This is a genomic window from Mesorhizobium sp. M8A.F.Ca.ET.202.01.1.1, assembly GCF_004791595.1.
Classification (GTDB): Bacteria; Pseudomonadota; Alphaproteobacteria; order Rhizobiales; family Rhizobiaceae; genus Mesorhizobium.
In genome coordinates this window covers 677,302-734,972 of the sequence record NZ_SRUN01000001.1, presented here as the reverse complement: position 1 = coordinate 734,972, position 57,671 = coordinate 677,302, and the positions used below count along the sequence as shown (strand labels likewise).

The window sequence follows — 57,671 nt, the reverse complement described above, 5'->3', positions numbered from 1 at the left end:
AAACCGGTCGATAGCCGCGGCAAGCAGCGCCTCCTTTGAGGGAAAGTGCTTGTAGAGCGCACCCGAGCCACGCGACAGGCCGGCGGCTTCCTGAATTTCGGGAACGCTGGTCCGGTCATATCCGCGCTCGGCGAACAGGCGAATGGCTTCGCGTAAAATGCGCTCGCGTCCGGCGGATGGCGGCTTCATGGCTATTCCTGTCACTCGATCCTGGTGGTGGAGATTTGGCGCCCGACAGTACCATTCTCGCGCGAAATCGTAGGATCGCTCACGGCGCGCATCCACCCTGCTCGGAAAGCCATGCCGTCCATGTTCTTTCTCCCAGCCGTTCGCTGGTTTCGACCAGGCCCAAGGCAAGGCTTATCTTTCGACTCACCGGAAACGGCAGAATGAGGCGCCGGAGCCCGAGCACATCCCGGTATTGTCGAGCGAATGTCGAGAACGGCATCACCTCGGGTCCGCCGATCTGCGGGCGGACACCGCGTTCCCCGTCGCTGACAGCCCGGGCCAGATAACTGGCGACATCGCGTGTATCGACAGGATTTGAGGGCGAAGTCGGCAGCAGCCAGACCGGCAGCCATCTCAGCCCGGCCAGCATCTGCGCCAGAAGGTAAAAGAATGGCGTCGCGCGGATGACCGACCAGGAAAGTGGCGACTCTCGCACAAGCTGCTCGCCCGCCAGCTTCACGCGGCTATAGGGCAGGGTGCTGAAGTCGAGGCCGACGATCGACACGAAGATGAAATGCGAGACATTGGCGCGCTGCGATGCGGCAAGCAGCCGCCGCGTGCCTTCGACGTCGACATCCGACGGACTGGAGAAGAAATCGATCGGCCGCATACCGCGCCTGGCGATCGGCGACAACGTTGCGGCATGGATGACCGTATCGACGCCGCCAAGGGCTTCATCAATGCCTTCGCCCGTTGCGAGGTCGCCAAGCGCCCATTCGACCGCCCATTCGACGGCGCGGTCCAGCCTCGCTTCCCTGGCCAGCAACCTGACAGTGTGTCCGGACGCGGTCAGTGCCGGCACGAGATCGTGTCCGAGATGCCCGGTGCCGCCGGTGACGAGGATCTTTGCCATGCTGGATCTCCTCGCCGTGCAAAGGAGGTGTCATGTCGCGCTGGCAGAAATATGCATGCTCAGCCTGCCTTAGTGAGTGAATACTCTCTCACCTTAGATTTGTCCATCTGAATCGCTGCGGCAGGATGGCGCGGTCCTTGGTCATGCGAAGACGACAGCGGGCCTCGAAAGGGGGCGTAGGTGGCAACTAAGCCGCCACGCCAAGCCCCAGCCGGTCGATCGCCAGTTTCCTGGTCGATACATAGTCGGTCTTGCCCGAACCGAGCACCGGGATTTCCTCGACCTTGACGATGTCGTTGGGCACCATCAGTTCGGCCGCACCGGCCTTTTTGCCGAACTGCCGCAGCTCCTCGGCGCTTGCTTCGTCTGCGGTGGTGACCAGCACGATGCGCTCGCCCCGCCTCTTGTCCGGCACCGCCACCGCCGCATGGTGTTCTTCCGGCCACAGCGACTGCACCAGCATCTCCACCGCGCCCAGCGACACCATCTCGCCCGCAACCTTGGCGAAGCGCTTGGCGCGGCCACGAATGGTGATGAAGCCTTCGCGGTCAACGGCGACGATGTCGCCCGTGTCGTGCCAGCCGGTCAGCGGCTGCAGTTCGCCGGGGCGGTCCGCGGTCATGTAGCCCATCATCATGTTCGGCCCGTCGAGCCACAACTGGCCGGCATCATTGATGCCTTCGACCGGCTCCAGCTTCATGCGGATGGCCGGCAGCAACCGCCCGACCGTGCCGTCGCGGCCGTGGATCGCGGTGTTGACGGCAACCACGGGCGCTGCCTCGGTCAGCCCGAAGCCCTCGATGATCTCGGCCTGGAAGCGTTCACGATAGGTGCGGCGGGTGTCCGGCTTCACCGCCTCGGCGCCGGCAACGACGAAGCGCAGGCTGGAAAAATCCCCGTCCTTGGCAGTGCGCGCATAGTTGGCGAGAAACGTGTCGGTGCCGAACATGATGGTCGGTTTCACCTTGCGCGCGATCTCGGGGATGATCTTGTAGTGGAGAGGCGAGGGATAGAGGAACAGTTTTACCCCGGTGACCAGCGGCAGGATGGTGCCACCCGTCAGGCCGAAGGAATGGAACACCGGCAGCACGTTGAGCAGGATGTCCGCCGGCGAAATGGTGATCCGCGCCTCGGCCTGCATGGCATTGGCGAGAAGGTTCTTTTGCGACAGAACGACCGCCTTCGGCGTGCCTTCCGAACCCGAGGTGAAGAGGGTCACGCCCGGCCTGGCCGCGTCCTGCCGTTGCAGTGGCAGGCGCCACAGCAAGGCGGCGGCAAGCTTGTCCAGCGTGGTGACGCTGGTCCGCACATCTTCCAGCCACAGCAGCCGGGCGCCGCCCGTTTCGGCCGCGGCGACGATATCGGCGAGATCGGCCTTCTCGACAAAGGCACGCGAAGAGACAACGGTGCGGATGACGGCCGTCCGTATCGCTGCGGTGACGCTTGCCGGCCCGGCCGTGTAGTTGATCATTGCCGCCACCCGGCCCGCCGAGAGAAGGCCGACGAGCGACAGCACGACGCCATTGGCGTTGGGCAGCATCACCCCCACCGCTTCGCCCGGCGCCGTCACCGCCTCGAAGCGCCTTCCCAGCACCCGTGCGCCGATGAACATCTTGCGGTAGCTCAAGGCCCCCGAGATGACATCTTCGATGATGGTGTGCGAGGCGCCGACGCGGTCGGCGGCGTCGCGCATGGCCAGGAACAGGCCGCGGTCGAGGTCGGTGCCGAAAAGCCGGGCCTCGGCGACACGGTCGAACAGCGCATTGGTGTTCGAGGCCTGGTCCGGGTTGCGCGCCACCAGTTCGGCGACCGTCATTGGCTCCAGGACACTGATCGCCAGCCGTGGAAACCAGCGACGCGGTGCCTTGTCCGCCGGCGTCAGCGAGACCGGCAGGCTGCGTGCACCGGCGACAAAGATCGGCACGATGCGAGCATCGGCCTGCATGGCGATGCGGGTGACGGCGCGAAACAGCCGAAACGTCTTGACGTCGGGCTCGACCGCATCGGGCAGATAGACGGCCAGCCGGCCCTTGCCCTTCAGCACGCGCACCAGCCGGCGGCTGACGAAGACATGTTCGGCGTTGAAAGCAATGGTGCGGCCGAGTTCGCGCCAGGGCTCGAGCCATGGCGAGCGCGCCGAGACCTCGTCGAGTATATGCAGCGTGTCGTCCGGCAGCAGCGAAAGCATCAGTGCCGGCTCGAAGCGCGACTGGTGCGAGATGACATAGATGACCGGCACCTGCGCCTTGCGGGCGACCCTGATGCGATTGTCGCTGATCCGGTAGGCGAGTTTGAACGGCACGTAGAGCAGCGCCTGCGTGAAACGCAGGTCGAGGCGGAATTTCTCCACCGCCCCGATCAGCAGCCATGCCACGACCAGGCCCGCAAGCAGCGCCAGTGTCAGGATCATGCCGCGTCTCTCCCAACGGTTCTGTCATCGCGGCTCTTGTGAGGCCGCTTCGAGGGCAGAGCCTAGCGGAAGTCGACGCAAGGTCAATGCGGAAGGCCTCACGCCGCCTTCAGCCGCCCGCTGATGAAACGGAACTCCTGCGTCTTGCCGCCATAGCCATAGGCGGCTGCCGGAACCTCGTGCACGAAAGCATAGCTTTCCTGGTGCACGCCGCCCAGCAGGCGGCCAAAGGCGTCGAAGATCGCCTTGAGATAGGCTTCCAGTTCGAGCTTGGTGTTGGTGCCGTCGACCACCTTGATGTCGAGCCAGAACGTGTTGGTGCCGTGCTCGGCGAGCGACTTGCCGCCGGCGAACCAGTGCTGCGGATCGAGGTAGGACACGGCCACCGCGGTGATTGTCGGATCCTTGCGCAGATGCGTGGCGGTGATCTCGGTTACTTCCCTGGCGATGCTGGCGGACAGGGTGGCATCTGGCTTGCCGGTGACGCTGACATTGATGATGGGCATTTTTCTTCTCCTTGGTTTCTAGCGGCGTCGGTCGCCGTTGGAGAGACCATGCCATCATCTTGGATTCAAAAAAATCGAATTGTTTTAAATCGAAGATTCGATAATATCGAATTGTGGAAACGCTCGATCCCGACCTGCTCAGAACCTTCCTTGCTTTCGTCGACAGCGGTTCGCTGGCGCAGGCAGCCGCCAATATCGGCCGCTCACCGTCGGCGGTGACGGCCCAGATGCAGCGTCTGGAAGAGATCGTCGGCGAACCGCTTCTGGCGCCACAGGGCAGGGGTCGTGGCCTGACGCCGGCAGGCGAGGACCTCGTCGGCCATGCCAGGCGCATCCTTGCCGTGCATCGCGAGGCGTGGCTGGCGCTGAAAGGCGCACGCGCTGCCGGGCGCGTCGCCATCGGTACGACACAGGATTTCGCCGATAGCGGCCTGCCGGACCTGCTGCGAGCCTTCGCTTCCAGCCATCCGCGCGTAAGGATCGAACTGCGGGTCGGTCGTTCCGCCGAACTGGCGCAGGCGCTGCAGGCCAGCAGCCTCGATCTGGCGATCGTCATGCGCCAGACCGCGGTGCCGGATGAGGTCGGCGTGCTGCGCGAGCCGATGATATGGCTGTGTTCGAGCAAGGGGCTGGCCTCGCGGCAGGAAGAATTGCCGTTGGCGCTACTTGATCCCTATTGCGGGTTCCGCGAAGCGGCACTCGCCGCGCTCGATGCCGCAGGCCGCCGCTATCGTATCGCCGCCGGCAGCGCCAGCCTTGCCGGACTGCGCACTGCGGTGAATGCCGGCGTGGCGCTGACCTTGCGAACCCCCCGCTTTGCCCATTCCGGCATTGTCGAAGCACCGCGCGAGCTTGGCCTGCCGCAGGTGCCGATGGCTGAGTTCGCGATCCGGCTGCGCGCCGGCGCCGATGCGTCCGCGGGCGATCTGGCGGCGCTGCTGGGTGACAACCTGGCTCTCTCCGGTTGATTTCCAAAAGGCCGCATTCCGTCACAGCCTTTTGGCAAAGAAAAAGCCGACCTTGCGGTCGGCTTGGGAGTGGGACGGGCCGAGGGGTTTGGGGGGACTTGGGGGGTGGCCCGTCGCACCAATAATGTCTGAGCACGGCGATGGTTCCGTGACTTTGAAATTTTTTTTTAGGAAATATTTGATGCCGGGCGTTGCGAACGTGCCATCAGCCAGTCGCGGCCGGCGTGGGCAAAGACGGCACAGAGCACGATCGCGCCGCCGACCAAGCTCGCCACCGGGGGTATTTCGGCCAGGAACAGAAATGCAAACAGGATCGCGAACGGCACTTCCGCCGAGCCGAGCAGGCCGGATTCAGGCGCCGGGATAAGCCGCGAGCCTTCTGTCCACAGGATCGAAGCCAGCGCGAAGGATGCGCCGAACGTGGCGAGCAGAACCGCGTCCCTTGCCGAGACCGCCAGGGGATCGGTGACGAACCAGCCGAGTATGAACAACAGGAAGGCGGAGACCGCGCCGGCCCACACCGCCGGAGTGTCGCGGAACGCGCGCACCATGATCATGTAGAGCGCGCTGCCGGCCGTCATCAGCAGCGCCAGTCCGTCGCCGAACAGATTGCCGGTACCGAAACCCGACCACACCATGATGGCAACCCCGCACAGCGACACGGCCGCCGCCACCATGGTCTGCAGGCGGAACGGCTCGCGCACCAGCATCCAGGCCAGCACGGCGGCAATGAAGGGCGAGGTCGCGTAGATCACCGCGACATTGGCGACGAAAGTGAACTTGAACGCCGAAATGAAGGCGATGCTGGCCAGCGCGCCTTCCACCGCCAACAGCCAGCCGCGCCAGCCAAGCCGCAGCGGCTCGCGGTTGCCGGCACGGTGGCGGCGCCACAGCACGTAAAGGCTGATCAGGATCGCGCCGACAAAGCCGCGCCAGCAGGTGATCGTCAGCGGATCGGCATGGATCGACTTGGTCAGCACACCGGTCAGCCCGAATACAGCCGCCGAGGATGACACGAGGATGATGCCCAGCGTGCGCTCGGCGATAGTGTCGGTGGTGGCTGTCACATCAGTCATGCCGCGAGACTACGCCACTCCATCCTGACATCGTAGCGTCAGCAACATTGACCATCAGAGCCGCTTGCGAAAATGCTCGCCGCCGATGATCAGCAGGCCGGCGGCGACGATAAGGGCAGCACCCAGAAAAACCTCGCGGCGTGGCACGTCGCCCCAGATCGCGAAGCCGAGCGCGAACGCCCACATCAGGGAGGTGTATTCGAGGGGCGCCAGGATCGATGCCGGCGTCCGCTTCATGCCTTCGAAGAGAAGATATTGCGCCAGGCCGCCGAGTGCGCCGACGCTGGCAAGAAGCAGCAATTGTGTCGGGTCCGGCGTATGCCACCACAACAAAGCCGGCACCGCCGAAAACACCAGGAAGTTGAAATTGTTGAGGAGGAGCTGAATCATCGAGCGCTCGGCAAGGGCCGTCTTGCGCAGCAGCACGATGGCGATGCCCCACAGGAAGGCCGCCGTCAGCACCAGCAACACGGGTACCGAAAGGCCGAGATGGCCGGGATCGCAGGCGACAAAGACACCGGCAAAGCCGATCAGAACCGCCAGCCAGCGCAAAACAGGCACCTTTTCGCCGAGCAGGACCACCGAAAGCACGGTCACGATGATCGGGGCCGCGTAATAGACGGTGGTCAGTTCGGCGAGCTGCAGGCTGCGGGCGGCATTGTAATAGCAAAGCCAGGCGGCAAGCGTGAAGGCGCTGCGCACCAGCATTGGCAACACAATCGGCGAGCGCACGGTATCGGTAAACAGCCGCCGCCCGCCGATGGCCGCGCAGGCACCAAGAATTGTGATGCTGCGAAAGAACATGATCTGCCAGACGCTCATGCCGGCAACCAGCAGCTTGATCGAGGCATCCTGCGTCGAAAACAGCAAGTAGGCGGCGCCGGTCAAAAAGATGCCGGCGAGAACTCTTTCGCGTGTATCGAGAATGGCGATATCGGCCATAAGGCATGCGCCTGCTTGTGTGAGGGCGGCTCCGGCCCCTGTCGGCTCCGCTCTGCCAGCTATACGGGCGAAATCCGGCACGACGCTGCTCCAGCACCGCGCTTGCCTTTGGGGCAGGGGGCGGCGGCGCGAAATACAGCCTGTCCCGGATGCGGCTTCTGGCGCGGCCCGGCTGATTGGTTTAGCATCGTCGCATAAAGCCTGAGAAGGGCGGCGCGCGGAACGCGGGGGAACGGACAGCGAATTGGCGCTCAGCTCATGCCAGATGTAGCATGCGTAGGCGCGGCCTGACGGGCCGCCTCTGTCAGAGCGGATATTTCGGGGGAGAAGGCCGATGCGGAAACTGCAGTCGCAAGGCGTCCATCACATCACGCTGGTCGGTGCCGGCCGTCAGACCTCGATCGATTTCTGGGAAGGTGTGCTGGGCATGCCTTTCATCTTCGAGCAGCCCAACCTCGACAAGCCGACCGAAAGCCATCTGTATTTCGACCCGGGCGACGGCCGGCTGATCACCATCTTCACCGACGAGACCCGCACGGCCGTGAAGCGCCGCACCCCAACCGACCCGGGCTGCGTTCATCACATCGCCTTTTCGGTGTCGCGGGTCACCTTCCTGCAGGCGGTCGCCCGGCTCGACGAGCGCGCCATCAAGCACAGCGGCGTCAAGGATCGCGGCTTCATGGATTCGATCTATTTCGAGGACCCGCTCGGCCTGCTGATCGAGCTTGCCTCCTATCGTTTCGAGCCGCCTGCGGGCTTCACCCATGCCGACGTGCTGATGGAGGCGCACAGGCTTCGCGTCGCGCGTGGCGACTACAACATCGCCGAAGTGCATCTGGCTGACGCCATCCAGGCTCTGGTGGAACGCGCGCGCGCGACATTGTCGGCCGACCGGGCACCCAAAAATCCATATTGAGCGCTGAACAGGCAAGGGAGGAATATGTGGCAAAGGCAATGACGAAGAGCGCAAGCAAGCCGGTGGGCAAACCAGCGTCAAAACCGGCGGCAAAAGCCGCCGCCAAACCAGCGGCAAAAGCAGCCGCCAAACCAGCGGCCAAGACGGCGTCAAGGGCAGCCGCCGGCAAGACGGTGGCCAAGGCCAAGGCGAAACCGGCAAAGAAACCGGCGCTGACCATCAGCATGCTGAAGCCGAGCGTCAACAACATGACCGTTCGCGTCTTTGCCCGCGCCGCCGGGCTCGACCATGCGGAGACCGATGCGTGGGGGCTCACGCGCTCGCCGGAATACATGGCGCGCAATCCGGCCCATCTGACGCCGATGATCGAGGACAAGGGCCTGCCGCGCGGCGTGCTTTGGGAGAGCTGTGCCATCATGCAATATCTTTCCAACAAGCATGGGTTGGAGAAATTCTACCCCAAGGCGCCAGCCAAGCGGGCAATGATAGACAGCGCCATGTTCTATCTGATCGGCACGCTCTATCCCTATGTGGCGCGCGCCACCTATCCCGCGCTCGGCTTCCCGCAATATGCCGGCGAGGTCGGTCACAGCGACGCCCATCCGGACAGGAAATCGGAGGCACAGAAGGCGGCGGTCGCCGCCATTGCCGAACCGCTCGAGGTCTTCCATTCCTTCTTCCGCGACGGCAAGCCGTTCATCGGTGGCAAGAACCCGTCGATCGCCGACATCCGCCTGGCGGCGACCCTCGAATTCCTCGCCGTCATCGACTACGCCCTGCCCAAATGGGCGAAGGAATACATGGCGGCGATGGAGAAGAAGCTCGGCAAGGCCTATGCCGGCCCTGCCGGCGACGTGCGCGGCTACATCGCCCATGTGAGGTCGCAGGCCAAGGCGTGATTCCAAGCCGTCGATGGGGCGGTGAGCTGCGGAAGCAGCCACCGACTGATTTCACCGGTGGCGTCACGGTTCCCTGCCAGCTTGAAGTTGGCGGGGCTTGCGTTAGTCTGGGCGCGGATGCAGTCGAATTTTTCTCTCGACCGGCTTGAACGCTGGAGCGGTGGCGTGGCCGCCGCGGCCCTGGCGGCAACGCCCGAAGACTTGTCGGCCCGCTTCAGCGCGGCGGCAGGCGTGCTGCTTGGCTCGGATCGTGTCTATGTTGGCTTCTATCGTCGCGATATAACGTCCTTGACCATCGACGATGCCGGACCCGATCGCTGGAACCGCGACTATGATGCGCGCATCTATCGCCAGGATCCCTTCTTTCAGAGGTTCGCCAGCACCAGACAGGATTTCCTGCTGCCCTTGTCGGCTCTCAGCCACGGCGATTTCCAGCGCACGCCCTATTATCGCGAATTCTACGGGCCCTCCGGCAGCTTCGATGAAATAACGGGCGTCTTCAATCTCGACGGACTGACGGCCGGCTATGTGACCTTTCTGCGCCGCAACGGCGCACCGCGTTTTGGCGAGCATGATCTGGCCGTGGCCGGCGCGGCGAGCAGCGCGACGAAGCTCATTCTGCAAAGGCTGCTTCATTTGTGCCGCCTTCGGGACAAGGGGTCCGCACTCGAAGCCGCGGGGTCGCAACTGAGCGCCCGGCAAAGGCAGATCGCGCGGCTGCTGATCGAGGGCGGCAGCGCCAAGACGATTGCGCGAAACCTGTCGATTTCACCCGGCACCGTGCGCAACCACATCAAGCAGGTCTACCGCAAGCTCGGTGTGCACTCCCAGGTCGAGTTGCTGGCCGCCGGCTGGGAGGCTCCGCGCACCTGACGGTGTCGTTTTGCCAGCTTCACTGTCCCGTCACGACGCGTGTCCACATGCGGTTCTGCAGGCGCAGCAGCTTTGCGTCGTTGTTCTCGACCACGAATAGCTTGGCCTTTACGTCATCGGGTGGGAAAACGCCGGGATCCTTGGCGACGGCCTGATCCATCAGCGGCAGGGATTCCGGGATCGCATTGGCATAGGAAACATAGCTGGAATTGGCCGCCGCTATGTCGGGCCGCAAGTTGAAATCGATCCAGGCCCGGGCATTCTCCGGATGCGGCGCATCCTTCGGCACCGCCATCGTATCGAAGTTTATCAGCGTGCCTTCCCTGGGAATGGAATAGGCAATCTCAAGCTTCTTCGCGGATTCCGCCGCACGGGTCTTCGCCTGCAATATGTCGCCCGACCAGCCCAGCACGACACAGATGTCGCCATTCGCCAGGTCGTTGATGTATTTCGACGAGTGGAAGTAACGGATATAAGGCCGCACCTTGCCCATCAGTTCTTCAACCTTGGCGAGGTCGTCCGGACTGGTCGACCTGGGGTCGATATGGAGATAGTTCATGGCCATCGGAATGATCTCCGCCGGGGCATCGATCATGGCGACGCCGCAATCGGAGAATTTCTTGACGACGTCGACGTCGAAGACCATGGCGAACGAATCTGTCGGCGCGTCCGGCATCCGTTGCTTGATGGCAGCGACATTGTAGCCGATGCCGTCCGTGACGGCCATGTAAGGCACTGCGTGCAGGTTCTGCGGATCCGCGCCCGCGATCAGCGACAAGGCTTGCGGATCGATTTTCGAGTGGTTTGAAAGCTTCGATCCGTCGAGTGGCAGGAAAGCGCCCGCCTTCACCTGGTTCTTCAGAAACGGAAAGGCCGAGGGATACACCACGTCATACCCCGAGCCGCCGGTGAGCAGTTTCGTCTCAAGGACCTCGTTGCCGTCATAGACATCGTAGCGGACCTTGATACCTGTCTCCTTCTCGAACTTCTCAGCCGTGTCCGGCGCGATATAGTCGGACCAGTTGTAGACGTTGACGACCTTCTCGTCGTCCGCCCGGGCGCCGCCGAAGCAGATGCCGCAGGCAAGCGCGGCGCTCAGGATTGGGATGAGCAGGGAGCGCATGGGTGTCCTCCTTTCGCGGGTGCGGCCGATGCGGCGCACCGTTCCAATTTCACTTTCGGCACGCTTGCCGCTCAACGCCGCTGCGGCGCATAAACGGGTAAGGTGATACAGGCGACATTGCCGCCGCCGAGCAGAATTTCGCGGGAGTTCTCGATGCCCACGATCTTGTGGTCGGGGAACAGCGTGGCCAGCTGTTGCTTTGCCTTCCGGTCGAGATCGCAGCCGAACTCCGGCACGACCACGACGCTGTTGCCCGGATAATAGTTGATGTAACTCGCCGCGATCCGGTTGCCTGTTGGCCGCGCCCAGGTCGAATCGACCCGGTCCAAGCCCTCGCTTTCCTCGGCCGTCATTTCGATCGGAAGGGGATGGTGCAGCCGATGAACCTCCAGGCTGCGGCCACGCGCGTCACGGGCCGAACGCAGCACCTCTTCGGCTTCGCGCACGATCTCATATTGCGGGTCGCTCCGCTCGTCGGTCCAGCTCAGCGCCACGACGCCCGGACGAACGAAGCAACAGAGATCGTCGACATGACCATCCGTCTCGTCGAAAGCAAAGCCACGCGGCAGCCAGATGATGTCGTCGACGCCGAGATAGTCGCCAAGCCGGCTCTCCACCTCGGCTTTGCCGAGTTGGGCGTTGCGATTTCGATTGAGCAGGCATTGCTCGGTCGTCATCAGCGTTCCCTGGCCATCGCATTGCAGGCCGCCGCCCTCGGCGATCAGCGGCGCGCGGTAGCGGTCCATCCTCTCGATCTCGAGCACTTTTTGTGCGGCAAGGTCATCGAGATCCCAAGGCGAGTAGAGGCCGCCGTCAAACCCGCCATATGCGTTGAAGATCCAATCGACGCCGCGCACGCCGCCTTGGTCGTTGACGACGAAATTGGGGCCGCTGTCGCGCAGCCAGGAATCGTTGGTGGACATCTCCACGACGCGCACCTCGGCGGGCAAGCGCGCTCTGGCGTTCCGCCATTGGCGGCTGGATGCCGCCACGGTCACGGGTTCGCTTTGACCGATCGCGGCGGCGACGTCGGCGAACAGCTTCTGGGCGGGCTTGGCGCCCTGGCGCCAGGTGTCCGGCCGCTCCGGCCAGATCAGCCAGCAGCCTGATTTGGGTTCGAATTCGCCAGGAGCGCGAAACCCATCCTGTCTCGGTGTGGTCGAGAGCGTATGTGACATTGTGGGACTGCCGGAAAATGGAACGACGAAACTTTCCCGGATCAGAAGGTTTTGGGGCCTTGTTCGTCAATGTCCCATTTGGGATAGCTTGATCACTGCGCCAGTCCCCTGGCCTGCGTTCGGCTGGGGCCAGCACCATTGGCCCCGGGCCTAGGTTGCCCGAAATTGCGGGGTCTCTATTGTTTATTGCGTCGCCTGGTAAAGTTCCGAAGCGGCCTCTTTCAGCGCGTGTCGGCCGTCCGGCTTGAAATACATCATGTGTCCACCTTCAACGACGTCGAGGCGGATCGGCCTGGCGCCGGCGAGCGACGGAATCTGGCTGACCAGATAACGCGACGCCAGGTAGGGAGTGACGAGATCGGTGTAGCCGTTGACGATGACGACGCCCAGCGCGGGATTCAAGGAGCGTGCCCGCTGCAAATCGTCCACCACGCCAGCATAGCCTTGGCGCGAGGCGCTCGTCCCATAGTCCCAGTTGTGGCTGATATCGTCGTTCAGTAAGCGGTAGCTAACATCGGTGCGAAAGTTCAGCTCGTCGCGAGCGTAGCCGACAAAAGCCGAGGTCAGCGCCGGCACACTGCGGTCCAGCACCGGATCGGGACCGGCGATCCGGGCGCTCTGAGGCGCTATGTCCGCCGTCGCGATCATACCGTCATAGGGGCTGAGCACCTTGCCCGTGGCACGGCCAAACTCCCTTGCGAAGAGCGAGGTCGGGACGCGGGCGAAGTTGCGGTGAACGAGGTCGAGTGGCAGGCCGGTGATCTCCGCTACGCGATCGCTGGCCAGCCGCCCGCCTTGCTCCAGCCCACTGGCGAGCGCGGTGAGGTACTCGCCAAGTGCATAATGCTCGATATCGGCGAGCTTTTCCCGCAGTGCATCGCCGTTGAAACCTTCACTACGCAGGCGAACCGCGGCGAGGGAGGGTAGTTCGAGAGCCCAATGCAGCGGCTCGAATTCGTCGGGCTGCACCAGGGTGAATTCCAGCGCCGGCGAGATCAGCACGATGCCGCTTGGGCTGATGCCGATATCTTCCTGCAGCGTCCTGGCAAGCAGTGCCGCCCGGAACCCGCCATAGCTCTCACCGGCGAGGAACAGCGGGGATCCCATGCGGCTGTTTTGGGCAAGATAGAGCCGGATAAACGCACCGATGGAACTGGCGTCCTGCCTGACGCCCCAGAAGTCGTGCGTATCCTGGCCAGGCGCCTCGCGACTGTAGCCGGTTCCCACCGGATCAACGAAGACGAGGTCGGTCATGTCGAGCCAGCTGTCGGGATTGTCGATGAGCTTCTGCGGCGAGGGGAGGAATTCCCCGTCGGCTCCGGTCGCCACTATGCGCGGTCCGAGCGCGCCGAGATGCAGATAGGCTGAAGCGGCGCCCGGGCCGCCATTGAACGCGAAGGTGATTGGCCGCGGTGCTTCCGTCGCCGTGCCCTCACGCGGTTTCAGCGTATAGGCAACATAGAAAATCTCCGCCGTGACCTCGCCCTTGCCGGAGAGCAGCGGAAGCGTGCCGGCCTTTGCCTGGTACCGCAGACTGTGCCCGGCAATGGTGATCGAATGGTCGCTGATCTCGGGTGAGGGCAGCAGCGACAGCACACCGCCCTCGGGCGCTGGCCGCTCTGGCGTTTCAGCCAAGAGGGGCCGCGCGAAGCCGGCAAGCATGAAGAGGACAAGGGAGACGAGTTTCAGCTTGGAACGCATGAGGCCTCCGCGGGAACGACTCCCGCATAGGTATGGCCGAGGCGAATGAAGTCAAAGGGAATAGACGAAGGCGAGCCCACTGCTATCCCCTCGACACCGGTTCCTGACAGCTTGGATCGTAGCTCGGATTGGCTCACACCTCTCGCACGACCGTGCTATCAAGACAGAAAGCGTTCGAAAGGAACGAAAATGGACGCGACCGAACTCAAGGCCATGCAGGCGCCGCTGAAGCAGGCCTACCGTAACGACGCCGCGCAAGCACTGATCACGCTGAGAGCGAAGGGTTCGATCGACGAACAGTCGGTGGCCTGCAAGGTCGAGACGGGCAGGGCGATTGCCGTCGCTGGCCTTCATCCGGCAACAGGCGGCTCGGGGCTCGAGCTGTGCTCCGGCGACATGCTCCTCGAGGCGCTGGTGGCCTGCGCCGGGGTGACGCTGAAGGCTGTGGCGACGGCGCTCGAGTTCAAGCTCGGCGCCGCGACCGTTGAAGCCGAAGGCGACCTTGATTTTCGTGGCACACTCGGTGTCGCCAAGGATGCGCCGGTCGGTTTTCGCGCCATCCGGCTCAGTTTCGATCTCGACACGGACGAGCCGCAGGAGCGGATCGATTCGCTGCTGAAGCTGACCGAGCGCTATTGCGTGGTGTTCCAGACCATCAACCAGAAGCCGGAGCTGACGGTGAGCGCGCGGAGATGAATCACAAGGCCCGCGGCAGCGGGCCTAGAGCGGTTCAGAGTTTGATAGAATCTCTGACCCGCTCTAACTTCTTGTTTTTACGCAATTCCCAAGGGGAAGCGCTACGCGCTTCTTCCGGGAAAACCGCTGCACACTTTTCGTGGAATTGCTCTAGTGATACCTGATGCTTACTGAGCTGCCGGCTCTTCGGCGTCGCCTTCGTCGGTGAAGGGCGAGGCGCTCGGCACGCACTGCACGGACCAGCCCGCGGGTGTCGGCTGCTTCTGATACTCGGTGATGGCGGCGGCGCACTGTTCGCGTTTGTCGAAGGTGCTGGGCAGCACAACCATGCCGCCCTGTGGGCCGGCGATTACCAGATACCAGACCAATGCTGCGGTCGTAGCCATGGAGTTTTCCTTGTTCTGCCCCAGCAGGGCGCTTGGTGTGGGAGTCTTCCGATCCTAACAACTCCTCCGAAATGACGAAAGCATGACCGCCGCGCGCCCTTCTCCCTTAGATCACAGCCGCGTGATCATCCGGCGGATTTTCGGACTGGCCTGTTGCCGACGCCACGGTTCAGTCGGTCGCAAAACAGCGCGGTCTGCTTGGTGATGCCGTTGGCGTCGCTGTGCAGGGAGGCGACATTATCCGCGATCTTGGCGCCCTTGGCGTTGAACCAAGGCCCCTTGCCGATGCGGTCGCGCGCATCCTCGGCGCTGGTCGAGAGATAAGCGTGCCAGCTCTTGCCGGTGACGCCGGCGGCTTCGGCAAGCGATGCGCAATGGGCGTCCGCGCCCTTCAGGCCACCGAGATCGGCGCCCTTGCCGGAGCCGACACTGGTGACGAAGAAGCTCATTTTGGTATCTTGGGAAACAGCCACACCGACTGTAGCCCCAAGGGCGGCGGTGAGAGCGGCGGCAACGATAACGAATCTGCGCATGTCGGTCCTCCGGTTTCGAATGTCCTACGTCAGGAAAACGTAGCCGAAGGCTCTTTTAATCCGTTTCGAACCCGAGTTTTATTCCGGTTGCCGATAGGTGACGAAGCGGTTGTGCTTGGCCTGGAAGATCAGGCCGGTCTCTTTGAGGTCCGGGCTGGCCAGCGGCACGATGCGTTTGGCGATCTCGGAGGGGTGCGGCAGCGTCTCGGGATCCTCACCGGGTACGGCTTGCGCGCGCATCGCGGTGCGCGTGGCGCCGGGGTCGGCGGCGTTGACGCGCAGCGGCAGGCTTTGCGTCTCATGCGCCCAGGAACGCATCATCGTTTCGACCGCCGCCTTCGATGCCGCGTAAGGCGCCCAGAACGCGCGCGCGGAATGCGCGGCATTGGAAGACAGGATAATCGCCCGGCCGGCGTCCGAAAGCCGCAGCAGCGGGTCGACGGAGCGGATCAGCCGCCAGGTCGAGGTGACGTTGATGGTCATCACCTTTTCGAAGGTCTTGGCCTCGACATGGCCAATCGGCGAGATGACGCCGAGCACGCCGGCATTGGCTACGAGAATGTCAAGCTTGCCCCAGCGCTCATGGATGGCGCCGCCCAGCCGGTCGATGCCGGCCATGTCGGCGAGATCGAGCGGGACCAGCGTCGCCTGGCCGCCAGCCGCCTTGATCTGGTCGTCGAGTTCTTCCAGCCCTCCGACGGTGCGGGCAACCGCGATGACATGCGCACCGGCCGCCGCCAATTCCCTGGCGATGAAATAGCCGATGCCGCGCGAGGCGCCAGTGACGACCGCAACGCGGCCGGTAAGGTCGAGGGTCATGCGATGCTTCCGGAACTCTGGCTAGAGCAATTCCAGGAAAAGTGTGTAACGGTTTTCCGTCCGGAATTGCGTAAAAACAAAGAGTTAGAGCGGTTCGGCGATTCTATCAAACGCTGAACCGCTCTAAGCTGGTGACGGTCCGGCAATCCTACGCCCCGCTTGTCGCCAGCAGCGACAGCGTGCGCACATTGTCGTGGCCTTCGAAGTCGAGCAGGCGGGTCGGGTACTGGCCGGTGAAGCACGCATCGCAGAACTGCGGCTGTTCGTCGTTGCGGCTGGCCTCGCCGACGGCGCGGTAGAGCCCGTTGATCGAGAGGAAGCCGAGTGAATCGACGCGGATGAACTCGGCCATCTCTTCCACCGACATGCGCGAAGCGAGCAGCTTCGACTTCTCCGGCGTGTCGACACCGTAGAAGCACGATGCGCTGGTCGGCGGCGATGCAATGCGCATGTGCACTTCCCTGGCGCCGGCGTCACGCACCATCTGCACGATCTTCTGGCTGGTGGTGCCGCGCACGATGGAATCGTCGACCAGCACCACGCGCTTGCCCTCGATCATGCGGCGGTTGGCGTTGTGCTTGAGCTTGACGCCCATGTGGCGGATCGAATCGCCGGGCTGAATGAAGGTGCGGCCGACATAATGGTTGCGGATGATGCCAAGCTCAAAGGGAATGCCGGCCGCCTGGCTGAAGCCGATCGCCGCCGGCGTGCCCGAGTCCGGCACCGGCACGACGATGTCGGCCTCGACCGGGTTTTCCTGCGCCAGTTCGGCGCCGATGCGCTTGCGCACCTCATAGACATTGCGGCCCTCGACCGAAGAGTCGGGCCGGGCGAAATAGACATATTCGAAAATGCAGAAGCGGGTCTTCTGCGGTTCGAACGGGAACAGGCTCTCGATGCCCTTCGAGGTGACGACGACCATCTCGCCGGGCTTCAGATCACGCACGAAACGGGCGCCGATGATGTCGAGCGCGCAGGTCTCGGAGGCCAGGATCCAGGCGCCGTCGAGATCGCCGAGCACCAGCGGGCGGATGCCGAGCGGATCGCGGCAACCGATCATCTTCTTGGCCGTCATCGCCACCAGCGAGAAGGCGCCCTCTACCTGGCGCACCGCGTCGATGAAGCGCGAGTTGAGATCGCGCTCCTTGCTGGTCGCGACCAGATGCAAAAGCGTCTCGGTGTCGGAGGTGGAGGAGAAGATCGCGCCCTGCTTCTGCAGCGCGCGCTGCACGGTCATGGCGTTGGTGAGGTTGCCGTTATGGGCGACGGCGAAGCCGCCATCGGCCAACTCGGCGAAGAAGGGCTGGATGTTGCGCATGCCGGCGCCGCCTGTCGTGGCGTAGCGCGTGTGGCCAATGGCGCGGTTGCCCTGCAGGCTGTCGATGACGCGCTGCTTGGTGAAGGTGTCGCCGATCAGTCCGACATGGCGTTCGACATGGAACTGGGTGCCGTCGTAGGAAACGATGCCGGCCGCTTCCTGGCCACGATGCTGCAGCGCATGCAGGCCGAGCGTGACGATGGCCGCCGCATCCTGCCGGCCAAAGATGCCGAAGACGCCGCATTCGTCATGGAAATGATCGTCAGCCTCGGCGGAAAGCACGTCGTCTGCGTCTGCCATCTTAAGCTCCGCTAAAATCGCCATATAAGGCGGTCGCGCGTCGAAAGCAACGCACTGCATGCGATCGTTCACATGGATCGATCGCCAGACGTCCCGTTCGGACCTCAGTTCGCCGGCGCTGGCGCCGGCTTGGCCGTGTTGTCGGCGGGACCGGCGTCGTTGTCGTCGGGCGCTGGCGCATTGGCGTCGTCGCCGCCGGCTGGGGCATCCGCCGCCGGTGCGTCGGGCGCGGCGGGCGTCTCGGCGGCCGGCTGATTCGGATTGAGCTTCTTGAGGATGGCGTTTTCCGGATCCTCCGGCAGCAGGCTTTCCAGCTTGGCGCCGATCTGTTCCAGCAGCGGCCGCGACTTGGCTTCCGTGACCCAGGCCGGGGCCTTGGCGCCGGCCAGCCAGTTGAAGAACAGCAGCGCCACCGCGACGACCAGGACGCCGCGCGCGGCGCCGTAGAGGAAGCCGAGCGTGCGGTCGAGCGCGCCGATGCGCGAATCGATGATCCAGTCGGCGAGCTTCATGGTGATGACCGAGACCACGATCAGCGCGATGATGAAGACGACGCCGGCGGCAGCGGCCATGGCGATCTTCTCATTGTCGATATAGGGCTTCAGGTAGGGCAGGACCGGCTTGTAGAAGAAGAAGGCGGCCGCCGCCGCCGCCGCCCAGGACACCACCGAGAGCACTTCGCGCGAAAAACCGCGAACCATGGCGAGCATCGCCGAGACCAGGGTGAAGCCGACGAGAATTCCGTCAAGCAGCGTAATCGGCATGTCTTTCGCCCCACTCTGTCTTGCTCACCACCGGATGAGCCGCGTCACTCTTCATCGTCGGCACGGCTTCGCCGTGAGCCGGCTATACGCGCCACGAGGTCGGCAAGCTCGGTGGGTTGGAAAGCGCCGGCCCCGATCCCTCCAGCAAGTTCCTCGCTGCCCAAGGGCAGAACCGCGCTACCAAAACCCAGTTTTTCGGCTTCCTTGAGGCGCTGCTGCGCATGCGCAACCGGCCTCACCGCGCCCGAAAGGCTGATTTCGCCGAAATAGACGCAATCGGCGGGAAGGGCAAGACCGGTGAGCGAGGAAACCAGTGCCGCGGCGACCGCAAGATCGGCCGCCGGCTCGCTGATGCGGTAGCCGCCGGCGACGTTGAGATAGACGTCATGCTGGCCGAAACGGACACCGCAATGCGCCTCCAGCACCGCCAGCACCATCGACAACCGAGCCCCGTCCCAGCCGACCACCGCCCGGCGCGGCGTGCCGAGCGAGGAGGGCGCGACCAGCGCCTGGATCTCGACCAGGACGGGCCTGGTGCCTTCCATGCCGGCGAAAACCGCTGCTCCCGGCGATTTCGCGTGCCGTTCGCCAAGGAAAAGTTCGGACGGGTTGGAGACCTCGCGCAGACCCTTGTCCGACATTTCGAAGACGCCGATCTCATCGGTCGGTCCGAAGCGGTTCTTCACCGTGCGCAGGATGCGGAAGTGGTGGCCGCCTTCGCCCTCGAAATAGAGCACGCCGTCGACCATGTGCTCGACCACGCGCGGACCGGCGATCTGGCCTTCCTTGGTGACATGGCCGACCAGCACGATCGCGGCACCCGTGGATTTGGCGTAGCGGATCATTGCCTGGGCGGCGGCGCGCACCTGGGTGACCGTGCCCGGCGCCGAGTCGGCTAGGTCGGTCCACAGCGTCTGGATCGAATCGAGGATGACCAGATCCGGCCGCTTGCCGTCGGCGATCGTGGCGAGGATATCCTCGACATTGGTCTCGGCCGCCAGTTCCACGGGCGCCGACGCGACGCCGAGCCTCTGCGCGCGCAGCCTGATCTGGGCAACCGCCTCTTCGCCCGAAACATAGACGATGCGGTGGCCTTTGGAGGCAAGAGCGGCCGCGGCCTGGGTGAGCAGCGTCGATTTGCCGATACCGGGATCGCCGCCGACCAGCAGTGCAGAGCCCCGGACGAAACCGCCGCCGGTGGCGCGGTCGAGTTCGCCGATGCCTGATATGATGCGCGGCGCGTCCTCGATGTCACCGGAAAGCGTGGTCAGCACCACCGCGCGGCCCTTGCGGGCATTGCGCGTGTTGGCAGGCCCCGAGCCGATGCCGCCCGACGTGCCTTCCTCGACCAGCGTGTTCCACTCGCCGCAGGCATCGCATTTGCCGGCCCAGCGCTGATGCACCGAACCGCAATTCTGGCAGATGAACTGGACGCGGGATTTGGCCACGCTTTTACCTTCCCGCCCGATTGCGGGTTCCGGACAGGGGGGGGCGTCGTAGAGCGCCGAGACCCGTTGTTGTTGAGGTCGCGGTCAAACGGCTACTCGAACCTCTCCGCGATGTGGTGCTCTTCGGCCAAATCAGAGAAGCGGGTGAATTCGCCGTGGAAGGCGAGCGTGACCGTGCCGGTCGGTCCATGGCGCTGCTTGGCCACGATCACCTCGGCCTTGCCGCGCATCTCGTTCATCTCGTTTTCCCACTTGACGTATTCCTCGGTGCCGAGCTTCGGCTCGCGGTTCTTGAGGTAATACTCCTCGCGGTAGACGAAGATGACGACGTCGGCGTCCTGCTCGATCGAACCGGATTCGCGCAGATCGGAGAGCTGCGGGCGCTTGTCGTCGCGGCTTTCGACCTGACGCGAGAGCTGCGACAGCGCGATGATCGGCACGGTCAGTTCCTTGGCCAGCGCTTTCAGGCCCGTGGTGATCTCGGTGATTTCCTGCACGCGGTTCTGCGAGGACTTGGCGGATGAGCCCTGCATCAGCTGGATATAGTCGATGACGATCAGGTCGAGGCCACGCTGGCGCTTCAGGCGGCGCGCGCGGGCAGACAACTGAGCAATGGAAATACCACCGGTCTGGTCGATGAACAGCGGGATCTTCTGCATGGTCTGCGAACAGGCGACCAGCTTTTCGAAATCCATTTCGCTGATTTCGCCGCGGCGGATCTTCGAGGAAGAGATTTCCGTCTGTTCGGAAATGATACGGGTCGCGAGCTGTTCGGACGACATTTCGAGCGAGAAGAACCCGACGACACCGCCATTGGCCGCCTTGAACGAGCCGTCGGCCTGTTGTGCCGGCACATAGGCCTCGGCGACGTTGAAGGCGATGTTGGTGGCGAGCGATGTCTTGCCCATGCCCGGACGGCCGGCAAGCACGATCAGGTCGGAGGGCTGCAGGCCGCCCATGCGGCGGTCGAGATCGCGCATGCCGGTGGCGAGGCCCGACAGACCGCCGTCGCGCATATAGGCGGCGTTGGCCATGTCGACCGCGGTCTTGACCGCGTCGGTGAAGCTCTCGAAGCCGCCGTCATAGCGCCCGGTTTCAGCCAGTTCGAACAGGCGGCGCTCGGCGTCCTCGATCTGTTCGGAAGGCGACATGTCGACAGGTGCGTCATAGGCGATGTTGACCATGTCCTCGCCGACCGTGATCAGCGCCCGGCGCGTCGCCAGGTCATAGATGGCGCGGCCGTAATCGGTGGCGTTGACGACGGTGACGGCTTCCACCGCCAGCCGCACGACATATTGCGCCACCGTCATGTCGCCGACCTTTTCGTCGGCCGGCAGGAAGGTCTTCAGCGTGATCGGCGTCGCCGCCTTGCCCATGCGGATCAATTCGGCCGCGACGTCGAAGATCTTGCGGTGCAGGGGTTCATGGAAATGACCGGACTTCAGGAAATCGGACACCCGGTAGAAGGCATCGTTGTTGACCAGGATGGCGCCAAGCAGCGCCTGCTCGGCCTCGATGTTGTTGGGCGATTCGCGATAAAGCGGTTGCTCCGCCACGCCGAATTTTCGCGCTGCCTCTGCCATGATGTCCCCAATTTCGATCCCGCCCTTTCGATATCAGAACTGGACAAGTCGGTGCTGACTTATCTGCAACAGCCCGTGTCGAAGCGGCTTTGATACTCGCGATTCACAGCCAAAATTTTTCCGTGGAAAGAATCGCAATTGACTCGAATCGAGAGTTGCGAGTTTAGTGTTTCTCGAAGGAGAACAAAACAGGAAAGTGGAGCGATTGGCACGGGATTGCGGAGCCGTCGCGTTCGTTTCATCCTCGTGCCAGCGCATCGCCCCAGTCCAGCCGCCGCGCCACCTTGAAGGCGTCGCCGTCGCGTTTGGTGAAGAGCTTTTCGCCGGCGCTGCCGTCTGCTTCACAGAGTTTCAGCGACACCTTGCCGGACCCTGACTTCGGCGGCGCGATCACCCGTGCGGCGCGGGAGACAGCCGGCTGGCGCGAAGCGGCGACATAGATGAATTTCTCGTCCTCCCATGGCACATCGGCGTCCTTGGCCAGCCGGTGCAGGCGCGAGCGGGCGACGCGGCGGGAAAAATGGCACCAGTCGGGCGGGTTGAGCGGGCAGGGCGCTTCGTGCGGACAAGGCGCCAGCACATGCGCGCCGGCGGCGATCAATTGCTGGCGCACCGCCAGAATTCGCTGCCAGCCCGCCGGCGTGCCCGGCTCGATAATCAGCACCGTGTCGGTCGTGAGGTGCCATAGCCGGTCGATCATTTTGGCCAGGGATGCCGGCACGATCTCGTCCAGCACATAGGCGCATGTGACGAGGTCCGCGGGCTGGAGGTCGGCAAGGTCTGTCGTGACATCGCCGGCCTGCCAGATGGTCCGGGCCGCGATCGCATCGGCGGCAAGTGTCTCGCCGATTTTGCGCACCGCGGCACTCGCCTCCAGCAACGTGGCCAGTTCCAGTTCAGGCCAGAGGTCGCTGGTGGCCCAAAGCACCGTACCAGGGCCGGCGCCGACATCGAGTAAGGTTTTCGGCGTGAAATCCGGCCGGGCTTCGGCGAGCGCATCGAGGCTGGCGCGGACCGCGGCATAGGTCGCCGGCAGCCGCGTCGCCAGATAGGCCCTGACCGCCATGTCCTGCGCCATGTGCAGGCGGCCGTCGCGCAGTTCGGCGCGGTAACGGTCGGAGAGCGTCTTTGCCGCCTGCTTCAGGTCCGGCAGCGGTACTTTTTCCAAAATGCGATCGACAGCCTGTCGAAGAGGGGCCGGCAACTCCACGCTATGCTCCTCGCGGCACGAGCAGGATGATCGAGGCACCTGCCACGCAGAGTGCCGCACCGCCAAGATCCCAGCGGTCGGGCCGCACGCCTTCCACCAGCCAGAGCCAGGCCAGCGAGGCTACGATGTAGATGCCGCCGTAAGCGGCATAGGCTCGCCCTGCTGCATTGGTGTCGACCAGTGCCAGGAGCCAGGCGAAGACAAGCAGCGAGACAAAGCCCGGCGCCAGCCACAAAGGCGATTTTTCCAGCCGCCACCAGGCCCATACCGAAAAACAGCCGGCGATCTCGGCCAGCGCTGCGGCGGCATAGAGGAGATAGGTCATGAAAAAGGCCTCGCGACGATTCACGAGGCCTTTTTCGGGGCAGGAGCCTGCAATGGCAAGCGCCAATAATGCGTTCTGCAGCGCCGTTCCTATTCCGCCACCTTGCGGCGCCGGGCCGGCTTGACGGGCTTCTCGACTGGAGCCGCCTCGCGGCGACCCATGTCGCGCATTTCCAGTGCCTTTTCGCATTTGGCCATGTAGTCGCGCGTCATCGGCAACGTGTCGTTCTTCTTGGTGATCTGGAACTGGAAAATCACCAGGTCCTGCCAACGGAAGGCAGCCTCCGAGGCGGCCAGATAGAACTCCCACATGCGGCAGAAGCGTTCGTCATAGATCGCCTTGGCCTTGTCGCGGTTGGCGGCGAAGCGCTGGCCCCAGTGCTTCAGCGTGTCGGCATAGTGGAGCCGCAGGATTTCGACGTCGGTGACCACGAGGCCGGACTTTTCGATCGCCGGCAGCACCTCGGACATCGCCGGAATATAGCCACCCGGGAAAATATACTTGCGGATGAAGGCGCTGGTCGCCCACGGCACGCCGGAGCGGCCGATCGTGTGCAGAAGCATGACACCATCAGGCTTCAGCAATGTTGCCGCCTTGTCGAAGAAGGTTCGGTAATGGTTGACGCCGACATGCTCGAACATGCCGACCGAGACGATGCGGTCGAAGCGTTCGTTGAGCTCGCGATAATCCTTCAGTTCAAAATGGACGTGGTTTTCCAGCCCTTGCGCATGCGCCCGGTCCGTGGCGACGCCATGCTGTTCGGTCGACAGCGTCACACCCTGCACGTCGACGTCGAAAGCCTTGGCGAGATAGAGGCCGAGCCCGCCCCAGCCGGAGCCGATGTCGAGCACCGTCTGCCCTGCTTTCAGCCGGAGCTTGGCGGCGATATGGCGCTTCTTGGCTGCCTGCGCCTCTTCCAGCGTCATGTCCGGTTGCTCGAAATAGGCGCAGGAATACTGCATGTCCTCATCGAGGAAGAGCCGGTAGAGTTCACCTGACAGGTCGTAGTGCCGCTGCACGTTGCGGCGCGAGCGCGAGGCGGTGTTGATCTGTTGCAGGCGGCGGAAGGCGTGGCGCAGGCCCTCGATGGCTTTCGACCAGGTCGCGTCGATGCCGCCGCTGCCCATGTTCTGGAAGGCAATGCGCATCAGCCCAAGCACGCCGCCTTCAAGAATGTCCAACTCGCCGTCCATATAGGATTCAGGCACCGCCAGCATCGGATCGAAGGAGATGGCGCGCTCGGCATGGCGGGTCTTGATGTGCATATGCACCGGCTCGCCGCTGCCGTCGCCGAAGATGAATGTCGAACCCTTCGGCCCGGTTACCTTCAGATTGCCCGTGCGCACCAGGCGGTCGAGAACGCGCTTCAACAGAATATTCATGTCCAATGTCCCCTCACGGTCAGACAGGCTGTCCTACTCTGCATCAATATATAGGGTTTCGAAAAGTTCCTTTTGGCACAAAAATGCCCGGGCGAGAGGCCCGGGCATTGGTCCAGAATGGCTGGAGAGCGGTGGTCCGAGGACCTGTGCGATCAGGCGTTGTCTTCGCCGCCTTCGAACTCGGCATTCGGATCGAAGAAGTTTTCCGGCCGCGCATTGTCGTTGATGTCGTCGCCGTAAATGGCCTCGGCGGTGGTCAGCGTCTCGCCCTTGGCCTGGCGTTCGGCCTCGTCGGCCGTGCGGGCGATGTTGAGCGTGATGGTGACTTCGACTTCCGGATGCAGCGCGATCGCCACATTGGTGAGGCCGATGGTCTTGATCGGCTGGTTGAGCTGGATCTGGTTGCGGTTGACCGTGAAGCCCTCCGCGGTCAGCAGGTCGGCGATGTCGCGGGTCGACACCGAACCGTAGAGCTGGCCGGTCTCGCCGGCCGAACGCACCGCGATGAAGCTCTTGCCGTCAAGCTTTTCGGCGACCTGGGCCGCTTCCGACTTGCGTTCAAGGTTGCGGGCTTCGAGTTGGGCGCGCTGGCCCTCGAACTTCTTCTTGTTGGCTTCGTTGGCGCGCAGCGCCTTGCCCTGCGGCAGCAGGAAATTGCGGGCAAAACCGTCCTTGACCTTGACGGTATCGCCCATCTGGCCGAGGCGGGAAACGCGTTCGAGAAGAATGACGTCCATGGCTATGTTCCTTTTGGTTGGGCGTCCGTCCACGAGGCCGACGCCGAATTCTCTGGAACAGGTCAGGAAGCAAAGGGGCGTTGCCGCCGGTGTCGCTGTCCTGCCTGTCGCGGCAGTTAGAGGTTATTGACCTCAACTCGGGATTTGATGGCTAGCCGGTCATGCCCGTCATGGCCGGCGACAGGAACGGGCGGCGAACCGCCCGTTCGGAAGAATTAGCGAACCACGTAGGGCAGCAGGCCGAGGAAACGGGCACGCTTGATCGCCTTGGCGAGCTCGCGCTGCTTCTTCTGGCTGACGGCGGTGATGCGCGACGGCACGATCTTGCCGCGCTCGGAAATGTAGCGCTGCAGCAGACGCACGTCCTTGTAGTCGATCTTCGGTGCGTTGGCGCCGGAGAACGGGCAGGTCTTGCGGCGGCGATGGAAAGGGCGCCGGGTCGGGATCTGATTGATGTCGACCATTATTCTGCACCCCCTTCAAAACCTTCGCGCGGACGGCGCGGACCACGGTCGCCGCCTTCGCGATCGCCGAACGAACGCGGGCCACGATCGCCGCGGTCGCCGAAGCTGCGCGCCGGACGATCGCCACGGTCACGATCGCCGAAGCCACCGCGCTCGGAGCGCTCTTCGCGCTTCTGCATCATGGCCGATGGGCCTTCCTCATGCGCCTCGACCTTGATGGTCAGAAAACGCAGCACGTCCTCGGACAGACCCATCTGGCGCTCCATCTCGTTGAGCGCTGCCGGCGGGCAGGTGAGGTCCATCAGCGTGTAGTATGCCTTCCGGTTCTTGTTGACCCGGTAGGTGAGGGACTTCAGTCCCCAGTTCTCGACCCGGCCGACGGCCCCGCCATTTGCTGCGATGACGCCCTTGTACTGTTCGACAAGCGCATCGACCTGCTGCTGCGAGAGGTCCTGCCGGGCAAGAAACACATGTTCGTAAAGAGCCATTATGTCTTGGTGCCTTTCTTCGTTTCTCTCCCGGTTCCCGGCGGCAAAAGCCTCTGCAACTTCTCTGACCCGCATGTGCCTCGAAAGGCGCGGGGAAGAAAGGAGCATGACGAGACGGTCGAGAGCGGAGACACGGGAGGCGGAAGCGCTTCTGGCTTCACACGAAGGTTCTCGAAAAAACCTCCGGCCCTCCGTTCAGCCCCCAGCTGGGACCGGCAGATTGGCGGCGTCTATATAGCAATCCACCGATAAGGCAAGGGCAAGCGGCGTCCCCGATGTCGCAACCACCAGAAAATCAAGCCGCGGCGCCAGCAAGGCCCGGCGATTTTCCCCGGCAACCGGACCTTAACCACAATGTCAGGTTGCGCAGGGTTGCCCTCCGCCGTCAACGGTCGATTCATTATGAAAGGTGCAAAAGCCCGGACAGCCGTGCATGACAAGCGGCAAGCATTTTCGGGGGTAAGGATGCTTCTCAACAGGTTCTGGCGCTCGAAGAGCGGCAATTTCGCGCTTCTCATGGGGTTGGGGCTACCCGCCATTCTGTCGGCAGTGGCCTTCGCGACCGATGTCTCGACCATGATGCGGGCGAAGAGCAACCTGCAGAACGCGCTCGATGCGGCAAACCTTGCCTCCTCGCATCTTGGCGATCTCGACATGACCCGCACCGATGCTTTCGACCGCTATTTCCAGGCCAACATCGCTGGCCATGGCGAACTCGTCAACGCGCAGGCGACCCTGACCGTCGATAGGGGCGTCAATTTCATCAAGACCAAGGCGGTCGCCTCGGCCGACGTCAATCTGAACTTCGCTTTCCTGTTTGGCCAGAGCAAGCACATCGTGGTCGATGCCTCGGCGGCCGAGTCCAATAACCAGCTCGAAGTCGTGCTGGTTCTGGACAATACCGGCTCGATGGCTGGCGCCCGCATGACGGCTCTGAGGACGGCGACGAAGTCGTTGCTGGATACGCTCGAATCGACAAAGTCGCCGACGCGCCAGGTCCGTGCCTCGCTGGTTCCCTTCGTCACGGCCGTGAACGTCAATGGCGACGGGTTCGATCCGTCCTGGATCGACATGGACGGCAAATCCTCGACCAACGGTATCAATTTCCCCGTCATCGACGGCAAGCGCCCGAACCACATGGCCCTGTTCAGGCAGCTCAAGGACACCGGATGGGCCGAGCCCGGATGGAACGACACGGGATGGAAGGGCTGCGTGGAGGCGCGGGCCGGCGCCTACAACATTTCCGACACGCCGCCCGACCCGGCTAAGCCCGACACGCTGTTCGTTCCCTATTTTGCGCCGGATGATCCGGGAGATGCGCAGATGCCGTCCAGTTCCTATGGCAATGAGGCAAAATACTACAACAATTCCTATCTCAGCGACGCCAGCGACACGGTCAAGCTAGACAAACAGAAAGGCGACAACCGGCTCGGCATCGACTTCAGCGGCCTCGACAGCGATCCCGACAAAGCCACCAAGGAACAGGTTGCCAAATATGTGGCGCCGGCCAAGGAACTTATCACCGAGACAGGAACTCCCGTCACCGTTGGTCCCAACCGTTCCTGCCCGACCCCCGTCGTTCCCCTGACCGACGATTTCGACAAATTGCGTAAGGCGGCGAGCCAGATGACGGAATGGAACGGCTCCGGCACCAACGTCTCGGAGGGGCTGTCCTGGGGCATGCGGGTGCTCTCGCCCGGCGCGCCCTATACCGGCGGCGCGCCATTCAAGACGCCTGGCGTCAGCAAGATCGTACTCCTGCTCACCGACGGTGAGAACGTCGTCTACGGCGCCAGCCAGCAATCGACGAAGTCCGACTACACATCCTACGGCTATCTGGCGGGTGGCCGCTTCGGGTCGGACAATCAGACGACGGCGGCCCGCAATGTCGACGGCTGGACGAAGAGCGTCTGCACGCAGTTGAAGAACCAGGGCGTGCAGATTTACACGATGGTGCTGCAGTCCGACACCGCCGCCAACCGCACGCTTTACAGCGCCTGCGCTTCCGATCCGAGCGATTATTATGCCGTCAACGATCCGGCCAAGCTGCCGAATGTTTTTCAGCAGATCGCCAACAAGTTCTCGAAGCTGCAACTGACGAATTGAGCGCCCGATGCCGAGAGCGCGCGATACATCCGGGGGGTCCAGACCTCAACTCGTATGGGCGACAACCTTGTCGACCGTCTCGGGGAAGAAGTCGGGCGCGGCATGGCGCTTGCCGAACATCATGTCGTACTGGATCAGCCGGAAGTCGCGGATCGCCGGGTCGATCTCTTTCTGACGCGACCAGTCGGCCGTGGCCGCGCCGGCCGGCGTGAGCAGCAGGTTGCGGTCGACAACGCGATAGCGCTCCCGCATCTCGCCCAGGAAGCCGGTGTAGTAGGGGTGGGTGATGCCCGCGGCGGTGAGGATATGATAGGGCAGGAACGCAGGACTCACCGTCCCCAGATTCTCGACCGGGCCCGAACGGTTCGACCAGATGATCAGCGGAGTCGCGTGATGTTCGAGAGCGGCTTCCGGCGTCGGTTCCTTGCGGGGCGCGACGTTGTCCTTCAGGAAGCCGGTCTCGACATAGACCGGCCCGAGCGGCGGCAGGTGGTCACCGAAAAAGGCGACAATCGTTGGCCGCTCGCGCGTCTTGGCCCATTCGATCAGCCGCTCGAGGCCGCGGTCCGCGTCGGCTGAACCCTCGGCGTAGGAGAGCAGCGAGTCCCGCGCCCACTGGCTGATCGGCGCCTGCACCGAGTGGGTCGGGTTCGAATAACGGTTCGGCTCATACGGGCCATGGTTCTGCAGGCTGACCGCGAAGAAGAAGACGGGGTCGTCGCTGGCGTCGGCTTCGCGGATGATCTCGTCGGTCATCGCGGCGTCGGATGCCAGCGGTCCGCGCTTTTCCATAGGCGGCAGCGTTTCTTCCGATTTGAAGTCGTTGAAGCCGAAATCGGCATAGACGGCGCCGCGATTCCAGAACCAGTTGGTGCCTGGATGGATGGCGCGTGCCCTATAGCCTTCGCTCTTCAGGAAGGTCGCCATCGATGGCGTCGGGGTGCGTACATACTGCTGGTAGGGGATGCTACCGGCCGGCAGGAAGGCGTTCGAGAACCCGGTCAGCGCTTCGAATTCGATATTGGCGGTCATGCCGCCGAATTCGGGCGAGAACATCGAGCCCGAGCGGAGCGACCGCACATTGGGGATCGGATCGGGCGTGATGGTGACGCCGGGCAGCTTGGTCGAATCCCAGAAGGATTCGCTCATGACGATGATGATGTCTGGCTTCTGGGCCGGCACCGAGGCGCTCACATCGGGCCTGTCGATCGCCGCGATTGCCTTGTCGGAATAGCCCGGCGGGGCAGAGACGTGCGCCATCGGCACGTTGAGCGCGAAGGCGAGCGCAAAGCCGTTGGAGGCGTAGTTTTCCTTCTGGTCCCACATAATCGGGATGATCTGCAGCCGGTCCCTGGTCCACGAGAAGGTGGCGTAGTCCATGATTGAGACGAAGAAGGCGAGCAGTGGCACCGCCAGCGTCAGCCGGGCGAGGCGGCCCTTGTGGCTGAGGGCTGGAACCTTGCGGCGCCAAAGACGCCAGCCGTAGACGAGCAGGGACAGGCCGACCACGATGCCCGCGACCATGGCGAGCGCGGTCATTGGCCGCTCGCGCACCAGCAGAGGCAACAGCGCGAAGATCTGTCGGGCGTAAAGGAAGTCCGTCGGATAGAGCGGGTCGCCGAGATAATGCGACTTCTGGTGGCCGACAAAGGCCAGCGATAGGGTCAGCGGCGCGACGATCATCAGGCTTTGATGACTGCGGCCGAGCACGGCATCGAGGCCGATCAGGACCAGCGCGAACACGACGATGGTGGTCCAGCCCGGCTTGAACGGCTGCAGGAAGAAGGAAACGGTGCCGGCGACATCACCGCGCACGATCAGTTCGATGGCGAACACCATGACGGCCGAGATCGCCAGGCTGATCAGCCCGTAGCGGACGACCGGCCATCGCCGGCCCGGCAGATAGCCGGTGGACGGATCGTCTTCCAGGAATTGCGGCGCGGCGTTGCCGGCACGTTTCGAACTCTTTGCCACTTTAACTTCCCACCCAAAGACAACCCACGTCATTCGATTGTCATATAATTGTCACGCAAAGCTAGCGCCTGTGACGGAAATAAGAAGAGCCAGCAAACGATTCGTGAGCGGTTTTCATCAGGTGTGATCGCCAAAAAGCCCTTTCGGAACAGGCACTCGCTCAAGGATACGGCCTTCGGCATGGGCTGAAGTGGCTTGACTTGGCGGCCTGCCTTGCGTCACAGGCAGGGAAAATTCGTAGTATCACGCAAGCAGAACCAGTCTGGGGAGCCCTCGCATGGCCGTCGCATTTACCTTTCCAGGACAGGGCAGCCAGGCTGTCGGCATGGGCAAGGATCTCGCCGATGCCTTTCCCGAAGCGCGCAGGGTCTTCCAGGAAGTCGATGATGCGCTCGGCGAAAACCTGTCGAAGCTGATCTGGGAAGGTCCCGAAGAGACCTTGACGCTGACGGCCAACGCGCAGCCGGCCCTGATGGCGGTATCGCTGGCGGCGATCAGGGCGCTGGAAGCGCGCGGTTTCTCGCTGAAGGACCAGGTCGCCTATGTCGCCGGCCATTCGCTGGGCGAATATTCGGCACTCGCCGCCGCCGGCTTCGTTTCCGTCGCCGATGCCGCTCGTCTGCTGCGCATTCGCGGTAACGCCATGCAGGCGGCGGTGCCGGCCGGCGAGGGCGCCATGGCGGCGATCATCGGGTTGGAGCAGGCCGATGTCGAAGATGCCTGCGCCGAGGCCGCCAAGGGCTCGATTTGCCAGATCGCCAACGACAATGGCGGCGGCCAGCTGGTCATCTCAGGTGCAAAGGTCGCGGTCGAGCTGGCAGCGAAACTGTGCACCGATAAGGGCGCCAAGCGTGCGCTGATGCTGCAGGTGTCGGCGCCCTTCCATTCGGCGCTGATGGCGCCGGCGGCCAACGTCATGCGCGAGGCGCTTGCCGGCGTGGCAAAGACCGCGCCAGTCGTTCCCGTCGTGTCCAACGTATCGGTGCAGCCGTCGACCGATCCCGACGAGATCGCCGGGCGCTTGGTCGAGCAGGTGACCGGTCGCGTGCGCTGGCGCGAAACGGTGGAATGGTTCGGCGCCAACGGCATCACCACGCTTTACGAGATCGGTGCCGGCAAGGTGCTTTCGGGACTGGCTCGCCGCATCAACCGCGATATCGCCACCGCGTCCGTCGGTTCCTCGGCCGAGGTCGAGGCGGCACTTGCGGCGCTTGCATAAAGCGCCATTTGAGACCATCCCTATAAGGGGCGCCCTCTTCTCAACCTGGAGACAAAAATGTTCGAATTGACCGGCCGCAAGGCGCTTGTCACCGGCGCATCGGGGGGCATCGGCGAGGCGATCGCCAGGGTGCTGCATGCGCAGGGCGCGATCGTCGGCCTGCACGGCACGCGCGTCGAGAAACTGGAAACGCTGGCCTCCGAACTGGGCGATCGGGTCAAGCTGTTCCCGGCCAACCTGTCGAACCGTGACGAGGTCAAGACACTCGGCCAGAAGGCGGAGGCCGATCTCGAGGGCGTCGATATCCTGGTCAACAATGCCGGCATCACCAAGGACGGCCTGTTCGTGCGCATGTCGGACGCCGACTGGGATACGGTGCTGGAGGTCAATCTCACCGCCGTTTTCCGGCTGACCCGTGAACTGACCCACCCGATGATGCGCCGCCGCCATGGCCGCATCATCAACATCACATCGGTGGTCGGCGTGACCGGCAATCCCGGCCAGGCGAACTACTGCGCCTCCAAGGCCGGCATGATCGGCTTGTCCAAATCGCTGGCGCAGGAAATCGCCACCCGCAACATCACCGTCAACTGCGTCGCTCCGGGCTTCATCGAATCGGCGATGACCGACAAGCTCAACGAGAAGCAGAAAGAGGCGATCATGGCGGCGATCCCGACGAAGCGCATGGGCACCAGTGCCGAAGTGGCGTCCGCCGTTGCTTATCTGGCTTCGAACGAGGCCGCCTACGTAACCGGGCAAACCATCCACGTGAATGGCGGCATGGCGATGATCTGAGCGAGCTCCGGCAGCAACATCGCCGCGCTGTGAAAACCCACCATTTCGGCTTGGACCTCGGCAATTTTTCGTGTAATGCGGCCCGCAACCCGGCGGTTCGGGCAAAAACCGGTCCGTGGCCGTTGCGTTTCCGGCAGGACCATCTTTCAGCTTGATTAGCGGCATTCCGCCCGCTAACGAAGACAGACAAACAAAAGACGAGGATGCCCCAAATGAGTGACACCGCAGAGCGCGTCAAGAAGATCGTCATCGAGCACCTTGGCGTCGATGCCGACAAAGTGACGGAGCAGGCGAGCTTCATCGATGATCTGGGCGCTGACAGCCTCGACACGGTTGAACTCGTCATGGCGTTCGAAGAAGAATTCGGCGTCGAGATCCCCGACGACGCAGCAGAGACCATTCTGACCGTTGGCGATGCGGTGAAGTACATCGACAAGGCTTCGGCCTGACGCTTTCCGCAGTCGTCACCGGGGAGGACCTGCGATGAGGCGTGTCGTCGTCACGGGCCTTGGCCTGGTTTCGCCGTTCGGCATGGGCTTCGAGCACGGCTGGAAGCAACTGCTGACCGGCCGCAGCGCTGCCAAGCGCGTCACCGAGTTCGAAGTGGACGATCTTGCCTGCAAGATCGCCCACGTCATTCCGCGTGGCGACGGCTCCAACGGTACGCTCAATCCCGAAGCCATTCTCGAGCCGAAGGAACTTCGCAAGATCGGCGACTTCATCCTGTACGGGATCGCGGCCGCCGATGAAGCGCTGAAGGATTCCGGCTGGCAGCCTTCCACCGAAGAAGAGCGTTGCGCCACCGGTGTGCTGATCGGCTCCGGCATCGGCGGTCTCGAGGGCATCGCCGAGAACGCGATCATCCTGAAGGAACGCGGCCCGCGCCGCATCAGCCCATTCTTCATTCCCGGAAACATCATCAATCTCGTGTCGGGCCAGGTTTCGATCCGGCACGGATTGAAAGGCCCCAACCACGCTGTCGTCACCGCTTGCTCGACCGGCGCGCACGCCATTGGCGACGCCGCCCGGCTGATCATCTTCGGCGATGCCGACATCATGCTGGCCGGCGGCGCCGAATCGCCGGTGACCCGACTTTCGCTCGCCGGCTTCGCGGCCTGCCGGGCACTCTCGACCGAGCGCAACGACACCCCGCAAACCGCCTCGCGGCCCTACGACCGCGACCGCGACGGCTTCGTCATGGGCGAGGGGGCCGGTGTCGTGGTTCTGGAAGAGCTCGAGCATGCCAAGGCGCGCGGCGCCAAGATCTATGCCGAGGTGACCGGCTACGGTCTGACCGGCGACGCCTATCACATCACCGCGCCGGCCGAAGATGGCGACGGAGCTTTCCGTTGCATGACCGCGGCGCTGAAGCGGGCAAAGCTTACGCCGGCCGATGTCGACTACATCAATGCGCACGGCACCTCGACCATGGCCGATACGATCGAACTCGGCGCTGTCGAGCGGCTGGTCGGCAATGCGGCTTCCAAGATTTCGATGTCGTCGACCAAGTCGTCGATCGGCCATTTGCTGGGCGCGGCCGGTGCCGCCGAAGCGATCTTTTCGATCCTCGCCATCCGTGACAATATCGCACCGGCGACCATCAACCTCGACAATCCCGAGCGCGAAACCGCGATCGACCTGGTGCCGAACAAGCCGCGCCCGCGCCAGATCGACGTGGCACTGTCCAATTCCTTCGGCTTCGGCGGCACCAACGCCTCGCTGGTCTTCCAGCGTTATAATGGCTGACCGAGCTGCCGGGCGGTGCTTTGGCGTGCCGTCAATTTTGCCATATTCGCCCCTACTCTGCCGCAGGGGATTCGTTGAGAGATCGAACGGTAGGGCGAAATGAACACAAATCCGTCAGGCAACGGAGAATTCGGGCAAAGGCCGGCGAATACCGGGCCGATCGTGCCGAAGACGGCAAGCGAGGCGCTGCGGCCGGAGGCTGGAACGCCGCCGCCGAAACGGTCGCGCGCTTCGCGCAGCCAGATCGTCGTGTTCATGAACTTCGTCATCTCCTCGGTGATGCTGATGGTTCTGGCGGCAGGCGTGGCCCTCTATTTCGGCAAGCAGGAGTTTACCGAACCCGGCCCTTCCGCCAATGGCGACACCTTCCTCGTCAAGCCCAACACCGGCGTCCAGGATATCGCCGACCAGCTTGAGCGCCGCGGACTAATCAGCGACGCCCGCGTGTTCCGCCTCGGCGTGCGTGCCTTCGGCAACGATTCCGCGCTCAAGGCCGGTGAATACGAGATCAAGCCCAGGGCGTCCATGCGCGACATCATGGAACTCCTCAAGAGTGGCAAGTCGGTGATGTACTCGCTGACTATTCCCGAAGGGCTGACGGTCGAGCAGGCTTTGCAGCGCATCGCCGACGAACCCGCCCTGAGCGGCGATATGCCGTCGAAGACGCCCCCCGAGGGTAGTCTTGCCACCGACACGCTGCGCTTCACGCGTGGCGCAACGCGCCAGCAGATGGTCGACAAGCTGCTCGCCGATCAGAAGAAACTGGTCGATGAGGTGTGGCAGCGGCGCGCGCCGGATCTGCCCCTGGCCAGCGTCGAGGACTTTGTCACCCTGGCCTCGATCGTCGAGAAGGAAACCGGCAAGGGCGATGAACGCTCACGCGTGGCCGCCGTCTTCCTGAACCGGTTGGCCAAGGGCATGCGCCTGCAGTCCGATCCGACCATCATCTACGGTCTGTTTGGCGGCAAGGGCAAGCCGGCGGACCGTCCGATCTACCAGTCCGACATCCAGAAGCAGACGCCTTACAACACCTATGTGATCAGCGGCTTGCCGCCGACACCCATCGCCAATCCCGGCCGCGCGGCCCTCGAAGCCGTGGCCAATCCGTCGAAGACCGACGATCTCTATTTCGTCGCCGACGGCACGGGCGGCCACGTCTTTGCCGCGACCCTGGACGAGCACAATGAAAACGTCGCCCGCTATCGCGCGCTGCAGAAGAAGCAGGCCGATGACGCAGCCAAGGCCGCCGCTGCCGCCGGTACCAGCGGCAGTGCCGACAAGCCTGCAGCAGACAAGCCAGCCGACGACAGCGATGCCAGCGGCGGCGACAATGGCGATGCCGGCGGTGATGCGGGCGCGGCCCAGTAATGTGAAGAAAGGCGTTGCCTGGAAGGCGGCGGCCTGACATTTGAGAGAACGCCAGGCGTCCGATTTCGACGCGTTCGCGGCGTAGTCATTTTAAGCCGCGCTTGCCCTACCGGAAAACCGGTTTCAGGGTGAGGCGCCAGGGATGTGCGGGCGACATGAATTTGCAGAGTATGACCGGTTTCGCGCGGGCCGTCGCCGAGCACGACGGCACCTCCATTGCCTGGGAAGTCAAATCCGTCAATGGCAAGAGCGTCGAGGTGCGACTGCGGCTGCCCCAAGGATTCGAGCGGCTGGAACCTGTGGTCAGGCAAACGCTGCAGAAGCGTTTCGCCCGCGGCAATTTCCAGGCGACGCTGACCATCGGCCGCGCCGCCGGCACGCAGGCGCAACCTATCGTCAACGAGGCGTTTCTGAAGGATCTTGCCGGCCTGGCCAAGCGGCTGCAGGAGCAGTTCGGCGTCGCGCCCGCGACGGCTGACGGATTGCTGTCGCTGCGTGGTGTGCTCGACGTACCTGAAACCATCGAGACCGAAGAGGCGCGGACCGCACTCGACGCCGCCATCATGGCCGCGCTCGACGTGGCGCTGAACGGCCTGGAACAGGCCAGGCACGGTGAGGGCGCAGCACTGGCCGTGCTTTTGTCCGGCCATGTCGATACTATCGAGACGCTGACCCTGCGCGCGGAAGCTGACCCGTCACGCGATGCGGCGGTGATCCGCGAACGCATCGCCGAGCAGGTCAGGCTGCTGATGGACGCATCCGCCAATCTGGATGCAAGCCGGCTGCACATGGAGGCGGCGTTCCTTGCCACCAAGGCCGATATTCGCGAAGAGATCGACCGGCTGAAAACGCATGTCGCGTCTGGCCGGGCCTTGCTTGAGGGCGGCGGCGCGGTCGGCCGCAAGCTCGATTTTCTGGCACAGGAATTTAACCGCGAATCAAATACGCTGTGCTCCAAGTCGAACGCCGCGACAGTCACAGCGATTGGGCTGGAGTTGAAGGCCGTGGTCGACCAGTTTCGTGAACAGGTCCAGAATCTGGAGTAGCCGATGGTTGCCAAGGAACCGATGGTTCCCAGGGATTTGGGGTCCCGCATCCGCCGCCGGGGGTTGATGCTCGTCCTGTCGTCTCCATCGGGGGCCGGCAAGTCGACGATCGCGCGCAACCTTCTGGAGAGCGATTCAAGCCTTGAACTGTCGGTCTCGGTTACCACAAGGCCGCGCCGGGGTTCGGAAATCGAGGGCGTTCACTACCACTTCCGCACGATGCGCGAATTCGAGCGGTTGCGCGATTCTGACGCGCTCCTCGAATGGGCGGAGGTGCACGGCAATTGCTACGCGACACCGCGCGAGCCGGCCGAACTGGCGCTGGCGCAGGGCCGCGACATGCTGTTCGACATTGACTGGCAGGGCGCTCAGCAGCTCAAGGAGAAGATGCGCGCTGACATCGTCTCGATCTTCATCCTGCCTCCGTCGATGAAAGAATTGAAGGCGCGGCTGAAGCGCCGCGCCGAGGACCAGGAAGCGGTGATCGAGACGCGGCTGAAGAACGCCCGCAACGAGATCGAGCACTGGAAGGAATATGACTTCGTCATCGTCAACGACGATCTCGACCGTGCCTTCGCCGAAGTGCGCGGCATCGTCGTTGCCGAGCGGCTGCGGCGCGACCGCCGGCCGGGTCTCTTCGATTTCGTGTCGGGATTGCTGGACGAGAAAACGGTGTGATCGCCCTTTCCTTCTTCCCGTCAACGGGGAGAAGGTGGCCCGAAGGACCGGACGAGGGGCAGCACCATACCTTCGCAACTTCGCACTGCCCTTCATCTGCCTGCCGGCATCGTCTCCCCGTGAACGGAGAGAGCGGAGTTAGACCGCATTGGTCAGCCGCACGAACTCCTCGACGCTGAGTGTTTCCGCCCTGCGCGTCGGGTCGATCCCCGCTCGTTCGAGCAAGGCCTCGCCGCCGAGGCTTTTCACGCTCTGGCGCAGCATCTTCCGGCGTTGGCCGAAGGCGGCTTCCGTGACTCGGCCGAGTTTCTTCACATCGGCGGGCAGGGGTGTCGTGCGCGGCTCCAGGTGCACCACCGAAGAGGTGACCTTGGGTGGCGGCGTGAAGGCCTGAGGCGGGACGTCGAAGGCGATCCTGGCCTGCGTGCGCCAGCCGGCGAGCACGCCCAGCCTGCCATAGGCATCGCTGTCGGGTGCCGCCACGATGCGCTGGGCGACCTCACGCTGGAACATCAGCGTCATCGAGGCGTAGTAGGGCGGCCAGTTTGGGACCGTCAGCCATCGGACCAGCAGTTCCGTGCCGATATTGTAAGGCAGGTTGGCCACGATCCGGACCGGACCGTGGTCGGCCTCCGAGGCGAGTGCCGCGAAGTCGGTCTTCAGCGCGTCGCCCGAAATCACCTCCAGCCGACCGGGGTAATGAGCGGAGACTTCGGCAAGCGCAGCCAAGCAGCGTTCGTCGCGCTCGATGGCAACGACCCGGCGGGCGCCGTTCGATAGCAGCGCCCTTGTCAGCCCTCCAGGCCCGGGCCCGACCTCGATCACCGTGGCATTTGCCAGGTCGCCGGCGCTGCGTGCGATCTTGCCGGTCAGATTGAGATCGAGCAGGAAGTTCTGGCCGAGAGCCTTTTTCGCCTGCAGCCCATGGCGCTCGATGACGTCGCGCAGTGGTGGCAGCCCATCGATGCTCATGCGCGAAGACCGGAAGCGGAAGCACTCATGCGGCGACGGCCTTCGCGTCGATGTCGGCGAGCTTCCTGGCGAGCTTCAGCGCCGCTATCAGGCTGTCCGGCCGCGCCACGCCCTTGCCGGCGATGTCGAAGGCGGTGCCGTGGTCGGGGGAGGTGCGGATGAAGGGCAGGCCCAGCGTGACGTTGACAGCTTCGTCGAAGGCCAGCGTCTTGGCCGGGATCAACGCCTGGTCGTGATACATGCACAGTGCGGCGTCGTAGCCTGCCCGCGCCCGGGCATGGAACAGCGTGTCGGCGGGCAAGGGCCCGAAAGCATCGATGCCTTCAGCGCGCAGGGTGTCGACCGCTGGGCGCACGATATGCTCGTCTTCCATGCCCATGGAGCCGCCTTCGCCGGCATGCGGATTGAGGCCGGCAATGGCGAGCCGAGGCCTGGCGATGCCGAAGCGGCCGGCAAGGTCGGCCGCGGTGATGCGTGCGGTCGCGACGATCAATTCGGTGCTCAGGGCCTTCGGCACGTCGGCCAGGGCGATGTGGATGGTTACGGGAACCGTGCGTAAGTCCGGGCCTGCCAGCATCATCACCGGCATCGCCTCGACGCCGCTGTGCCGAGCCGCCAGATGCGCCAGATATTCGGTGTGGCCGGGAAAACGGAAGCCGGCATCATAGAGCGGCTTCTTGGCGATCGGGCAAGTCACCACGGCGGCCGCCTCGCCGGCAAGGCAGGCCTCGACCGCGCGGTCGATCGCTTCGATGGTGCCGGCTGCGTTGGCGGGGTCTGGCCGGCCGGGGCTGTCGATGAAGCGCTCCGTCAGGGGAACGATCGGCAAGGCGCGGCCAAAGACCTCGATCGCCTGCACCGGCGTCACTTCCTGGACAGGCAGCGAAACGCCAAGGTGGCGCGCGCGCGCCGCGACCACGGCCGGGTCGGCCAGAAGGTAGAAGGGGGGCAAGCCGACGGCGTCCCGCGCAAGGAAGGCGGCGATGGCGATTTCAGGGCCGATACCGGACGGATCGCCGACGCTCAACGCCAGCGCGGTCATCGCGCGGCCCACGTCAGCGCTTGACGATGCGGGCTTTAGCCTTCAGCTCGTCAACATATTTCTTGCTGAGATCGTCGGCGGCCTTGTCGTTGGAGCCTTCGCTCTGGAATACCATCTGTGCCGTCTTGTCGTCGGACACTTCGCGCGACGAGCAGATGCCGATGAATTCGACGCCGCGTTCGGTCTCGCGCGTGACGGTGGCGCCACCGACCTTGGTCGCCTTGATCTGCTCGGCCCAGTCCGGCGGTAGTTGCGGCGCCAGAATCCGGCCGAGGTCGCGAACGGTGACGTCGATCAGGCCCTTGGCGAACTCGCGTGTCGTGTTGCAGCCGTTGAAGCGGGCACGCATGGCATCGGCCTCGCGCTTGCGCTTGGCCAGTGTCGCGCTGCGTTCGGCCGCTGGCACGACGAAGATGACCTGCTGCAGCATGTATTCCATGGCGCTCGGCTTGGCGCCGCCCTTGTCAAGCATGCGCCGCACCGCGTCCTGTTCGGTCACGCTGCCACCTTCACCGGAGCGGTAACGCGCGCTCAAGGCTTGGTTCCATGCCATCTGGGCACGAATGAACTCCTTGAAATGGTCCTTGCTGACGCCGGATTTTTCCATGACGCCGTCGAGCTGGCCGAGCTGCATCTTGTTGTTGGTGGCAAAGCGCTGATAGGCGGCCTCAACCTGGGCATCGCTGATACGGATGCCAAGCCGTCTGGCCTCGGCGAGGCGCAGCGTCTGGTCGATCATTTCCTGGGCAGCGTCGCCCTTCTTGTGTTGCAGCTTCAGGAAGGCGGCACGATGGGCGATGTCACCACTGGTGATTGCTATGTCGTTGACGACGTATTTGATCTCGCTGGCGAAAGCCGGCGGCGTCATCACGGTCATCGACAGGGATGTCGCCGCCACAAGCAACGCGAACCCTGCTGAAAAGAGGTATTTCCTCATCGTTGGCATCCCAATTCTATTCCGGCTCCGCCCAATTCCGTCCCCTTCCGGATACGCGAATCCGTGCCAGCCCTATGCGGCGAAACGATGTCGCCGCTTATTGGATGGTGTCGATTGCGTTGGTCGACGAGCCGAAGTCGCCGAGGGTGCGGAACGACAGGTTGAATCCGATGCTCTGCGTCACTTCCCTGGTGTTCAGGTCACGCGACTGCGCGTACGTCATCAGATAGGTGAAGCAGGAATCGTTGTAGGCGAAGCCCACCCCGTCCTTGACCAGCAGGCCCTCCTGCAAATCGTAGGTTCCTGTTCCGAACACGCGCCAGTTCTCGGCAAGATGTGTCGATGCGCCGAGCGTGACCTCGTGACGGTCGGTCGTGAACCCATAGAGCGGCTGGGCCTGGATGAAGGCATACTTGGCGCTCAACGACACCGGCAGGCCGGAATAAGCAGCTTTCAGCTCGGCGCGGCGGATCTCGAAGCTCTGTTCGTCGAAACGGCCGCTGACGGAGGCCGCGAAGCCATTGGGGCTGGTTATGCCAAACAGGCCGACATAGTCGGACTTGGTCGTCTCAAGCCCTGAATTTGCGCCGACATTGACCAGATCGGGTGCCGCAAAGGAGTTTTCGCCGCCAATCTGATAGGACTGGCCGAAGATCGCATTGGTGCCCCAGCCGTTGATGTAGGAGCCGGAATAGCGCAGGCCGACATTGGCACGCGAGCCGCCCTCGATGCGGTCGTAACCGGAGAACTTGTCGCGTTCGAACAGCGTGGTTGCATCGAAAACCATGCTTTGAGCGTCTTCGTTCGGAATGGAGAGGCCGCCGACATACTGTTCGTTCGGGCGCAGGAACACCTGAGCCATCGGCTCGACAACGTGGCTCGACCCGCTGGCCAGCGAGAACAACAGCGGCCAGCTCATCTCGAGCCCGGCGGTCGCCATGTAGCGTGCGAAGGACGAGCGCATGTCTTCGCTGGTATGTATGTCAGGGTTGGCGGCCATCTCCTGAATGGCCGCGAGCGAAGCCGATGACGCGCGGACGTAGTCAACATCGCCCTGGAATGCCAGCAGTGGTGTCAATACCAGCCCATCATCGGTAACGAATGTCCGCTTCCATTCGGCTTCGGTGGTGAGTCTGCCAGACTCGCCCTCTATGCCACGGACACGCTGTGCCGGCGTGGCAGAATCGTATGGCGTGTTGAAAGCTTCGTCGAGATCTTCGCGGCGAATGACTCGCGTATTTACGTTGAACGACAACTGGCCGCCGGCGACCGATGTGTCGGGGATATAGGCATAGTCGAGCGAGGGCAGCACCCAAGGCTGCTGGCCGCTTCGCGCCGCGGCATTTTCGTTGGGCGTATCTTCCTGGACCTCGAAATGCATGGCGCGCACGTCGAAATAATTACGGTCATTAAGGCCGGTCAGGTAGACGGACGACTGGTGAACGTAGGCATTGTACTTGGCGATGTTGTAGGTGTTGGAGAAGTTCTTGTCGGTCTGCAGCAACACGTCCCAGCCGAAATTCCAGCGTTCGTTGATCGCGAACTGCCCCTGCGTGCCCATCATGCCGCGGAACTTGTTCGGATCGCCCACCGCGCCGGAATCGATATTGTGACCAGCGGTCGAGGGGAAGGCCGCGCCGTCGATGAAGGCGTCCGGATCCTGCTGCTGAATGCCGGCGATCTTGAAAGTGTATTCGCCATTGTTGAAGCGCTGGCGCCATTCGGCTTCGCCGAGGAAGCCCTGCTTGGTGTAGCCGCTTCCGGTCACCGTCAGGTCATATGTCGGCGAAAGGGCGAAATAGTAGGGGATCTTGACGCTGTACCCCAAGTGACTGTTGTAGCCGATACTGGGGATCAGGAAGCCGCTCTTGCGCTTCACCGTCGGGTCGGCGATCTCGAACGCCGGCAAGTAGGCCAGCGGAAACCCGAAGAACTCGAAATTCGCGTTCTCGAAGCGAACCGTCTTCTTCTCGCCGTTCCAGATGATCTTTCTGGCTTTGACGCGCCATGTCGGCGCCTTGCCGGGCTTGTCTTCGCATGGTTCGCAGGCAGTGTAGACACCATTGTGGAAGGTGGTCAGCACGCCGCCCATGCGTTCGGCGCTTTCGGCGGCGAAATAGGCCTTGTCGACGGTTTCAACGCGCAGCGCGTTGACGAAGCCGTCTGCGAAATCGTCGGTGATGTCGATGTGCTGCGAATTGATCTTGGTGCCGTCGCTGTTGACGATCTCGACATTGCCGCTGGCAACCATTCGCTTGGTGTTGCGGTTGTACACGACCTTCTGGGCGACGAGGCGGTTGCCGCCATAGTCGATCTGCACGCCGCCGATGGCGGTCACCGTCTGGTTGTCGTTGTTGTATTCCAGCGTGTCGGCGGCGAGCAGCATCTGCGAGCCGGACGGAACCGTGGTCGCCATGTTGCCGACATCCTGCGCGAACGCCGGCAGCGGGACGCCGCAGGCGACCAGGCACGCCAAGGCGCTCGCCGCATAGAGGCGCGCCAAACGGGCCTGCCTGTCGCTGGGCAAAAACGCCTCCCTCACTAGCCGTCTTCCTTGTATAGCAGGAAAGTCACCCCGAAGAACATAGCTACCACGACCGGCACCCAGGCGGCTATGGCAGTCGGCACGAACCCCGCCACGCCGAACGCCTTCACCAGCACCGAAACGACATAAAGCAGAAACCCGGCAACGACGCCACCCAGAATCATCGTTGCCGACTGCCCCATTCGCGCAAATCGCATTGAAACTGTTGCCGCAATCAGCGTCATGGCGACGAGGAGAAACGGCAGCGCCACCAGCGAATCAAACTGCATGGCAAAGGCATTTGCCTTGAGGCCGAAGGAACGGGCAACCTCGATTTTTCCGGGCAGGTCATAGAAGGGAATTGTCTCCGGGCGCGCTAGCCGCTCCTGCACGAATTCCGGCTTCAGATTGGTCGGCACACGATCGTTCGCGACGGGCTGGATGGTGCCGTTCCTGAAGATCTTCACATCCTGCAATTCCCAATAACCGTCGCGCAGGTAAGCACGCGCCGCATCCTTGCGCTCGACGATATTGCCTTGCTGATCGAGGATGAAAAAGACCGCGTCGGCCATCTCCAGGCCCTGGTCGAGGATGGCCCGCGCGCCGATGATCGTATCGCCGGAACTGGTTTTCTGGCGAATCCAGGGAGCGGCGTCGGCCGAAACCGTGTTGGATTTGCCGGAGCGCAGCTGCGTCTCGATCTGTTCGGACAAGGAGAAGGCGTGCGCGGCGAGCGGGTTGATGATTCCGACCGAGACGGCGCCGAACAGCAGTGCGCCGATGCAGCACGGCAAAAGGAACTGCCAGGCGGAAACGCCCGCGGACCGCGCGATGACAAGTTCGTACCGCCGGTTGAGCGAAACCAGCGTCGCCATCGCCGAGAACAAGCCGACAAACGGCACCGTCTGCAGCATGATCATGGGCATTCGAAGGCCGGAAATGGCCATTGCCGTGCCATAGGTGAACCCTGGCAGGCCGGTGGTGCGGCCGGACAGTTCGGTGAAATCGATAAGGAATACCAGTGCCAGAAGGCCGAGGAAGAACCAGATCGTGATCGCCACGTAGCGGAAGAAGAAATATCGACCCAGAGTCCAGCCCATCAGCCGACCCCCTGGCCTGAGGTGTCGCGCCTGGAGAGACGCAATTTGAGGGCATTCCAGCCATCACCGATTCGGCTGGCCAGGTTTGTCATCCAGTCCGCCCAGGCAACCGGCAGTTCCATGGTCCGGTTCGATACGATGAACCAGATCGCCACCGCGGAAGCCACGATCGGCACGCCATAGACCATGTAGGCATATTGCGGGACCTCATCGGCCTTGCTGGCGGCGAAGAAACCCAGCCAGCGCACGAACAGCGATATCGCGATGGCGGTGATCAGCGGATTGACGCGCGCCTCGCGATGCGAACGCGCGTCTCCCGCCACCGCGAGCGCGATCAGCGCAAAAACCATGGAGTAGGTCCATTCCGAAAACCGCTGGTCGACCTCGGCCCGGTACTCCTGGGGACTTTGCTGGTAATTCTTGTCGTTAGGACTTGGATTGAGCAGGTATTGGGTGGTCTGGTCCTTTGGCAGGAGCGTCACCTGGTTGGCCGCCGACATGAAGGCCGACATGTCGAAGGCATAGGACGTGAACCGGATGACACTGAGGTCGCCCGTCAGCGTTTTGCGATGGATGACGCCGTCATTCATCATCAGCACCTTTTCGCCGCCGCGTTCGATGATGCTGCCGGTCTTGGCATAATAGACGAGATTGACGCCTTCCTCGCGCGAATCGGCGACGAAGATACCACCCAGCCGGTTGTCGGGAAGCCGCTCGCCAATCTGCAGGAACAGTCCGTCCTCGATCTTGCGGAAGGTGCCTTCCTGGATGATCAGCGACAAAAGGTCGGCGCGCGACTCCGCCACCAGGGCGCGGTTCTTCTGTCGTGCATAGGGGTCGATGCCGTTGTCCACGGCGAACGAAAAGACGCTGGCGGCCAGCGCCAGCAGCATGATCGGCCGCACGATGGTCCATCGTGAGGCTCCCGATGCATTGACCACCGCGAGTTCCGAATCCGAATTCATCACACTGAGCGTCTGGGCGACCGCCACCACGAGCGCGAAAGGCACGACGATCGGAACGATGGAGGGGAGAATAAGGGACGCGACCTCGAAGAAGGTCAAAGCTGACTGACCGCTGTCGGTGACCAGGTTGATCTTGGCCAACACCTGCGTCGTCCACACGATGGCCAGCGTCCAGACCAGTGCTGCCAGGAAGACCACGAAAGTGCGGCGCATGATGTAGCGTTCAACGACCTTCATGAAGGCTTTACTCGATTTTCTCGAACGGCATCATGCCACCACGCTAAGGGTAGCTGTCCGGCGACGCCCGCACAACTGGCTCCGTTGGGCTGCATTAGGCAGGCGATCCGGTTCCCGTCCCACGTCGCGTGCCGCAGTAGGCCGGAGTGTCGGCGGCAATGGATAAGAAAGGACGAACATCGATGGTTAACAACAGGTTGCGGCATGAAGCGGAGCCGTTCCGCGACGAATCGCCATCGATTCCATGTCTCATATGGGTAGCCATTTTGGCAAAGTCTTGCCAAATGCCGGAAAACGACCAAATGTCGCGGATCGCTTCAAACCGCTTCGCGCATCATCGCGCAATCCCCGAAAGCAGGACATGATGAACCCGAGACCGTCGATCGCCTTTGCAAAATTCGCCGCGCCCCAGACGGCAGCGAACAGAAAGGGCACGGTCTTCGTGCTGTCGGCGGATGACGGTGGCCTGAGCGATATGGCCAGGGCTTACGATCCGGGCAAGACGCTGGATCGGGCTTTCCCGGTCGCCGAATTTACCGGCAAGTTCGCCGGCACTGTCGAAATCCTGGCGCCCGAAGCAACATCGCTCGACAGGTTGGTCGCGGTCGGCGCAGGCAGGGTGTCGGGGCTCGACGAGTATGCCTGGCTGAAGCTCGGCGGCACCATTGCGGCATCGCTGCGCAAGGCAACCGACGTGGCCGTGGTGCTCGACCTGGCCGGTGCCTCGCCCGATGGCAAGGACGCCGCGAACCTTGCGGCCGGCATTCTCTTGCGCGGCTATTCCTTCGACAAGTACAAGACCAGGAAGGATAAGGACGACGGCCAGGGCAGCGGCAAGGCCGATCCGAAAAAGCCGGCCAAGGTGACCATCCATACCACCGATCCGGTGGGCGCCAAGAAAGCCTTCGCCGATGCCGAGGCGGTGATCGACGGTGTGCTTCTGGCACGCGATCTGGTCAACGAACCGGCAAACGTGCTGGGACCAGTCGAATTCGCCGCCCGCGCCAAGGAACTCGAGGCGCTTGGCGTCAAGGTCGAGATCCTGGCCGAAAAGGAGATGAAGAAGCTCGGCATGGGCTCGCTGCTCGGTGTCGCGCAGGGCTCGCCGCGTGGCGCCCGTATGGCGGTCATGCAATGGAACGGCGGCAAGCCCAAGGACAGCCCGGTCGCCTTCGTCGGCAAGGGCGTTACGTTCGACACCGGCGGCAATTCGATCAAGCCGGCGTCCGGCATGGAGGACATGAAGGGCGACATGGGTGGCGCTGCCGCCGTGACCGGGTTGATGCACGCGCTCGCCGCGCGCAAAGCCAAGGCCAATGTCGTCGGCATCATCGGTCTTGTCGAAAACGCGGTCGACGGTCATGCCCAGCGCCCGGGCGACATCGTCACCTCGATGTCGGGACAGACCATCGAGGTGCTCAACACCGACGCGGAGGGGCGCCTCGTCCTGGCCGACGCGCTGTGGTACTGCAACGACCGCTTCCAGCCGAAATTCATGGTCAACCTGGCGACGCTGACCGGCGCCATTATGGTTGCCCTCGGCCTGCATTATGCGGGCCTGTTCTCCAACAACGACGAACTGGCGCAAAGGCTGACCGCGGCCGGACAGTCAACGCAGGAACGGCTGTGGCGCATGCCGCTCGGCGCCGAATACGACAAGCTGATCGATTCCAAGAATGCCGACATGAAGAACATCGGTGGCCGCTACGGCGGCGCGATCATCGCCGCGCAGTTCCTGCAGCGCTTCGTCAAGGACACGCCCTGGGCACATCTCGACATTGCCGGTACGGCGATGGGCTCGCCATTGAACGAGATCAACCAGTCGTGGGGTTCGGGTTTCGGCGTACGGCTGCTGGACCGGCTGGTGCGCGATCACTACGAAAGCTGACGTCGATCCATGGCCGATGTGCTGTTCTACCATCTGACCGAATCGACCCTGGAGGATGCGCTTCCGGGGCTGCTCGAGCGCAGCGTCGATCGCGGCTGGCGCGCCGTGGTGCAGACCGGGACCCAGGAACGGCGCGACGCGCTCGACCAGCATCTGTGGACCTTCCGCGATGATTCCTTCCTGGCGCACGCGACCGATCGCGAAGCCTACCCAGCTGAACAGCCAATCCTGCTGACCACCGGCGCCGGCAACCCCAACGAGGCCAAAATCAGGTTCCTGGTCGACGGCGCCGCCCCGCCCGACCTCGGCGGTTACGAGCGTGCGGTTTTCCTGTTCGATGGCCATGACGCGGCCCAGGTCGAGATGGCCCGGGCGCATTGGAAGACGATGAAGGACGCGGGCCACGCCGTGACCTACTGGCAGCAGACGTCAGACCGCCGCTGGGAACGCAAGGCCTAGTTTAGAGCAATTCCAGGAAAACTGTGCACCTATCCCGGGAAAGCGCGTAGCGCACTCCATAGGGAGGTGCGTAAGAACCAAGGGCTGGAGCCGTTCGGCGTTTCCCCGAAACGATGAGCATCTCCAGCCCAGCGTCGCGGGTGACAGTTCTAGAGCCTTGCCTTGATTCGGCTCTGTTTCCTGGTGACGTAGTCGCCGTATTTCAATTTCATGAACTCGTCCGAGCGGTTCCGATGCGGGCTCCTGAAAACGTACCATTCGCCATCAGGCGATTTGCGCTTGTAGATCGCCTTGCCGGTCTGGCGATGCTCGAAGCAGGTCATGGAGCCCTTCACGCCCCAGGCGCCGTGCCATTGCGCGCGGTAGCACAACTTGCCGCCGCCGGGGATGAACCATGTCCCGTCGCCATAGCCCGGCTGGCCCTTTTCGGTCGACCAGGCGTTGAATTGCCGCTGCCTGACGGCAAAGAACGCGGCCCCGTGATTGCCCCACATCCACGAATGGTTCTGATAGATTTGGTAGACGCCTTCGTCGGGCACCACGGCGCCCTTTTGCGCCTGCTCGGCGATTTTGGCCGCTGTCTCGGCTGTCGCAGGGACCTGTAAGGCAAGAACAAGAACGGAGCAGGCGAACGCCGCTCCGACACAATTACCCAGCACTCGTTTCACGGAACTACTCCACAGACTGATTCACGCCACGCCTCAACCATCATGCCGAAACACTGGTCCGGCATGGATGCCAATCAAACAAGAAAGATGGAGATCCATCCCGATCGTGTCGGGACGCATCGAACGATGCGTCTACGGCAGGACGTGCTGGGTCACCCTCCAATCGGGCAGACCATAGCCCCCCAGCCACGGCCACACTTCTTTCTGGTTGAAGTAGACAACGGACGTGAGCGCCGGGAACTCCGCATAGGACTTGCGGGAATCATCCTGCCACTTCGAAACATAGTCCTGCTTGCCGACATAGCCGAGTTCCGCCACCACGATCGGCTTGTTGAAACCCGCCACGCGGTCATAGCCGGGTTTCAGCATCTCGGCGAACGTACGGTCGCGACCGGCCTCGTCATTGTCCTTTTTCTGCAGGCCGAACACCGACAGGCCGATCACGTCGACATAGTCGTCACCAGGGTAGTATTTTTCCAGGCCTTCTTCACCTTTGGGCGACCACATGTATTTGGCCGCGGGGGCCGCCTTGCGGCAGATATCGACTTCGCGCTTGTAAGCTGAGATCCAGTCCTTGGGAGCCCAGTTGGCCCAGGTGAAGCGGCCGTTCTTGTCTTCCATTTCCTGCGCCCAGCGAATGGTTACCGGGCTTTTCATCTGTCCCACCAGGCCACAGATCGCCTGCATATTGGCATCATACCTGCCGCCCAATATGCCGTCACGCAGTTCGGGCGGGGTGATGCGCCAGTCCTTCGACCAGGTCCACGGCTCGATCGTGATCAACAGCGAGCGACCGCGCTCCTGGGCATAGGTGTCTGCCAGAGGCAGCGTCGATAGATCGACATCTTCCCAAGGCAGGAACAGTTCCTCGATGCTGGCGGTCTTGTCATTGGTGAAATCGCCATACGGATCGTACGAGCCGAATGCCGACGCGGCGCTGCTCGTCTGGACGGGGTCTGTCGCGGGGGCGGAACCGGCGCTTCCCGCGGAAGGAAACGCGGCACTTCCGCCCAAAGCCAGCGCGACTACAAGTACATTTGCTGCGGAGTGTTTCATCGTTGACCTCCTATGGCCTCAGCTTCCCATGGAAGCCAAGGCTTCGCCCGCCGCATCGATGCCTGATCGACACGACTACCCAACACCGATCGGGTCTATTGGCGGAATCTGCGGGATTTCGGAGCGACCATTGGCGGGTGTGCCAACCTGTGCAAGGGGCCACCCAAATTATCTCTCAAGGCGCCGACACTGAGGAGCTTCAGAGAGAAAGTTCGCCGCGATACTCACAAATTCGCGTCAATATTCCGATATATCATCCCTGGCTAATTTAAGAGCTGGACCGGACCAAGAGTCAAGAACAATTAACGATCGGTTAACCTTGGCGCTCGCAACATGGTTAACGCTGCCCGGCGGTGCAGCCTCCAGATCGCCTTGACCCGGCGAATTCTCCAAAGCGCAAAAAAGTGCGGTTCATCATTCCGGCATGGGTCGACGGCGACTCTTCGGCGGAATACTTGCTGCGATTCAAAGGCGTTAGGTTAACCAGTTCTCAAGAAAGCTAGTTAAGGATCGGTTAATTTAGTTGACTCTAATGAGATGTGGAGGGATTCTGAAGCCGACCTGAAAAGCGTGTCGGCCATCGTTCGGCTGATGCTCGGAGTGGCGGCGGTAGTTGTATGAGTGTTTCCGCGGACGCAGGGATCATCAGTCCCAAGACCAGGCCGACCCGGCCGCGTGGGAGGATGCACGCCAACGCCGCGGCGCAGGTTCCTTTCCTGGTGCCCATATTGTCTCCGGTCCGGCAGTGGATCCTGCGGCTCGGCCTGGCTTCCTGGTTCGTCACTCTCGGCTTTTTCTGGATCTGGTGGCTGAAGCCGGACCATATCGGATACCTCGGGTCATACATCTTTGCGACGCTGGTGCTGGCCTGGCTGACCTTGATGCCGATGTATTTCCTGCTCAACGTGCACGCTTCGAGGAAGCCATCCAAGCTTGCCAGCATCCCGAAGCGCTCGCGGGTCGCCATGGTGGTGACCAAGGCGCCGTCCGAACCGTTCGCCGTGGTTGCGCGCACCTTGGAAGCAATGCTTACGCAGGACTATCCGCATGACACCTGGCTGGCCGACGAGGACCCGTCCGAGGAGACGGTTCGCTGGTGCGATGCCCACGGCGTGTTCATTTCGACGCGGCGCGGAAGGGAAGACTACCACCGCAAGACTTGGCCGCGCCGCACCCGTTGCAAGGAGGGCAACCTGGCGTTCTTCTATGACCACTACGGTTATGAGCGCTACGATTTCGTCGCCCAGATGGATGCCGATCACAGGCCGACGCCAACCTATCTCAGGGAAATCCTTTATCCTTTCGCCGATCCGGCGGTCGGCTATGTCTCGGCGCCGAGCATCTGCGACAACAACGCCGCCGAAAGCTGGGCAGCGCGTGGCCGGCTGTTTCCAGAAGGGATGTTTCACGGGCCCTTGCAGTCCGGCCATACCGGTGGCGGCGCGCCGCTTTGCATCGGCTCGCACTATGCCGTTCGAACCAAGGCACTGAGGCAGGCGGGCGGTCTCGGTCCGGAGTTGGCCGAGGATCACTCCACCTCGATGCTGATCAACGCCGCCGGGTGGCGCGGCGTGCATGCGCTCGACGCCATCGCCCATGGCGACGGCCCGCAGACCTTTGCCGATCTCGTCACCCAGGAATTCCAGTGGTCGCGCAGCCTGATGACGATCCTGCTCGAATACTCGCCCACATATTTTCCCAAATTGCCCTGGAGGCTGAAGTTTCAGTTCCTGTTCTGCCAGCTCTGGTATCCACTGTTCGCCATCTTCGCATTGCTGATGTACGTCATGCCGATGTATGCGCTCTTCACCGGGCGCAACTTCGCCAACGTCATGTATGCCGACTTCCTTCTTCACTATCTGCCCAACGCCGTTGCTCTGGTGGGCCTGGTCATGATGCTGAAGGCATTCGGCCTCTCTCGGCCGCTGACGGCCAAGACGATAAGCTGGGAAGGCACACTGTTTCTTTTCTTCGCACGCTGGCCTTGGGTACTGGCCGGCACGCTATCGTCGCTGCGCGATTATCTGACCAAATCCTTCGTCGATTTCCGTGTCACCCCCAAGGGCAGCGGTCCCAAAAGCCTGTTGCCGGTCCGCGCCTTCGTTCCCTATGTGGCGCTGGCCATCGGCGCGGCACTGCCCGTGTTGATAATTGAGCACCCTTTCGACGCGACCGGCTTTTTCTGGTTCGCGGCGTTCAATGCATTCTTCTATGGGCTTTTGGTGGTGGTGATCGTTTCAAGACACGTCATCGAGAACAAGATCCCGTTGCGCGCCAATGCCGCGAAGATGACCTTGCAGGCCTCGCTCGCCGTGCTGGCACTCGCCGTGCCGGCCGTGGGCTTCTACGATCGCGGCATGGAAGGCGTCTACGGATTGCAGCAGGGCGCCGGCGGCTTGCGCATCGTGCGCATAGCCTATGTGATTTCCGGCGCCGGCCAGGGTAACATCGGTGCCCGCAATTTCTACTTCGATCCGGGTTGGGAAACGCCGCGCTGACGTTGAAGAGGCGCGCGCGACAACGCTTCCCGGAACATTCGCCTTGTGAGCCGGCGGCCGTCCGCGCAACCGCGGCGCAGTCTCAATAGATTCAGTTTTAATAATATCCGATCGAGTGCGGACAGACCGCGTTCATCATGTCGCTTGCGCGATTCTTAATAAGTATCCCCTAATATAAGATCATGATGCGAGCGGCGTGAGGCTGCTAGCGTGGCGCGGAACACAAAATAACCGACAATATATCCCCGCGCTCCAGTGGCTTATGTTTGCAGGGGACGTCGATGAAAACATATATTGGAAATGGGCCAAGGATCGGCAAGAAATATGCCTGTGCATTCGCAGCTGTTGCATTGATCTCGATGGTGTCCGGTTGTCAGAGTATGGATGCGACCAAGACCGGCTCGATCAGCACCAGGCCGGAGGCTCATATGCTTGGCCAGAAGGCTCACTACGTCCAGAAGAAACGGTTGCATCTGGTCGATCGCAAATCGCTCACGCGGATCACCAGCGTGACACGCACGAGAGAGGAGGCCTATGCGGCTTTCGTCCGGCCGCAGCGGATCGGCAAGACGGCGCCCGTGAAGGTTTCCTACAGTTTGGGCAATAGCGGACCGTTGCTCGGTCACTCTCCCTGGATTTGCGGCCCGAGCGGCTTTGGCCAGCGCGCCAGCTGCCGTTCGCGGTACTGAAGCAATTACGGGAACAGTGTGTAACGGTTTTCCCGGGACAAGCGCGTAGCGCTTGCCCTTGCGAAACTGCCTGGAACAAAGAGATGGATTGGTTCGGCGTCCTCTTTGAAACTGTGAACCGTTCTAGAGCGTCAGACCTGGAAGTGGCGGCGTGATTTGACTTATGCAGCCGCCGCTCCGTTCCTCGCGGGGGGCGCGAGCCGAGGGCAAGAGGTTGGCGAGGGATTGCGCCTGACCTCTTGCCCGCGGCCGCCATTCCTGGCGATGGCAATCGGCGGACGCTGCCATTCTGTCCCTCGATCGGCACTTTCCGCCTGAAACCGAAATCCCTGTCCGGTATTCCGATCACGTCACGACAAACGGGCGGGGCGGTGCCAGCCGCTATCATTGTCTTCCGGCGCCGACCGCGGCCGCGCGACGTAGGCCGACGATCCGTTCGCTTCGTGATAGACGCGTGCCAGCATTTCCGCCAGCACGCCCGACGTCACCATCTGCACCCCGGCGATCAGCAGGAAGAAGCCGGTGAACAGCATCGGCCGTGTTCCGATGGCTTCCTCGAAAAACACCTTCAGACAAAGCAGATAGGCAAGGATCAGCGAACCCAGCGCGCCGAGCACGATGCCGATACCACCGAAGAAATGACCGGGCCGGGTGCGATAGCGCATGAAAAAATACATGAACACCAGATCGAGCACGACCCTGAAGGTGCGCGAAATCCCGTATTTGGACTGACCGTGAATGCGGGCGTGATGCGTCACCACCTCTTGTGCGATGCGTCGTGGGGTCGTCACCGTGGCCAGCCATGCCGGGATGAAGCGGTGCATCTCGCCATAGAGCTTGACGCTGCGGATGACGGTGCCGCGATAGACCTTGAGGCTGCAGCCATAATCCTTGAGGCGCACGCCGGTGACACGCGCGATCAACGCGTTGGCGATGCGCGAGGGGAGCCGGCGCATAAAAAACCCTTCCTGGCGATCCTTGCGCCAGCCGACCACCAGGTCGAGATCCTCGCTCAGCAAGCGGTAGACCATGCGCGGAATGTCGTAGGGATCGTTCTGCAGGTCGCCGTCGATCGTGGCGATGACGTCGCCGCGTGCCGCGTCTATGCCGGCCTGCATGGCGGCGGTCTGCTTGTAGTTGCGCACCAGCTCGACCGAATGCACATGCGGGCCGTATTGCGCCGCCAGGCGCCTGATCTCGCTCACGGTCGCGTCGGTGCTGCCGTCATCGACCAGCACGACCTCCCATGGCTGGCCATAATGTTCCATGGCCTGGTGAATCCGCGCCAGCAGCGGCTCGACGTTTTCGGCCTCGTTATACATGGGCACGACGATGGACAGCGTATGGTCCGGCATCACCGCGCCGTCGGGCAGTCCCGAAGCAGGGATAGGTAATACGGTCATAGGGATGGCTTCCTTGCAGATCCGGCGGCCGGGTTCCCCGGCAGCGTCGATTTCGAGGGAAACAGCCAGGCAATCGCGCCCGTGACGACAGCTGAGCACAGGATGAAGAGGTGCAATGCCAGCGCCGCCTGCAAGCCGCTCTTCATCGCAATTCCGGAAGTCAGCAGCGCCGCCGCCGCCGCCGCTTCGTAGGTGCCGAAACCGGCGACGCCTTGCACCGGCAATATCGCGGCGCCTTCGGCGCCGACGACGCCTGGAAAGGCGGTGGTGAACGATGTGCCAAGTATCAGCGCCAGCAGCCATCCCTGCACGGCGAGCTTCAGCGACCAGTTGGCGATCGTCCACCACCAGCCGTAGCGCGAGCGCCCCGTCGCCTCGGTGAAGATGTCGCGAAGCAAGCCGAGCTTGGCCACGATCTTGCCGCGCCCGGCCCAGTCATGCGGCGCGCGCGCCCAGCGCGGCAGGTACCATGCCACCGCGACCAGGACGGCCACGCCCGCGACCCTGATCGCCGGATGCAGGCCTGGCCACACCGCCAACGCCAGCACGCCGACGACGAAGGCATCCTGCAGCCTGAACCACAGCAGCGAGGCGCTGGCGCGCATGAGCGGTACGCCGAAGATCTGGCGCAGGAGCAGGGGAAAAGCCGTCTCGCCGCCGCGGAAAGGGACGACGTTGATCATCGCGTTGTGGATCAGGATAACGCGCAGGCAGGCGCCGAAACGGCCTTGCACCTCGTCGCGGAACTCGTCGCAGACGCGCAGCGTTCGCAAGACATAGGTGACGAAAAAAGCGAGCGTCGCCACCGCGAACGTCCCGGGCGTGACGCGGTCGAAGGCGTCGCCGACCGTCCTCCAGCGCGAGTCGCTGGCGAGCCAGACCAGCAGGGCCAGCGTCGCGACTATCGAGATTGCTCTTTTCAACCAATTCTCCGCTGGTTTTCGCCGCCTCGTCCGGGCGGCGGCAATGCGTGGTGCCCGGATGCCCATGGCGTCAACCGGAATCGGCGCCTGGCCCACCGCCTTGCCGAACTCCCGCGGACGAAATGCGGAGCCGTCGACTGCTGGGACCATGTCCAAAACCCACGGCCCCCGACCGTCGCGGCTCTCAAGGGCGGGTGATCCTATAGACCAGCAAATCATCGGAATCCACAAGCTTGGTTCCGGTCTTGTCCAGATAGTCGATGACCCCGTCATGATGCTCGACGAACAGCAGGTCTTGCTTGTCGGCGGCGTTCTTGGCCGCGCCGAACAGATCTGCGCCTTGCGCGCGCAACTCCTCGAGCTGCGCGATCGCGGTGTCGTCGTCCGCGACGAATTTCGACCATTCGACATCGCCGCCGCCGGGCGGGAACACCCAGCCGCGCGCCCTGCTGTAGTAGACAGCCACTGGATCGCCGACCTCGGGCGCTATTGCGACGACGAGGTCACCCGGTTGTGCCAATCTCGCCAGTTCCTCGCCGAGCAGCTTGCCATTGATGGCAACCGGCTTCTTCATTGTCTTGACGAGGGGAAAGGTCGACCACACGAGCGTCACGGCCACGATACAGATCGAGCGCAGGACCATGGCCGGCGACGGAGCGTTGCCCCATGGCAGAGTTGCCAGGACCAGTGCTCCTCGGCCGCAGAACATCGCCAACGGGACATGGAAGATGTGGTAATTCCAGGGATTGCTGGTGATCTCGCGCGCCGCCGCCAGATAGACGGCCATGGCCGCCACCAGCCAAACATAAGGAATGGCCGAAAGTGTACGTTGTTTCTGGTTTTCGGCGGGGGGCGGCATCCAGAAGCCCACCGCGATCAGCACCATGAACGGATAGCCGTAGAACCACCAAACCGAGGTGTTCCACACCGATTTGAAGTAGAAGCTCTCCTTGAAGAATGCCCAGAAACCGGAATCCCAGATATAACCGCTGCCCGCGACATGAAATGGCGGATAGGTTCGGCCGAGATAGATCGCCCAGCTGAAATATGCGGCGATGATGGCCAGGCTCAAAAGCCCTGACAGGAACACCCTGGTCGCCTGCTTTCGCTTCTTCTCGACAATCCAGCAAACCATCAGGTAGAAAATGACGGCGCCGGCGGCGAGCCCCGGCGGTTTCGCCAGCACGCCGAGCGAGAAACTGACGGTGGCAACCGGCAAAAGCCAGCTGCTGCCGCCGGCCCAGTACCTCGCGAAAAGCCAGACGCCTGTTGTCACCAGGGCCAACATCGACGGATCTGGAAGAAACGAGCTGTCGATCATGATCGCCGCCGGCATCAGCGCATAGGCAAGCGCCGCCGCATGGGCATGCGTTTCGCCCCAGCATAGCGCCGTCAACCTGTGCAGCGAAAACACCGTGACCAGGCCGAAGAAGGCCGCAACCATGCGGCCAAACCAGTCGTGCCAGCCGAAGAGTTGGTAGAGCAGGGCGGTTAGATAGCTGACGATCTGGAACTCGCGGCCCTGATAACTCGGCCCGGGCCCGGTCCAACTGACCTCAGGGAAGAAGATATTCCAGCTGCGCTGTTGAAAATTGTCGGCCATCATTGCTGTGCTTGTCTCGCGCCAGCTGAAGACGTCGACCAGCGGCAAGGTTATGTTGTGGAACCTGAACACGATCGCGATGAACAGGATCCCCAGCAAGATAGCCGTGTCGAGGTTCAGGTAATTGCGAGCAGCCGAGCCCCAAGCAGTCGGCTGCCGCGGGTATTGCTGAACCTCGGCCTGATTTAGTTCCGGGTCGGCGCCCATTTGAAACCGCATCCTCTCTGACGGATGTTGCTTTTACACGCGATTGTCAAAGGTGAAGGAGTATACGACGCAATCCTTAATTTTGGCGAAAGCGGGCGTCGCGAAAGTTGACATCGCAGCTCCCGCGGCTGTTAAATAGTTCACAGGCCTGTCGCGCCGACAGCGCTGCCTTGGGCCACAATACAGACATGCCAACGCCGATTGTACCGATAGCTCCGACCAGCTTGCCGCCGCTTGGCGTCGACCATCCGCCACACAACGAACCTCGTCGGACTGCAAGTTTCACGCCGCTCCTGTTTCTCCTGGCCTTCTGCGGTCAGGTGGCCCTCGCGGGAGCGACCCACGCGGCGGCCGCCAAAGACGGCGCACCTGCAAAAGCGGACAGTGCCACTGTGCCAACCCCCTATGAGCTGCAGCTTCTGTATGCCGATCGCACATGGGTGTGGAAAAACGGAGCGGCCTATTTCGCACGGGGCAATCGACGCCTCGAGGCCTGGACGTCGGGGCAGGATTCAGCCTCTGTCGCCGAGGGCAGGTGGCTGGTGACCAAGGACGGCAAGATGTGCATGGATGTCGCCTGGCGATCCAAGAGCTACAAGGGCAAACAGCAGCGTACCTGCTATAGCCATCAGATCAAGGATGGAACCATCGAGCAGCGCAAGGATCCGGACGGGGAATGGTACAGTTTCAAACGAACTCCCGAGGATCCCTCCGACGAACACCGAAAATTCGAACCTGGTGATACCAAGGCCGCTCAGTTTGAAGAGGCCCGTAAGTTGGTCGATTCCAAGAATTAAGGCTGGCCAGGCTGGGCCCACGGCATGACGGGAAACGCCGTTCCTGGCTCCGTTGTGGCGTCCCCATATGGCATCGGTGACGGCGTGTGCGGCGTGTCGGAGTCAGGCAGGCTGCTTTTGCCGGGCCTGTGAAGAAGCTTGCGAATCGCTTATAAAAGCGCGGAGCAGTCCGGCAGGAATTGCCGTCGCACCGACCGCCAAATGGTCGCATTCGATTCCTCTCTGACAGAACGACGAGACGATGGGTACACCACCATACGGCTTTCATGAAATTTAATAATTAGTGATGTCTAATATTCTTGTGTGATGTGCGAGTGGTCACTGAAACGACGTGAGGCGGCGCAGGCGTCGCAACGCGTCCTGGCTTTACTCAAAGGCAAGGGACACATGGCGAACAATTCCGCAGCGGGCGTATTTCGCCCAAGCAAGAAAGCCCTCTCTATTGTTGTGGTGGCGGTGACCTCCCTGGTTGCAGGGTGTCAGGTCATGGATGCGACCAATACCGGTTCCGTCATCATCACGCCAGCCGTGCACCCGGTCCAGAGCAGGCCTCCAGTCCAGCCATTCCAAGGTGGATATGTTGTGCAGTCGCTCAGGGCCGAGCCCCAGGTCCTGATGACAAGCACCACACGGACCACTGAAAGA

At 62.8% G+C, this 57,671-nt stretch carries 51 protein-coding genes and 1 pseudogene (1 of these 52 running past the window's edge); 18 read left to right on the top strand and 34 right to left on the bottom strand.

What is annotated here, in order from left to right; translation table 11 throughout:
- From EN845_RS35840 to EN845_RS03915, 4 genes are all read right to left on the bottom strand, one after another.
- Positions 1-189, bottom strand: the start of a protein-coding gene (locus EN845_RS35840) for a TetR/AcrR family transcriptional regulator (protein WP_210235520.1). 405 nt of this gene lie to the left of the window's left edge; the window shows 189 of its 594 coding nt (coding positions 1-189); the start codon lies at positions 187-189; its stop codon lies off the left edge, out of view.
- A gap of 79 nt (positions 190-268) precedes the next feature.
- Entirely contained in the window at positions 269-1,081 is an 813-nt protein-coding gene (locus EN845_RS03925; protein ID WP_127871412.1) for an NAD(P)H-binding protein, read from the bottom strand.
- A gap of 187 nt (positions 1,082-1,268) precedes the next feature.
- Positions 1,269-3,491, bottom strand: a complete 2,223-nt coding sequence (locus tag EN845_RS03920) for an AMP-binding protein (RefSeq protein WP_127871413.1) — start codon at positions 3,489-3,491, stop codon at positions 1,269-1,271.
- 98 nt (positions 3,492-3,589) lie between these two features.
- Complete coding sequence (locus EN845_RS03915; protein WP_127871414.1) at positions 3,590-3,997, bottom strand: 4-oxalocrotonate tautomerase family protein; 408 nt, start codon at positions 3,995-3,997, stop codon at positions 3,590-3,592.
- 113 nt (positions 3,998-4,110) lie between these two features.
- Between EN845_RS03915 and EN845_RS03910 the strand changes: the two genes are divergently transcribed.
- A complete protein-coding gene (locus tag EN845_RS03910) occupies positions 4,111-4,965 on the top strand; it encodes a LysR substrate-binding domain-containing protein (RefSeq protein ID WP_127871415.1) in 855 nt (284 codons plus the stop codon).
- 167 nt (positions 4,966-5,132) lie between these two features.
- On the opposite strand, the gene EN845_RS03905 is transcribed toward EN845_RS03910, so the two are convergent.
- The gene (locus tag EN845_RS03905) at positions 5,133-6,041 is read right to left on the bottom strand and encodes a DMT family transporter (protein WP_127871416.1); all 909 of its coding nucleotides are present in this window, start codon (positions 6,039-6,041) and stop codon (positions 5,133-5,135) included.
- 54 nt (positions 6,042-6,095) lie between these two features.
- Positions 6,096-6,983, bottom strand: a complete 888-nt coding sequence (locus tag EN845_RS03900) for a DMT family transporter (protein ID WP_127871417.1) — start codon at positions 6,981-6,983, stop codon at positions 6,096-6,098.
- A 334-nt stretch (positions 6,984-7,317) separates the two neighbouring features.
- Between EN845_RS03900 and EN845_RS03895 the strand changes: the two genes are divergently transcribed.
- The 3 genes from EN845_RS03895 (at position 7,318) to EN845_RS03885 (ending at position 9,671) form a co-directional block, all read left to right on the top strand.
- On the top strand, positions 7,318-7,899 hold the full coding sequence (locus tag EN845_RS03895) for a VOC family protein (protein ID WP_127280777.1): 582 nt from the start codon (positions 7,318-7,320) through the stop codon (positions 7,897-7,899).
- A 38-nt stretch (positions 7,900-7,937) separates the two neighbouring features.
- A complete protein-coding gene (locus tag EN845_RS03890; protein WP_245511628.1) occupies positions 7,938-8,798 on the top strand; it encodes a glutathione S-transferase family protein in 861 nt (286 codons plus the stop codon).
- Positions 8,799-8,963: 165 nt separating this feature from the next.
- Positions 8,964-9,671, top strand: a complete 708-nt coding sequence (locus EN845_RS03885) for a LuxR C-terminal-related transcriptional regulator (RefSeq protein WP_245511627.1) — start codon at positions 8,964-8,966, stop codon at positions 9,669-9,671.
- A 19-nt stretch (positions 9,672-9,690) separates the two neighbouring features.
- Here the strand turns inward: EN845_RS03885 and EN845_RS03880 are convergent, their stop codons facing one another.
- From EN845_RS03880 to EN845_RS03870, 3 genes are all read right to left on the bottom strand, one after another.
- On the bottom strand, positions 9,691-10,794 hold the full coding sequence (locus tag EN845_RS03880) for a polyamine ABC transporter substrate-binding protein (protein WP_127871420.1): 1,104 nt from the start codon (positions 10,792-10,794) through the stop codon (positions 9,691-9,693).
- Positions 10,795-10,865: 71 nt separating this feature from the next.
- On the bottom strand, positions 10,866-11,972 hold the full coding sequence (gene aguA / locus EN845_RS03875; RefSeq protein ID WP_127871421.1) for an agmatine deiminase: 1,107 nt from the start codon (positions 11,970-11,972) through the stop codon (positions 10,866-10,868).
- Between the two features lie 183 nt (positions 11,973-12,155).
- The gene (locus EN845_RS03870; RefSeq protein ID WP_127871422.1) at positions 12,156-13,673 is read right to left on the bottom strand and encodes a peptidase S10; all 1,518 of its coding nucleotides are present in this window, start codon (positions 13,671-13,673) and stop codon (positions 12,156-12,158) included.
- A gap of 189 nt (positions 13,674-13,862) precedes the next feature.
- On the opposite strand from EN845_RS03870, the gene EN845_RS03865 reads away from it, so the two are divergent.
- Positions 13,863-14,369 (top strand): OsmC family protein, encoded by a 507-nt coding sequence (locus tag EN845_RS03865; RefSeq protein ID WP_127871423.1) that lies wholly within the window; start codon positions 13,863-13,865, stop codon positions 14,367-14,369.
- 167 nt (positions 14,370-14,536) lie between these two features.
- Here EN845_RS03865 and EN845_RS03860 read toward each other — a convergent pair whose 3' ends face one another.
- The 13 genes and pseudogenes from EN845_RS03860 to rpsF all read right to left on the bottom strand — a co-directional run bounded on the left by EN845_RS03860 (position 14,537) and on the right by rpsF (position 26,126).
- Complete coding sequence (locus EN845_RS03860) at positions 14,537-14,755, bottom strand: hypothetical protein (protein ID WP_127278756.1); 219 nt, start codon at positions 14,753-14,755, stop codon at positions 14,537-14,539.
- 185 nt (positions 14,756-14,940) lie between these two features.
- Positions 14,941-15,288: pseudogene (locus tag EN845_RS03855) on the bottom strand (hypothetical protein); the annotation flags it as partial.
- A 78-nt stretch (positions 15,289-15,366) separates the two neighbouring features.
- Complete coding sequence (locus tag EN845_RS03850) at positions 15,367-16,107, bottom strand: SDR family NAD(P)-dependent oxidoreductase (protein WP_127871424.1); 741 nt, start codon at positions 16,105-16,107, stop codon at positions 15,367-15,369.
- A gap of 148 nt (positions 16,108-16,255) precedes the next feature.
- Complete coding sequence (purF, locus tag EN845_RS03845) at positions 16,256-17,725, bottom strand: amidophosphoribosyltransferase (RefSeq protein WP_127278759.1); 1,470 nt, start codon at positions 17,723-17,725, stop codon at positions 16,256-16,258.
- A 104-nt stretch (positions 17,726-17,829) separates the two neighbouring features.
- Positions 17,830-18,489, bottom strand: coding sequence for a CvpA family protein (locus tag EN845_RS03840; protein ID WP_127278760.1), 660 nt, complete (start codon positions 18,487-18,489; stop codon positions 17,830-17,832).
- A 44-nt stretch (positions 18,490-18,533) separates the two neighbouring features.
- Positions 18,534-19,937 (bottom strand): DNA repair protein RadA, encoded by a 1,404-nt coding sequence (gene radA / locus EN845_RS03835; RefSeq protein WP_127871425.1) that lies wholly within the window; start codon positions 19,935-19,937, stop codon positions 18,534-18,536.
- Positions 19,938-20,029: 92 nt separating this feature from the next.
- Positions 20,030-21,520: a replicative DNA helicase gene (locus tag EN845_RS03830; RefSeq protein WP_127871426.1), complete on the bottom strand. Its 1,491-nt coding sequence runs from the start codon at positions 21,518-21,520 to the stop codon at positions 20,030-20,032.
- 238 nt (positions 21,521-21,758) lie between these two features.
- Complete coding sequence (locus EN845_RS03825) at positions 21,759-22,730, bottom strand: small ribosomal subunit Rsm22 family protein (protein ID WP_127871427.1); 972 nt, start codon at positions 22,728-22,730, stop codon at positions 21,759-21,761.
- Between the two features lies 1 nt (position 22,731).
- A complete protein-coding gene (locus tag EN845_RS03820; RefSeq protein ID WP_127280224.1) occupies positions 22,732-23,055 on the bottom strand; it encodes a YnfA family protein in 324 nt (107 codons plus the stop codon).
- 89 nt (positions 23,056-23,144) lie between these two features.
- Complete coding sequence (locus EN845_RS03815; protein ID WP_127280225.1) at positions 23,145-24,437, bottom strand: cyclopropane-fatty-acyl-phospholipid synthase family protein; 1,293 nt, start codon at positions 24,435-24,437, stop codon at positions 23,145-23,147.
- Between the two features lie 152 nt (positions 24,438-24,589).
- Positions 24,590-25,174, bottom strand: coding sequence for a 50S ribosomal protein L9 (rplI, locus tag EN845_RS03810; protein WP_127871428.1), 585 nt, complete (start codon positions 25,172-25,174; stop codon positions 24,590-24,592).
- 215 nt (positions 25,175-25,389) lie between these two features.
- Entirely contained in the window at positions 25,390-25,638 is a 249-nt protein-coding gene (gene rpsR, locus EN845_RS03805; RefSeq protein WP_006203718.1) for a 30S ribosomal protein S18, read from the bottom strand.
- The gene (gene rpsF, locus EN845_RS03800; protein WP_127871429.1) at positions 25,638-26,126 is read right to left on the bottom strand and encodes a 30S ribosomal protein S6; all 489 of its coding nucleotides are present in this window, start codon (positions 26,124-26,126) and stop codon (positions 25,638-25,640) included. The genes rpsR and rpsF overlap by 1 nt, the downstream gene beginning before the upstream one ends.
- Positions 26,127-26,591: 465 nt before the next feature.
- On the opposite strand from rpsF, the gene EN845_RS03795 reads away from it, so the two are divergent.
- The gene (locus EN845_RS03795) at positions 26,592-28,232 is read left to right on the top strand and encodes a pilus assembly protein (protein ID WP_127871430.1); all 1,641 of its coding nucleotides are present in this window, start codon (positions 26,592-26,594) and stop codon (positions 28,230-28,232) included.
- A gap of 45 nt (positions 28,233-28,277) precedes the next feature.
- On the opposite strand, the gene EN845_RS03790 is transcribed toward EN845_RS03795, so the two are convergent.
- The gene (locus EN845_RS03790; RefSeq protein WP_127871431.1) at positions 28,278-30,239 is read right to left on the bottom strand and encodes an LTA synthase family protein; all 1,962 of its coding nucleotides are present in this window, start codon (positions 30,237-30,239) and stop codon (positions 28,278-28,280) included.
- 244 nt (positions 30,240-30,483) lie between these two features.
- Between EN845_RS03790 and fabD the strand changes: the two genes are divergently transcribed.
- The 7 genes from fabD to gmk all read left to right on the top strand — a co-directional run bounded on the left by fabD (position 30,484) and on the right by gmk (position 37,058).
- Positions 30,484-31,425 carry an ACP S-malonyltransferase gene (gene fabD / locus EN845_RS03785; RefSeq protein ID WP_127871432.1) on the top strand — a complete coding sequence of 314 codons (942 nt, stop codon included), beginning with the start codon at positions 30,484-30,486 and terminating at the stop codon, positions 31,423-31,425.
- Between the two features lie 57 nt (positions 31,426-31,482).
- A complete protein-coding gene (gene fabG / locus EN845_RS03780; RefSeq protein WP_127871433.1) occupies positions 31,483-32,220 on the top strand; it encodes a 3-oxoacyl-[acyl-carrier-protein] reductase in 738 nt (245 codons plus the stop codon).
- Between the two features lie 212 nt (positions 32,221-32,432).
- The gene (locus tag EN845_RS03775; protein ID WP_006203723.1) at positions 32,433-32,669 is read left to right on the top strand and encodes an acyl carrier protein; all 237 of its coding nucleotides are present in this window, start codon (positions 32,433-32,435) and stop codon (positions 32,667-32,669) included.
- Between the two features lie 34 nt (positions 32,670-32,703).
- Entirely contained in the window at positions 32,704-33,966 is a 1,263-nt protein-coding gene (fabF, locus tag EN845_RS03770; RefSeq protein ID WP_127871434.1) for a beta-ketoacyl-ACP synthase II, read from the top strand.
- 99 nt (positions 33,967-34,065) lie between these two features.
- Complete coding sequence (gene mltG, locus EN845_RS03765; RefSeq protein ID WP_127871435.1) at positions 34,066-35,334, top strand: endolytic transglycosylase MltG; 1,269 nt, start codon at positions 34,066-34,068, stop codon at positions 35,332-35,334.
- A gap of 155 nt (positions 35,335-35,489) precedes the next feature.
- Entirely contained in the window at positions 35,490-36,380 is an 891-nt protein-coding gene (locus tag EN845_RS03760; protein ID WP_127276073.1) for a YicC/YloC family endoribonuclease, read from the top strand.
- 21 nt (positions 36,381-36,401) lie between these two features.
- Positions 36,402-37,058, top strand: coding sequence for a guanylate kinase (gmk, locus tag EN845_RS03755; protein ID WP_027053294.1), 657 nt, complete (start codon positions 36,402-36,404; stop codon positions 37,056-37,058).
- Between the two features lie 138 nt (positions 37,059-37,196).
- Here gmk and rsmA read toward each other — a convergent pair whose 3' ends face one another.
- The 6 genes from rsmA to lptF form a co-directional block, all read right to left on the bottom strand.
- On the bottom strand, positions 37,197-38,030 hold the full coding sequence (rsmA, locus tag EN845_RS03750) for a 16S rRNA (adenine(1518)-N(6)/adenine(1519)-N(6))-dimethyltransferase RsmA (RefSeq protein ID WP_127276074.1): 834 nt from the start codon (positions 38,028-38,030) through the stop codon (positions 37,197-37,199).
- A 25-nt stretch (positions 38,031-38,055) separates the two neighbouring features.
- Complete coding sequence (gene pdxA, locus EN845_RS03745) at positions 38,056-39,072, bottom strand: 4-hydroxythreonine-4-phosphate dehydrogenase PdxA (protein WP_189343618.1); 1,017 nt, start codon at positions 39,070-39,072, stop codon at positions 38,056-38,058.
- A gap of 13 nt (positions 39,073-39,085) precedes the next feature.
- Entirely contained in the window at positions 39,086-40,018 is a 933-nt protein-coding gene (locus tag EN845_RS03740) for a peptidylprolyl isomerase (protein ID WP_167531199.1), read from the bottom strand.
- 88 nt (positions 40,019-40,106) lie between these two features.
- The gene (locus tag EN845_RS03735) at positions 40,107-42,551 is read right to left on the bottom strand and encodes an LPS-assembly protein LptD (RefSeq protein WP_167531200.1); all 2,445 of its coding nucleotides are present in this window, start codon (positions 42,549-42,551) and stop codon (positions 40,107-40,109) included.
- A complete protein-coding gene (gene lptG, locus EN845_RS03730; protein WP_189343640.1) occupies positions 42,551-43,636 on the bottom strand; it encodes an LPS export ABC transporter permease LptG in 1,086 nt (361 codons plus the stop codon). Before lptG ends, EN845_RS03735 begins: the two co-directional genes overlap by 1 nt.
- Positions 43,633-44,835 carry an LPS export ABC transporter permease LptF gene (lptF, locus tag EN845_RS03725; RefSeq protein ID WP_127276079.1) on the bottom strand — a complete coding sequence of 401 codons (1,203 nt, stop codon included), beginning with the start codon at positions 44,833-44,835 and terminating at the stop codon, positions 43,633-43,635. Before lptF ends, lptG begins: the two co-directional genes overlap by 4 nt.
- Positions 44,836-45,199: 364 nt before the next feature.
- Between lptF and EN845_RS03720 the strand changes: the two genes are divergently transcribed.
- Positions 45,200-46,723, top strand: a complete 1,524-nt coding sequence (locus tag EN845_RS03720) for a leucyl aminopeptidase (RefSeq protein ID WP_127871438.1) — start codon at positions 45,200-45,202, stop codon at positions 46,721-46,723.
- Positions 46,724-46,732: 9 nt separating this feature from the next.
- Complete coding sequence (locus tag EN845_RS03715) at positions 46,733-47,182, top strand: DNA polymerase III subunit chi (RefSeq protein ID WP_127871439.1); 450 nt, start codon at positions 46,733-46,735, stop codon at positions 47,180-47,182.
- Positions 47,183-47,331: 149 nt separating this feature from the next.
- Here EN845_RS03715 and EN845_RS03710 read toward each other — a convergent pair whose 3' ends face one another.
- Together EN845_RS03710 and EN845_RS03705 are read right to left on the bottom strand one after the other, a co-directional pair.
- Positions 47,332-47,850: a DUF995 domain-containing protein gene (locus EN845_RS03710; protein ID WP_127871440.1), complete on the bottom strand. Its 519-nt coding sequence runs from the start codon at positions 47,848-47,850 to the stop codon at positions 47,332-47,334.
- 132 nt (positions 47,851-47,982) lie between these two features.
- The gene (locus EN845_RS03705) at positions 47,983-48,906 is read right to left on the bottom strand and encodes a glycoside hydrolase family 26 protein (protein WP_127871441.1); all 924 of its coding nucleotides are present in this window, start codon (positions 48,904-48,906) and stop codon (positions 47,983-47,985) included.
- A 617-nt stretch (positions 48,907-49,523) separates the two neighbouring features.
- Here EN845_RS03705 and EN845_RS03700 point away from each other — a divergent pair.
- Both EN845_RS03700 and EN845_RS35970 read left to right on the top strand, forming a co-directional pair.
- Positions 49,524-51,404 carry a cellulose synthase catalytic subunit gene (locus EN845_RS03700; RefSeq protein ID WP_127871442.1) on the top strand — a complete coding sequence of 627 codons (1,881 nt, stop codon included), beginning with the start codon at positions 49,524-49,526 and terminating at the stop codon, positions 51,402-51,404.
- 428 nt (positions 51,405-51,832) lie between these two features.
- Positions 51,833-52,093 carry a hypothetical protein gene (locus EN845_RS35970; protein ID WP_245464269.1) on the top strand — a complete coding sequence of 87 codons (261 nt, stop codon included), beginning with the start codon at positions 51,833-51,835 and terminating at the stop codon, positions 52,091-52,093.
- 350 nt (positions 52,094-52,443) lie between these two features.
- On the opposite strand, the gene EN845_RS03690 is transcribed toward EN845_RS35970, so the two are convergent.
- The 3 genes from EN845_RS03690 to EN845_RS03680 form a co-directional block, all read right to left on the bottom strand.
- A complete protein-coding gene (locus EN845_RS03690; protein ID WP_210212407.1) occupies positions 52,444-53,448 on the bottom strand; it encodes a glycosyltransferase family 2 protein in 1,005 nt (334 codons plus the stop codon).
- A 44-nt stretch (positions 53,449-53,492) separates the two neighbouring features.
- Entirely contained in the window at positions 53,493-54,419 is a 927-nt protein-coding gene (locus EN845_RS03685) for a lysylphosphatidylglycerol synthase domain-containing protein (protein ID WP_127871443.1), read from the bottom strand.
- 184 nt (positions 54,420-54,603) lie between these two features.
- Positions 54,604-56,229 carry a glycosyltransferase family 39 protein gene (locus EN845_RS03680; protein WP_127871444.1) on the bottom strand — a complete coding sequence of 542 codons (1,626 nt, stop codon included), beginning with the start codon at positions 56,227-56,229 and terminating at the stop codon, positions 54,604-54,606.
- A gap of 188 nt (positions 56,230-56,417) precedes the next feature.
- Here EN845_RS03680 and EN845_RS03675 point away from each other — a divergent pair, with 188 nt between their 5' ends.
- Positions 56,418-57,026: a DUF995 domain-containing protein gene (locus EN845_RS03675; RefSeq protein WP_167531201.1), complete on the top strand. Its 609-nt coding sequence runs from the start codon at positions 56,418-56,420 to the stop codon at positions 57,024-57,026.
- Positions 57,027-57,671 lie beyond the last annotated feature (645 nt).

Excerpts from the sequence above, each read along its gene's own strand:
- EN845_RS03925 (WP_127871412.1), bottom strand. The coding sequence starts at position 1,081 with ATGGCAAAGATCCTCGTCACCGGCGGCACCGGGCATCTCGGACACGAT.
- EN845_RS03920 (WP_127871413.1), bottom strand. The coding sequence starts at position 3,491 with ATGATCCTGACACTGGCGCTGCTTGCGGGCCTGGTCGTGGCATGGCTG.
- EN845_RS03915 (WP_127871414.1), bottom strand. The coding sequence starts at position 3,997 with ATGCCCATCATCAATGTCAGCGTCACCGGCAAGCCAGATGCCACCCTG.
- EN845_RS03905 (WP_127871416.1), bottom strand. The coding sequence starts at position 6,041 with ATGACTGATGTGACAGCCACCACCGACACTATCGCCGAGCGCACGCTG.
- EN845_RS03900 (WP_127871417.1), bottom strand. The coding sequence starts at position 6,983 with ATGGCCGATATCGCCATTCTCGATACACGCGAAAGAGTTCTCGCCGGC.
- EN845_RS03895 (WP_127280777.1), top strand. The coding sequence starts at position 7,318 with ATGCGGAAACTGCAGTCGCAAGGCGTCCATCACATCACGCTGGTCGGT.
- EN845_RS03890 (WP_245511628.1), top strand. The coding sequence starts at position 7,938 with ATGACGAAGAGCGCAAGCAAGCCGGTGGGCAAACCAGCGTCAAAACCG.
- EN845_RS03880 (WP_127871420.1), bottom strand. The coding sequence starts at position 10,794 with ATGCGCTCCCTGCTCATCCCAATCCTGAGCGCCGCGCTTGCCTGCGGC.
- aguA (WP_127871421.1), bottom strand. The coding sequence starts at position 11,972 with ATGTCACATACGCTCTCGACCACACCGAGACAGGATGGGTTTCGCGCT.
- EN845_RS03870 (WP_127871422.1), bottom strand. The coding sequence starts at position 13,673 with ATGCGTTCCAAGCTGAAACTCGTCTCCCTTGTCCTCTTCATGCTTGCC.
- EN845_RS03865 (WP_127871423.1), top strand. The coding sequence starts at position 13,863 with ATGGACGCGACCGAACTCAAGGCCATGCAGGCGCCGCTGAAGCAGGCC.
- EN845_RS03860 (WP_127278756.1), bottom strand. The coding sequence starts at position 14,755 with ATGGCTACGACCGCAGCATTGGTCTGGTATCTGGTAATCGCCGGCCCA.
- EN845_RS03850 (WP_127871424.1), bottom strand. The coding sequence starts at position 16,107 with ATGACCCTCGACCTTACCGGCCGCGTTGCGGTCGTCACTGGCGCCTCG.
- purF (WP_127278759.1), bottom strand. The coding sequence starts at position 17,725 with ATGGCAGACGCAGACGACGTGCTTTCCGCCGAGGCTGACGATCATTTC.
- EN845_RS03840 (WP_127278760.1), bottom strand. The coding sequence starts at position 18,489 with ATGCCGATTACGCTGCTTGACGGAATTCTCGTCGGCTTCACCCTGGTC.
- EN845_RS03830 (WP_127871426.1), bottom strand. The coding sequence starts at position 21,520 with ATGGCAGAGGCAGCGCGAAAATTCGGCGTGGCGGAGCAACCGCTTTAT.
- EN845_RS03820 (WP_127280224.1), bottom strand. The coding sequence starts at position 23,055 with ATGACCTATCTCCTCTATGCCGCCGCAGCGCTGGCCGAGATCGCCGGC.
- EN845_RS03815 (WP_127280225.1), bottom strand. The coding sequence starts at position 24,437 with ATGAATATTCTGTTGAAGCGCGTTCTCGACCGCCTGGTGCGCACGGGC.
- rplI (WP_127871428.1), bottom strand. The coding sequence starts at position 25,174 with ATGGACGTCATTCTTCTCGAACGCGTTTCCCGCCTCGGCCAGATGGGC.
- rpsR (WP_006203718.1), bottom strand. The coding sequence starts at position 25,638 with ATGGTCGACATCAATCAGATCCCGACCCGGCGCCCTTTCCATCGCCGC.
- rpsF (WP_127871429.1), bottom strand. The coding sequence starts at position 26,126 with ATGGCTCTTTACGAACATGTGTTTCTTGCCCGGCAGGACCTCTCGCAG.
- EN845_RS03795 (WP_127871430.1), top strand. The coding sequence starts at position 26,592 with ATGCTTCTCAACAGGTTCTGGCGCTCGAAGAGCGGCAATTTCGCGCTT.
- EN845_RS03790 (WP_127871431.1), bottom strand. The coding sequence starts at position 30,239 with ATGACGTGGGTTGTCTTTGGGTGGGAAGTTAAAGTGGCAAAGAGTTCG.
- fabD (WP_127871432.1), top strand. The coding sequence starts at position 30,484 with ATGGCCGTCGCATTTACCTTTCCAGGACAGGGCAGCCAGGCTGTCGGC.
- fabG (WP_127871433.1), top strand. The coding sequence starts at position 31,483 with ATGTTCGAATTGACCGGCCGCAAGGCGCTTGTCACCGGCGCATCGGGG.
- EN845_RS03775 (WP_006203723.1), top strand. The coding sequence starts at position 32,433 with ATGAGTGACACCGCAGAGCGCGTCAAGAAGATCGTCATCGAGCACCTT.
- fabF (WP_127871434.1), top strand. The coding sequence starts at position 32,704 with ATGAGGCGTGTCGTCGTCACGGGCCTTGGCCTGGTTTCGCCGTTCGGC.
- mltG (WP_127871435.1), top strand. The coding sequence starts at position 34,066 with ATGAACACAAATCCGTCAGGCAACGGAGAATTCGGGCAAAGGCCGGCG.
- EN845_RS03760 (WP_127276073.1), top strand. The coding sequence starts at position 35,490 with ATGAATTTGCAGAGTATGACCGGTTTCGCGCGGGCCGTCGCCGAGCAC.
- gmk (WP_027053294.1), top strand. The coding sequence starts at position 36,402 with ATGGTTCCCAGGGATTTGGGGTCCCGCATCCGCCGCCGGGGGTTGATG.
- rsmA (WP_127276074.1), bottom strand. The coding sequence starts at position 38,030 with ATGAGCATCGATGGGCTGCCACCACTGCGCGACGTCATCGAGCGCCAT.
- pdxA (WP_189343618.1), bottom strand. The coding sequence starts at position 39,072 with ATGACCGCGCTGGCGTTGAGCGTCGGCGATCCGTCCGGTATCGGCCCT.
- EN845_RS03740 (WP_167531199.1), bottom strand. The coding sequence starts at position 40,018 with ATGCCAACGATGAGGAAATACCTCTTTTCAGCAGGGTTCGCGTTGCTT.
- lptF (WP_127276079.1), bottom strand. The coding sequence starts at position 44,835 with ATGAAGGTCGTTGAACGCTACATCATGCGCCGCACTTTCGTGGTCTTC.
- EN845_RS03720 (WP_127871438.1), top strand. The coding sequence starts at position 45,200 with ATGAACCCGAGACCGTCGATCGCCTTTGCAAAATTCGCCGCGCCCCAG.
- EN845_RS03715 (WP_127871439.1), top strand. The coding sequence starts at position 46,733 with ATGGCCGATGTGCTGTTCTACCATCTGACCGAATCGACCCTGGAGGAT.
- EN845_RS03705 (WP_127871441.1), bottom strand. The coding sequence starts at position 48,906 with ATGAAACACTCCGCAGCAAATGTACTTGTAGTCGCGCTGGCTTTGGGC.
- EN845_RS03700 (WP_127871442.1), top strand. The coding sequence starts at position 49,524 with ATGAGTGTTTCCGCGGACGCAGGGATCATCAGTCCCAAGACCAGGCCG.
- EN845_RS35970 (WP_245464269.1), top strand. The coding sequence starts at position 51,833 with ATGCTTGGCCAGAAGGCTCACTACGTCCAGAAGAAACGGTTGCATCTG.
- EN845_RS03690 (WP_210212407.1), bottom strand. The coding sequence starts at position 53,448 with ATGCCGGACCATACGCTGTCCATCGTCGTGCCCATGTATAACGAGGCC.
- EN845_RS03680 (WP_127871444.1), bottom strand. The coding sequence starts at position 56,229 with ATGGGCGCCGACCCGGAACTAAATCAGGCCGAGGTTCAGCAATACCCG.
- EN845_RS03675 (WP_167531201.1), top strand. The coding sequence starts at position 56,418 with ATGCCAACGCCGATTGTACCGATAGCTCCGACCAGCTTGCCGCCGCTT.